A 57,535-nucleotide genomic window follows, 5' to 3' on the forward strand; every position below is an offset into this window, starting at 1 on the left:
GGTTTTGATGCTTCTAGCCGCGACAGCAGCTAGAAGCATCAAAACCCCACCCACAAGAGACGTTCCCGCGTCAGCGGGCTACAAGCAATACACATCGCATACTTCCCCCGACCTACAGTTCCTGCTCCAAGCTCAACAGATTTTGCGTACGAATCAACGGAACGGGACATCAAAACTCCGAACCCCCAGCTCTGCCCTACATCCTCGACGTAGCCAGCCGCGCGGCCAGCCCCAGGAAGACCACCCCCGCAAACCAGTTCAGCGCACGCTGCGCGCGTGCCGAGCGCAGCAGCAGGGCGCCGAACATGGCCGAGCAGTAGGCGATGACGGAAAAGACCAGCAGGGTGGCGATGATGAAGACCACGCCGAGCACCATGATCTGCAGCGCGATATGGCCACGGTCCGGCGCGACGAACTGCGGCAGGAACGCGAGGAAAAAGATCACCACCTTGGGGTTGGTCAGGTTCATCACCACGCCCCGCCGGTACATATGCCCCACGCCAGCCTGGTCGCCGTTGCCCTGGCTCATCGCGCCCACCGGGGCGCGGAACGCCTGCCAGGCAAGATAGGCCAGGTATAGCGCGCCGGCGATCTTGAGCACCATGAATGCGAGCTTGGACGCGGCGAACAGCGCGGCCAGGCCAAACGCGACCGCAGCCGTATGCACCAGTAGCCCGGTGCACAGGCCAAGCACCACGACCATGCCCGCGCGGGGCCCCCGCATGGCGGATTGCAGCAGCACGAATACATTGTCCGGGCCCGGCGTCAGTCCAAGCACCACGGCGATGCCGAAGAATGGCAATAGTGTCTCGAGCGGGGGCATGCGCTTTACTCCTTTGCGGCCGCGGATATCGCGTTGTCGGGTTAGGCCCGATATCGGGCAAGATCGTGCAAAAGGCATGGCCGTAGCATCCGGCGCGCCATCCGAATATTGCCAGCCAGGCAGCGTTTTGTGCCAGCTAGACGCTTTGGCTGGCTCCGGCTGGGTCTGGCTGGCTCCGGCTGGCCCAGTCAAGGGTGCCAGGTCGCCGGACTGCCCGAGGCTGCCTCCGGCGCCGGCCGATGGCGTCCCGCAGGCTTGCTTGCTGGCGGACAACCCGGCAATGGAACTGGTGGTGCCGAAGCTGCTGACACCGTCGCTGCTCGCCGTCTGGCCCCGGCAATGCAAAAAGCCCGTGCGGCGTGAACCGTACGGGCTTTTCAGAATCTGGTTGCGGGGGCAGGACTTGAACCTGCGACCTTCGGGTTATGAGCCCGACGAGCTGCCAACTGCTCCACCCCGCGGGCCGAAATATACGCGGGTTGGCGCGTCATGGATAGTCCTGATTGGGATTATTTCCAGAAATGGTCTCGGCGCATTGCCAGAATCAATGCAGTTGCTGCAAGAATGAGCGCGGCATTCGCGCTTTTTCGGGCATCCGCCCGGTGGCCGATCGCGTCGTCAAGCCACGTATTCGCCGCACGCGCGGTATCAACGGACACGATTGCCCGTGAGATCGGCGGTGCACATGCACCAAATCCTGGCGCCGGCCTGGCAGCAACCACCTCCGCTTTTACCCTCCGGCGGCATCCTTCGGCGCCGGAGCCAGGCGGAACTGCGCGGACAAGTCGGCCTCGGCGCCAAGCTGGGCGTCGGTCTGCACGACGCCTTTTGCGGCGAGTTTCGTGAGTGTCCGCGCTGCCTGGATCGGGCTGACGCCCGTGGCCTTTGCGACCTGATATGCATCCATCGGGGTGCCCGTCTTTTGCAGGGCGTCGATTACTGCCTGGCGAGTGTCGTGATTGTTGTTCATTTCCGGGCGTAGGTTGAGTCTGCTCAGACTAGACGAGGTGGACCGCCGGCGCAACCCCGCATTCTTGCTGATTCCCCCGCCCGAAAAGGTTGCGCGACGGGCTTCGCACGTCAAAATAGAGGGTCTGATCGCACGCATCGCAAGAATCGCAAGAACAATGAAGCACACTCTACTGCTCATCGACGGCCTGAACATCCTGCGCCGGGTCTACGAAGCCAACCCGGCTGAGGACATTCCGGCCAAGGTCGAGGGCGCCGTGCTTTCGGCGCTGGCCTCGTTCCGCCGGGCCTTGACCGAATGCAAGCCGACACACGCGCTGGCGGCATTCGACACCGGCGGCAAGACCTGGCGCCACGCGCTGTATCCCCAGTACCGCCAGCACCGCAAGCCCATGGACCCGGAGCTGGCGGAGGTCCTGCCGGACTTCCGGCTGACGCTGACGGAAGTGCTCGGGCTGCAGACAGCCATGATCGACGGCTACGAGGCCGACGACATCATCGCCACGGCCTTTTATCGCTGGACCGCGAGCAAGGAGGGGCAGGTGATCCCGGTGAGCACGGACAAGGACGTGCTGCAGCTGATTGCCGACGGCGCCATTGTGCGCAACCACTTTGCCACCGCGAAGAACGGGGAGCCGTCCTGGTTCGATGAACGCTACGTCATGGATAAGTTCGGCGTGGGCAGTCACCAGCTGGCCGACTATCTCGCGCTGCTGGGGGATAGCACGGACGATATCCCCGGTGTCGAGAAGGTCGGGGCCAAGACCGCGGCCAAGCTCTTGCAGCGCTACGGCGACCTGGAGGGCGTGCTTGCCAACGCCGCCGAGGAGAAAGGCGTGGTCGGCAAGAACCTGGCGGAACAGGCGCATCTGGCCCGGCTCTCCCGCCAGTTGCTCTCGCTGAAGACCGATGCCCAGCTTGGCCTGACGTGGAACATGCTGCGGGTGGGCGAATCGGCTGAGTAGCGGCTGAGTAGCGGCACCTGGCGTTCCTGGTGGTGGCCATGGTCGGTGCCTTTTCTCATCGACCAGGCCAATGCGATCGTGATCAAGGCGTACCTGCCGCTGCATCCGGCATTTTAGGTTTTAGCCGCCATGACGCTGGCGTGACCCGGCTTGCGGTCGAACAGCAGCAGCTTCAGCGCCATGCACAGCGTTGTCAAAACGGCGAACAGCCAGCCGCTCCACAACGCGCCCGTCATGCCCGCTGCGGTGATGCACCAGCCGCCCACCGCCGAGCCGGATACCACGCCCAGGTTGGCGGCCGAGATATAGAGGCTGGTCGCGAACTCCGGGGCTTCCGGCGCGGCGGATGCCAGCCACATCTGGCTGACGATCAGGCCGCTGGTATGCGCGGCGCCCCACAGCAGGCAGACCGCGATCATCGGGACAAACGAGGCATTGCCGCAGGCGTAGAGCACAAGGTAGGCACCACCCAGCACCGCCGGGTGCAGCAGCGCGGTTCGCGCCAGGCTCTTGCCCAGCAACCGGCCGGCGATCAGATTGCCCGCCACGCCGCCGATACCGAACACCACCAGCAGCGCGCTGATGGCCTCGCCGCCCATGCCGGCCTCGCTCGCGAGGTACTCGGCCGCATAGCTGTAGACCGAGAACATCGTCGCGAATACGAACACGGTTGCGAACAGGTTGAGCCACAGCGCCGGCTTGCGCAGGATGGCCGAGGGCCGGCTGGCCGATGCGGCCTGCGCGGGTGCGGGCCGCTGCGCCGCATCCGGCAGCATGGCCAGCAGGCCGATTCCCGCCGCCGCGTTGACGGCGGCGCAGAACAGGAAGGAGGCTTCATAGGAAAAGCGCGCCGCGATCCACGCGGTGATTGGCACGCCCAGCACCAGGCCCATGCTGGTGCCCACGAAGGCCATCGCCGTGGCATGCGTGGCTCGCTCCTTCGGGTACAGCGACACGGCCGCCGCGAACGCCAGCGAGAAGAACACCGGATGCAGCAGCGCGGGGACGATGCGCAGCGCCATCAGCCCGGCAAAGTTCGGCGCCCACGCCGACAGCACGCTGCACACGGCGAACACGAACAGCGAGCCCGCCAGCACCCTGCGCCGGGCATAGCGCGACAGCCACAGCACCATGAACGGCCCGCACATGGCCACCACCAGCGCGAACAGGCCGACCAGCCAGCCTGCCCGGGCGACCGTGACGCCGTAGCGCGCGACGATAGCGGGCAGGATGCCGACCACGCCGAACTCGATGGTGTAAAGGCCAAACAGGCCGAGCGCGATAAAGAACAGGGAGCGGCCGGCATCGATGGCCTTCATGGGTGCCACATCGCTCATCGCGCCACCGCCTCTTGCCCATAGACGGCGTCGCGCAGGTCCGTCACGAAGCGGCCGGACATGCCTTCATACAGGGTGTTGGTGAACGCGGCCACGCTCAGGCCCCGGGCGCGGTCGACGAACCAAGAGTGCCCGTAAGCGCCGCCCCAGCGCCAGGTGCCGGCCGACTCCGGCGAGCCGGCCGCAGCCGGATTGTGCAGCACCGAGAAGCCCAGGCCGAAGCCGGTGCCCGGCGCATCCGGCGGACCCCATGCGCCGGTCTGGTTGCGGCCCATTTCATCGACCCAGGCCGCGGGCATCAATGGCTCGCCGCCCTGGCGCAGGGTCTCCAGCAAGCGAAGGAAATCGCTGGCGCTGCCAACCATGCCGGCGCCGCCGGAGGGGAAGGCACTGGTGTCCAATGCGCGCGCCGGCGCGTAGTGGATGCCGGCCGTGCCGTCGACGACGGGGACCACATCGTGCGCGCGCATGCGGCGCGGCACTGGCGTGTCGTTGACGTAGGCGGTGGCTAGCCGCTCGGCATCGGCCGCGGCAAAGCCGGTGTCGCCCATGCCCAGCGGACCCGTGACCAGCGCGTGCACCGCGTCGGCCAGCGGCGCGTCGCAAACGCGTTCGATCACGGCGCCAAGCACGTCCGTGGCCAGCGAATAGCCCCAGGCGGTGCCCGGCTTATAGAGCAAGGGCACGCTGGCGATGCGGCGCAGGTTCTCCGCAAGCGTGATGCCCGGCTGGTCCATGCCGTCCGACACGCCAGCGCGGGCATAGGGCCCGTGCTCGTCGGCTTCGAAGAAGCGGTAGCCCAGCCCGGCGGTATGGGTCATCAGCTGCCGCACGGTGAGGATGGCGGGGCTGCTGTCGGCCAGCCGCGGCGTGAAATCCGGCAGCCAGCGCGTCACGGCCTCGTCGAGCCCCAGGCGGCCCTGCGCCACCAGCACCATCGCTGCGCTCGACACGATGGGCTTGGATACCGACGCCAGGCGGAACAGCGTATCGGTGCGCATGGGCCGGCCGGCCTCACGGTCGGCCAGGCCCGCGGCGCGGCGGTGGATGACTTCGCCGTGGCGGGCAACCAGCACGACGGCGCCGACCAGGCGGTGGGCGGCAAGGGCTTGTTCAATCGCCGCGTCAACGCGGGCGGACAGGGGGGACAGGGGTGACAACATGCGTGTTTTCCTTCGTCGCAAGACAGGGATGGGATCAAGCAAACGATAAGAAACATTTGACTCGGGAAAAAGTAGGCTAGAGTTCCTGGTTATCCGGACATAATTATCCGTAATCGAGGATCGAGGCGCTTGGCATGAGGGGAAAGCCGATGGACAGCCTGAGTGGCTTTACGGTGTTTGTGCAGGTCGCCGAGACCCGCAGCTTCGTGGCCGCCGGCCGCCTGATGGGCGTGTCGGCGTCGGCCGTGGGCAAGAGCGTCGCAAGGCTGGAAGAAAAGCTCGGCGCGCGGCTGTTTCACCGCAGCACGCGCAGCATCACCCTGACGGCGGAAGGCGCGCAGTTCCTGGAGCGCAGCCGCCGCATCCTGGCCGAGATCGAGGCGGCGGAGCAGGAGCTGTCGCGCGCAGCGCAAGCGCCGCGCGGGCGCTTGCGCGTCAGCCTGCCGCTGGTGAGTTCGCTGGTCCTGCCGGTGCTGGGCGACTTCATGCGGCAGTACCCGGAAATCGAGCTGGACCTGGATTTCACCGACCGCATGGTGGACGTGATCGAAGAGGGTTTCGATGCCGTGGTGCGCACCGGCGAGCCAAGCGACTCCCGGCTATCGGCGCGGCGTCTCGGCGCGTTCCGGATCTTGCTGGTGGCGTCGCCAGCGTATCTCGCGCAGCGCGGGGAGCCCCGGCAGCCCGCGGACCTGGCCGGGCATGCCTGCCTGCAATACCGCTTCCCGAACAGCGGCAAGCTGGAAGCCTGGCCGTTGCGCCGCGCAGCCGTCGATCCGGAGTTGAACCTGCCTACCTCGATGATCTGCAACAACATCGAGACCCGCGTGAGCTTTGCGTTGCAGGGCCTCGGCATCGCCTGCCTGCCGGACTTTGCCATCCGCGAGGCGCTGGCCGACGGCCGGTTGCGCACCGTGCTGGACGACTACGTGGACCGTAGCGGCACCTTCCGCGTGCTGTGGCCTGCCAGCCGGCACCCGTCGCCCAAATTGCGCGTGTTCATCGACTTCCTGGGCGAGCGGGTGTTTCCGGGCGGCGCGGATCATGCCGTTTGAGCATCTCCGGATCGGCGCCGGATCGGCGCCAGTAAGCGCTCAGGCGGCTGCCTGCCGCGCGTGCCGCAGCAACGAGTGGATCAACGGCGTGCGGGGAGACGAGCGTTGCCACAAGATGCCGAACCGGCGCGGCTCGGTCGCTTCGGGCAGCGTCAGCTTGGCGATGCGCAGGCCTGCCGTCAGCGGCGACGCTATGTCGGGCACCAGAGACACCCCCAGCCCCCGGTCGACCATCATGGCGATCGCCACCAGCGAGCTGAGCTCGAACCGCTCGTGCGCGGCGATGCCGGCCTGCCGCAGGTACCGGTCGGCCTGCTTGCCGCCGCCCACGCTGCGGTCGTAGCGGATCAGCGGCTCGGTGCGCAGCAGTTCGTGCGGATCGCGCCGGGCCAGCCGGGCGGGCGCCAGTACAACCAGGGGTTCCTCACGCAGCAGTTCCCACACGATGGTCTTGGGCAGCGCGAAGGGCGGGTGCAGGCAGACGGCCGCATCCAGCTCTGCGTTTTTCACGGCGTCATACAGCGCCGCCGATTTGTCCGACTGGATAAACACGGAGACACCCGGATGCTCCGCGGCGAACCCGGCTAGCGTTTCCGGCAGCAGGCTGTGCAACGCAGTGTTGATCGTGCCCAGGCGCAGTTCGCGCGGTGCTTCCACCTCATTCACCCAATCCCGCAATTGGCTGAAGTCCCGCAGCAAGGTGCGCGCGCGTTCGGCGAGCCGTGCGCCCGACTCGGTCGGCGCCACGGTGCGGCCGGCACGGCCCAGCAGGGCAGTGCCCAGCTCCCGCTCCAGGACGTGGATCTGCTGCGCGATGGCGGCGGGCGTCACGTTGAGCCGCCGGGCGGCTTGCGCGAGGGAGCCGGTATCCACGACGACCAGGAACGCGTTGAGGTAGGCTGTCTCCATACATTTTCTATCGATTAAAGAAAGAGATACATAGTTTATCTTTGTTATGGCGTGACACACACTGGCGCACTCCAAAGCCATCGGTTCACGTTGCCATGAGAAGCAAACTGTTCGTCCCCGGCTCCCGCCCGGAATTGTTCGACAAGGCCTTGGCCAGCGCCGCGGACGGGCTCTCGTTCGACCTCGAGGACGCGGTGGCGCAGGAGCGCAAGCCGCAAGCGCGCGAGGCACTGCGCGAGCTGCTGCGCTCGGGCCAGGCCCGCGCCAGCGGCAAGACCCTGATCGTCCGGGTCAACGCGATGGACACCCCTCACTTTGCGGCCGACGTGGCCGCAGTGGTGCAGCCCGGCCTGGACCTGATCAACCTGCCCAAGCCCGAGAGCGCCGACGACGTGCGCCGCGCTGCCGCCGCCATCGAGCAGGCGGAACGGGTCAACGGGTTTGCGCTTGGCGTGGACAGCCCGGTCCGCCTGCTGCTCAATATTGAAACGCCCAAGGCGCTGCGCCTGGCCGGCGAACTGGCCGCGGCCCACCCGCGCGTGGCTGGCTTGCAGCTTGGCCTGGGCGACCTGTTCGAGCCGCTGGGCATCGCCCGGCGCGAAAGCGCGGCGATCCAGCAGGCCATGTACGCGGTGCGCATGGCAGCCGGCGAGGCCGGCGTATTCGCCTACGACACGGTGTTTGCCAACATCAAGGATGAAGCCGGCTTCCGTGCCGAGGCCGAGCTGTCGCGCCGCATGGGCTTTCTTGGCAAGAGCTGCATTCATCCCAGCCAGGTCCCCCTGGCCAACCAGGCCTTCCGCCCGAGCGATGAGGAGATCGGGCATGCGGCGCGGGTACTGGAGGCCGCGCGCGATGCGATGGCCAGGGGCGTGGGCGCCTACGTGGTGGACGGAAAGATGATCGACCCGCCGTTCCTGAAGCGGGCGCAAGCCATCGTGGCTACCGCCAGGCGCCTTGGATTGCTGCCTGCCTGACTCCGCCGGGATCCGCTGCCGGGATCAGGCTGCATCGCATGGGGCAAACAAAAAAACAGAAGGAGACACTTTGACTACACCAACCGCAACCGCAACCGCAACCGCATCCGCATTCGTATCCATTTCCCGTAGCGTGGCCTTGGCCGCCACGGCCATTGCCAGCCTGGTATCCGGCGCGGCGTTCGCACAGGGCGGATATCCAAGCAAGCCCATCACCATCGTCGTGCCCTATCCGCCGGGCGGCTCCAACGACATCTTCGCTCGCATTGTCGCCAGGGAGATCGGCGAGGAGCTCAAGCAACCCGTGGTCATCGACAACCGGCCCGGCGCCAGCGGCAATACCGGCACGGGCATCGTGGCCAAGTCCGCCCCGGACGGGTACACGCTGGTCGCCGTGTCGTCCAGCATGACGACCAATGCCGCGGTGCAGGCCAAGCTGCCGTTCGATGCGGTCAAGAGCTTTGTGCCGGTGGCGATGTTTGCGCAAGGGCCGTTCATTGTCGCGGTCAACAATGCGTTTCCCGCCAGGACGCCGCAGGAACTGATCGCGGCGATCCGCGCCAAGCCGGGCAAGTACAACTACGCCTCAAGCGGGCCGGGCAGCGTCAACCAGTTTGGCACCGAGCTGCTCAAGGCCAGGGCCGGGAACCTGTTCATCACGCATATCCCGTATCGCGGCATGGGTCCCGCCGTGACCGACCTGATCGGCGACCAGACACAGCTGTTGATCTCCAGCGGCCCCTCGCTGCTGCCGATGGTGCGCGCCGGCAAGGTACGCGCCGTTGGCATCACCAGCCTCAAGCCGAGCCCGATCGCGCCGGATCTCACGCCCATGTCCAGCGCGGTGCCGGGCTATGAATTCGAACTCTGGTGGGGCCTGCTGGCGCCGGCCGGCACGCCGCCGGCGATCGTCAGCCAGCTCAACGCCGCCGTCAACACCATCTTGTCCAAGCCCGAGATCAAAGCGGCCTTCCTGAAGGAGGGCGCCGAAGCCAGGCCCGTCACGCCGGCCCAGTTCGCCGCCATCATCGGGCAGGACGTGGAACGGTGGAAGACGCTCGCCAAGCGCCAGAACATCGTCGTGGACTGATGCTCGCCCGCCTTGCCTCTACTGCCTCTATTTCCTGTTTCCGGAGATTTCCATGCGTCCCCCCTTTGATGACCGCGCCGCGCCACTGAGCGAGCGCACCGGCAAGCCGGGCCCGCTGTCCGGCCTGCGCGTGCTGGACCTGAGCGCCTACATAGCTGGCCCCTATGGTTGCTCGCTGCTGGCCGACCAGGGTGCCGAGGTCATCAAGATCGAGCCGCCCGCCGGCGACAACCTGCGCAAGTACCCTTCCTCGCTGGAGGCCGAGAGCCGCGCCTTCCTGGGCGTGAACCGCAGCAAGCTGGGCGTGGTGCTGGACCTCAAGCAAGCCGACGACCTGCAGCGGCTGATGGCGCTGGTGCGCACCGCCGACGTGCTGGTGCACAACTTCCGGCCCACCGTGCCGCCCAGGCTGGGCATCGCTTACGAACAGCTCAAGCTGGTCAACCCGCGCCTGATCTATTGCGCCGTGACCGGTTATGGGGAAGATGGCCCGCTCAAGGACAAGGCCGGCTACGACCAGGTCTTGCAGACCATGACCGGCATGTGCACGCTGCAGGGCAAGCAGGGCGGCGCGCCAGAGATTCTCTATGGCTCGGTCGTCGACTACTACGGCTCGGCGCTGGTCGCCGGCGGCGTCGCGTCCGCACTCTACGAGCGCGAGAAAAGCGGCGAAGGCCAGTATGTCGGCATCTCACTCTTGCGCGCGGCGCTGACCATGCAATCGGCCCGCATGGTCTGGGCGGACAACGAACCCAGGGAGGTTGGCCGCGACATGCGCTCCGGCGGCATCACCGGCATCCATCCGACCAAGGAAGGCTATCTCTACATCTCCGCGAACACGCCGCATTTCTGGGCGGCGCTTTGCGAGAAAACCGGCCTGGCTGAACTCACCACCGAGCGTTATGACAGCGTGCGCAAGCGCGCGCAGCATCAGGATGAGATCGTCCCCATGCTGCACCGCGCGCTGGCAGCCCGCACCGCGCTGGAATGGGAGGCGCACTTCGGCGAAGCGGTGCCCTGCGCTGCCGCGCGCTCCGTGGAAGATATGTTCGACTTCCCGCAGGTGCAGGCGGAAGGCATGGTGACCACGTTCGAGCATCCCACCGTGGGCCGGTATCGCGGCTTTACCCGTGCCATCAAGTTCGGGCGCACGCCCGGGCCCGAGCCGTTCGCGGCGCCGGTGCTGGATCAGCATGGGCAGAGGGTGAAGGCGGAGGCGGACAGGTTGGTGAGCGAGGAGATGTAGCCGATCTCGCCGGGCTTCGATTCATCGACAAGCCCGTGGCAAATGGTCGCTGCATGGATGGCGCGACCACGCAATGCGCCCAATGCGTCGCATTGCCGCATTCCTTTGATGTCAGGCCGCTGGGTAGACTTTCGCGCCTCTAGCGCCACTCGCACGAGTGGCGCTCCGAGCCGACAACTCTCCGGACTCAGCGCGCCTCCATTCATGCTCCCCACCTCGCTTCGACATCATTGCTTTGCACTCGCCGCCGCAACCGCCGGCTTTCCCGCCTACGCTGAGGACGCACTTCGCGAAGCGCCCGACCTTGCCCCGGTCACTGTCTCCGCCGCGCCGGATTCCGCGTTGCGCGGGCGGGCATCCACGGGCTCCAATCTCGGACTGACGCCCATGCAGACCCCGGCCAGCGTCGACGTCATCCGGCGCGAGCAATTGGAAGAACGCGGCGACGCATCGCTCGTGGATGCCATCACCCGCGCGCCCGGGCTGTCCGGCCTCGGCCACCCCGGCAACGGCGGCGCCGCATTGTCGGCGCGCGGCTTCACGGGCTCGACCTCGGTGATGCAGCTCTATGACGGGATTCGCCAGTATGGCGGCATCGGCATCACGTTCCCCTTCGATACCTGGTCCGTCGAGCGCATCGAGGTGCTGCGCGGCCCGGCTTCGGTGATCTACGGAGAGGGCGCCATCGGCGGCGTGGTCAACGTGGTGCCGAAGAAGCCAGCGCGTGGCCCGGTCGAGAGTGAAATCCAGGCCGCGCTGGGCACGGAGAATACACAGCGGCTGGCGTTCGGCAGCGGCGGCGCCATCAACGACAAGCTCGCCTACCGGCTCGATGTGAGCGGCAACCGGTCCGACGGATCCGTCGATCTCGGCGACTCCCGGAACCTGTCGCTGTCCGGTGCCATCCAGTGGGACGCCACGCCGGACCTGAGCCTGAAGCTCAGCTATGCCAAAGGCTGGCAGGAGCCGCAGCGCTACTTCGGCGTGCCGCTGGTCAACGGGCAGCAGGACGCGGCGCTGCGGAGCAAGAACTACAACGTGGGCGACAGCCTGCTCAAGTTCGATGACCAATGGACGGAGCTCGCCGCGCAGTGGACACCGAATGCCGATGCCACGGTGCGCTCGCGCTTTTACTACATCGACAGCAAGCGGCACTGGCGCAATGCCGAGTACTACAACTACGTGCCGGCCACGGGGCTGGTCAGCCGTTCGTCCTATACGGAGATCCTGCACGACCAGTGGCAGGTCGGCAATACTACCGATGCCACGTTCCGGCACCATCTTTTTGGCATGAAGAACAGCGTGTCGGTGGGTTTCGACGTCAACCGGGCGTCGTTCACGCATACCAATAATTCGCCGTACTCAGGCACATCGGCGGTGGATCCCTATGTGTTCGATCGCGGTACGTTCATCAACGTGACGGGCACCACGCCGCGCTATCGCAACGAGGCGACGCAATACGCGCTGTTTGCCGAGGATCGCCTTGAGGTGACGCCGCGCTGGTCCGTGCTGGGCGGGTTGCGCTATGACCGCGCCGACCTGTCGCGCCGTGACCTGGTGGCCGGGCAGGCGGCCTTCGACAGGACGTTTTCCAATGTTGGCTGGCGTGCTGGCACCGTATACAACCTGACGCCGGATCTCGCCGTGTACGCGCAGTACGCGGAAGCGGCCGATCCGGTCAGCGCCTTGCTGATGCTGACGCCGGCCAACAGCAACTTTGACGTCTCCACCGGTCGCCAGGTTGAAGTCGGCGTCAAGCAGTGCTTCTGGCAGGGCAAGGGCGAGCTGACGCTGGCCGCCTATCGGATCGTCAAGAAGAACCTGGTCACGCGTGACGTTGCCAATCCTTCGGCCAGCGTGCAGGTGGGCCAGCAGTCGTCGAAGGGGCTGGAAGCCACCTTCGGGCTGGCGTTTCTCTCCGGCTGGCGCGTGGATGCCAATGCCGCTTTGCTGCAGGCGCGCTATGACGATTTCACGGAGTCCGTGGGGGGCGCAGCGGTCTCCCGTAGTGGCAATGTGCCCACGGACGTGCCCGAGCGGCTGGCCAACGTTTGGGTGACGTGGCGCTTCCACCCGGCATGGACCGCCGGCGCAGGCCTGCGCTATGTGGGCCGGCGCTTCGCCGACCGCGCCAACACGCTCGAGATGCCGGCCTATACGACCACCGACCTGTCGCTCCAATGGCGCGCGCGCCGGGACACGACGCTGGCGCTGCGCGGGTTCAATGTCTTCGACAAGCGCTACGTCACCACCGCCTACTACAACGCCACGCAATGGTTGCAAGGATCTGGCCGGCGGGTCGAACTGAGCGTCAACTACCGCTTCTGAGCGGACTGGCAGCGTCTGGCGCAGCCCGCCGCACGGCGGCCGGCCGTGCGAACCAGCGATCCAGCAGCCAGACCATCGCCAGCGTGGCGCCCATCATCGGGAACACCGCGCCCAGCAGACCCAGGCCAATCACCCACGCCCGCATGGGCGGGAGCGTGCGCGGGAACGACGGCGCGGCCAGGGCGCGCGCGGGCCGGCGCTTTAGCCACATCACGAGGCCCGTCACGGCGAGCAGCATCAGGCCCAGCGAGATCACCATGCACGCAATCTGGTTGGCCAATCCGAAGTAGCGGCCCATGTGCAGGGACGTGCCGTAGGAGATGGCCTGCGCCACCGCGCCGTAATCGCCGTAGCGAATGTCCTTGAGCACCTTGCCGGTGTACTGGTCGATATGCAGCGTGCGTTCCACCTTGGGATCCGCGGGGAAATAGGAGGCGGTGAACACACCGGTGGCTGACTTCGGCAGCACGAGCTGGTAGCCGCTCGACACACCGTTCTCGGCCACGATCGCCACGGCGCGGTCCAGGCTGATCGTGGCAGCGCCCACTGCCGGCGACGTGCCGGACGGAACCTTGGCCATGCCGACCGCCCAGGGGACTGCAGCGAGGGGAAGTGCATCCATGCTGGCCGCGCCCGGTGTCGACCGGACCCCCGCGTCGCCCCATGCGCCGGCCGGATTGCCCAGCCGCGCTGCGGTCGCGATCGCCTTGAATTGCTTGCCCCACGATGCGGTCCAGGGTAAGCCGGACAACACGAACGCCACGGCGCCGATGGCCATCCAGGCGCCGAAGACCAGGTGGACTTCCTTCCACCAGCCGCGCCCGCCGGCGGCCTTGCCCATCACGAAGGCCTTGCCGCCCTTGTCGCGCAGCCGCGGCCACCACATCGCGACGCCCGTGGCAATCATCACCAGCGACCAGCATGCCGCCAGCTCCATCAGCAACTCCCCGGTCTTGCCCAGCAGCAGCGCGCGATGCAGCATGCGCACCTGCTTCATCAGCCGGTCCTCCACGCTCAGGCTGCCGAGAAAATTGCCGGTGTACGGGTCCAGGTACAGGCTTTCGCTCTTGCCCGACGACAGCCGAAAGACAAACTCGGCGCTGGCGCGCGGGGACGAATCGACGGTGTACGTCGTCGCCACGGCGCCTTCTGGCGCCTGGGCCCATGCCCGGTCCAGCAAGGACTGGGCGGCAAGCTTCACGCCCACGGGCTCCACGCGCAGCAACTGCGGATAGAGCAGCGATTCGATCTGCGGCTGGAAGCAGTAGAGCGTGCCGGTGATCGCCAGGACGACCAGGAAGGGCGCGACGAAGAGCCCGGCGTAGAAGTGCCACCGCCAGAGCATGCGATAAGACGCCGCTGCTGCCGGCGAGGTCTGTGTGGCTTGCGCGGGCATGGGCGGCCGTTCGAGAAGCTGGGACATGGCGGGATCTGTCAAAGGGTGTATTTCAGGCTCAGGTAGAACGTGCGCTGCGGGAAGGGGTGGAACAGGAAGTATTTGTGATTGTTCAGGTTGTCCACGCCCAGTGCACCGCTCCAATGCTTGTCTAGCTGGTAGTGCACGCGCGCATCCATCACGAAGAAGCTCTCGAAGCCCTGGTAGGTCGCGGGGTTGATGTCGGTGTTGTCGACCGTCGCGTACACGCGGCTGCTATAGCGCGCGGCCAGCGTGTAAGCCCATTTGTTGTCAGGCCGATAGGTTGCCGCTACCGTGCCGCGCCATGTGGGCACGTAGGGCACGCGCTTGCCGACCGCCGTCGCGCCAGGGGTGGTCGGCACGTAGCTGTCATCCGAGAGAATCCGGGAGTTGACATAGGTGACGTTGCCCGAGAGCGTCAGGCCGTTGATCAGCACGTGGTCTTGCTGGCCGGCCAGCTCGAGCCCCAGTTGCCGTGTCTTGCCCACGTTCTGCGTAAAGGAGACGGGCGTGGCGAACCCGGCAATTGTCGAGGTCTGGGAGATCAGCGCGTTCTTGACGTACTCGCTGAAGGCGGAAACACGCAGCTTGCCCTCGCTGGTGTGGCGCTCGATGGCAAGTTCGCCAGACAGGACGCGCTCCGGTTGCAGGAACGGATTGGCCTGGGTGAACGTCGTCCCGGTCTGCACGCTCTGGTAGAGCTCGCCGACCGTCGGGAAGCGAAGCGCCTTGCCGAACGAGCCGGTCACCGACCACAGCTGGCTGGCCTCCCATGTCAGCGACGCCTTGGGGGAGAAGCCGGATTTGTCGAGGCTGGGCTGCTGGATCGGCACCCCCACGCCGTTGCTGCCAATGGCGTAGTTGAACCCGTCATAGGCGCGCCACATCTCATAGCGGCCGCCCAGCGTTGCCTGCAGGCTTGGTGTCATGCGCCAAACGTCCTGCAGCCAGAGCGCGCCGGTCTGCGTCTTGCCCTGCGAGGTGCTGAACAGGGCGCCATTGCCACCGGAGACCCAGTTGGTGGTGCTGTAGGTCGGGCTGCTCAGCTTGAACTGGTCGTAGTGGGCGCCGAAGCTGACGATGTTCGCGCCGGCGATGCCCTGCGGCCGCCAGATGCCCTTGACGTCGAAGGTGGACCAGCCGGAGCCGCTCATGTCGGTGGTCCGGCCCGGCCCACCCGTCAGCGCCGCCGGGTAGAGCCCGGTGGACAAGCGGCTCGAATCCTGCAGATAGTAGAAATTACTGACTATGGCCTCCCAGTCGAACAGCCCTTGCGTCCGGGTCCCGACCTTGAGGCTCTGCATCAGGTGTTCCTGATCGACGTTGTTGCTGGAAAACTGGCCCGCGATGGTGCTGGCGCTGTACGCGAATCCACCGATATTGACGTTGCCGGCTGACGCGCCGTAGAAGGGCGACCCGGATGTCGTGCTCAGGTAGGTTTGCGCGCTCGCTTTCGAACTGTTCTGCCAATAGCCCAGCGTGTAGACCGCGCTCAACGTTGGCGTGAAATCGTAGCCCAGCTTGACGGTGGCGTTGTCCTGCAGCGTATGGATGAAATTGCCAGCGCCAATTACCTGGATGGCGCCGCCGGTCCGGTTGCGGTCGGCGTACGCGCCGGTGATGACCGGCAGGGCGGCACCGGCGGCGGCCGTCGACTGGCCGACCGTGGCGAAGCTAAGCGGCTGGCTGAAGCTGTTGAGGTGGTTCGCGCTGAACCACCACGAGAACTTTCCGGTGCGGTCGCCCAGCGTGGCGCTGACCTGCTGCGCCGGCTCGTTCTGGTCGGTGCCGTACTTGCTGAACTGCTGGATGGCGCCCGTGACTTCCAGGCTGCCCTCGAACGTCTTCGGCATCCGCGTGGTGATCTCGGTCACGGCACCGTAGGAGTTGCCCGGATACGCGGCTGCGAACGGGCCGTACATGACGTCGACCCGGTCGATCGATTGCGGCGTCACCATAAACCACTGCGGGGAGCCGTTGCCGTTGTTGTTGTTGATCAGGGTCGACAGCAAGACCCCGTCGGCATAGATCAGGCTGCGCGCGCTGGCGTTGATGCCGGTGGTGCGGGTCGCCATCGGGGACTGGGTGTCGCCGATAAAGCGCTTGCGCACCAGCACGTCGGGCAGGTATTTCAGGGCATCTTCCGCGCCCATCACGTTGATGGCCTGCGCGGCTTGCTCGCCGGTGATGCTCGCGGTGGTCTGCGGCAACTGGTTCTTCTCGGCAAACGAGCGAGTCTCGGTCACCTGGACCGCCGGCAGGCTCTGTTCGTCGGCGGCCTCGGCCAGCGTGCCGATGGTGCCAAGGATGACTAGGGGCAGCAGCGTGCGCATGATTGGGTCTACCTCAAATCGTTGTCCGGCGCCCGTGCGCAGGTGCGCGCGGACGCCACGATCACGCCAAAGGGCGTGCGTTGCTTACAGACTGGATTGAGGCAGGGCCGGAGGGTCCCTGGGGCGTCCTGAAGGAAAAGCCCCGAGTGGCGTGAAGCGGGTGACCAGCACGTGCGACGTGGCGACCACCAGCAGCGGGATCGCCGACAGCGCCGCAGGCGCTAGGGTAGGCAGCGGCACATGGTCCGCCAGCAGATCGCAATAGCCGCAGGCGTTCAGCGAGCTGCCCGGCATGTCATGCGGCGCATCGCCCGGGTGGGCGGCCGAGCAGATGACGGCTTCGGGATCGCTGGCCTGGCCCGCGGCCACAAACTGGCTGACTGCCGGCGCAAGCACGATGAGCCACATGGCGATCAAGCCAAGCCTTGCGGTCAAGCGGATGCGGCGGATAAGCGTCATTGTTAGTTGCGAGCGGGCGCGGCGCAGTCTACCCCAGCCAAGGCGAGGTGCGATCAGGCAGGCTGCGCGTCATTTTGACACAGGCGCAACCGAGAAATGCGCGGCGGGCACGGGAGATTGGCGCGATTCCCCTCAGAAGTGGCGCGATTGTGGTGCGATAACCGAAGCCGCGCCACTGTGGGTATCCGCGCCATTCCGACGCTCAACAGCAAAGAGGTTGTGTTAGTGCGCCTGATACGGCATTTCTACTGTGAGCTCGCGTAGCAGATATGCGGCTTCCAAACAGCAGGTCCTGGCGCTCACGGAGTCAGGCACATCCGCGCAAACTCTCTGCAATCGTCGTTCGCGGCGGGATGTCGCAGCACCGCGTCAAGCGCATCCAGGAAGGCCGCAACGGTTGGGCCGCCTTGCTCCTCTCGCTCAGCTTCGTCCATGCGCATCATGCGGTCCAGGAGCGCTACCACTTGCGTGCTCGGCTGCCGCTTTAATGACGCCAGCAACTGCGCCGCATAGGCGCCGACGGGCTGGCGCTCAATCAGCGACCCGAAGGGGCCAGGACCACCATAATCCAGCTCGGGATACTTTTCGATCAGGGCCAATATGCGCGCCAGGACATCTTGATAGTCTTGGCTTTCTAGCGCATCCAGGTGTTCGTAGATGCGATCGATCACAATCCATTTGTCACCCTGTGCGCGGGCCTCTGCGGCCGCCTTGTCGAGGTTGGAAAAAATTGAATCGGAATCTGGATTCATCGTCACGCTCCGGAGTAATAGGTAAATAGGTAAGAAGTCGGAAAGCCGGTCAGAAAAGCCGATTTGAGTGAGGCCTGAGCGCTACCGCCCACGGCGGCAATCCGTCGATCGGGTTGACGGGTTGACGGGCGATGCGACCCAGCATGTGGCGTGGTGGCACGCGACGGAAGCTGCACTTTACCCGTGACCTGTGTGGCTTGTCTGCAAAAAGTGGCGCTTTCTTGATGGTTCTCGGCGGGGGCAACCAGTGGCTAGCGCACTGACCGCGCGGCCAGTCCCGTGCGCTGCGCGACCGCTGACAGGCGCCGGTCGCGCAGCGCCCCCAGCACCAGATGATGCGAATTGACGTGCATCACGGCTTGCGGTCAGGCCTGTATCCGCTGTGAGGTGGCCGCAGTCACCTGCGCCCAAGCCAGGCCTGGACTTCAGCCTGGGCCGTGCATGACAACACTCAAGCGAGCAGCTGCCCCCCTTAGATGGACAGCCTCTCTTCTACCGCAGCGCTACAGCCTCGAAGCTCGCCACCACGGCATTGCCGGTGCCGAGCAGGTCGAGCTGGCGGCCCGCAATGCGGTAGCGCCGTACCGTTTCCAGAGCGTGCAGGAACTGCGTTTCCTGGGCCATGCCCTGCGCGCAGGCCATCATGGTGCCCGCCAGGCCTTTGAAGTGAAGCTGGTCGCCATCGGCTTCATAGCCGCCCATCAGGCTGTTACAGCCGCCATTGCCAGACAGCCGCGTGTCGTTCGTGGCGAGGATCAGGTGCGGTTCGCGCTGGTGCTCCGCCACGCTGACCGGCGCATCGCCCAGCCGCGTGAGCTTCCAGTAGGTCCCCCGCAACGGGCTGTCAGGCACCTGGGCCGTTGGTTTTCCCGATGGCTTCCCCTCGCCCCTGGAAGCCGATACTAGCTGCAACTGGAGCGGCGCGTTGTTGCCGCCCAGTGCCGGGACATGCGTGTCGGTGGTGAACAGCAAGCGGCCATGCTGCCGGATCACCGCCCGCACGGCGTAGCGATGGCCAGGCTCGATCGCCTGGTCCTGGTAGGCAACCCCGAAATGGAAGGGCGGCTGGCCCGCCGGATCCAGCGTGGACCGGCCGATAACCAGGGCTGGCGCGCCGGCGCGCGACACATCTTGCAGCGTGACTTCGAACACGGCATCGGGAGGCAGCGCGATACGCTCACGATAAGTCGCCGCGCCCGTCACGATACCGGCCAGCGCAGGTAACGCCAGGGTGGCAGCGAATGCGGCAAGGGTTTGGCGTACGGGGTGCTTCCACATGGTCTTGTCTGTTCTCAGGTTCATTGGGTGGAATCGTGAAGCGTTCATGCCATCACGATCAGGTAGTTTGCCAGGTTGGGAAACAACGGCTGACTATATGCCAAGCCGCTCTTTGAGTGCATCGGTAGTCAGCGCTCCCGAAAACGTCAACATCTCGCCCCCAGGGCCCTGATATACGGCAAACGGCACGCTGTCCAGATTCAAACGTAGAAAGTACTCGGTGTTGGCCTTGACCTGGCTCACGGCATTTTCCGGAGTCTGTGCGGCGGAGACCTCAAGCCCACCCTTGCGCGCATCGAGCAAGGCTTCATGATTGTCCATTTCCCTGACGGCGTTCTGGCTACCGAGCAGGTAGGCGCTCTGCAGCGCGGATTTTTCCGGGGTCAGCAGTCCGACCGGGATCCAGATGAAATGCGCGGACGACAGCAGTGGCTTCGCTGCCTTCCAGAGCTCACCGCAATGGGGGCACTGCGGATCAAAGAAGATATAGATCTTCCTGGCGCTGAGCACATTGCCGGCATTGAAACCGTGCGTGTTGCTTGCCACGGACTCGATCGACAGCGTGACAGCCGGCTGCTGGGCAACGCTGGACGGCGCGGGATTCGCGTCGACTTTGGCTTTCTCTCCGCAACCATGAATCTGGACGATGAGCGCTGCGCAGATCGGCAGCAGTAGTGTTCTTTTCATATGGAGATCGTTTCAAAGAAAATTCAGCGGGAAAGCCGTCAGCCAATAGCACCAAGCGCAATGAGCTTCGAGATCGTATTGAAATTACGCGTCGTCGCGGCCACCTTGAGCTTTCTCTCGATGAAATTGTTGTTGGCCTTCAGGTCACTGTATTTCGTGGCGCACAACACATACGCCATGTCGCCGACCACTTGTACCTGGTCTGGCGCATGTCCAAGCGCATGGAACGCTTCGAGCAACGCATCTTCAGGCCCGGCTGACAGCAGCGTGAAATAGAGCTTGGCGGGATCGGCGCCCTTGAACGGGTTGTTCTCCATCGCTTTGTTGAAGTACGGCGCCGACCTTGCCAGGACCTTGATATCGCCACCAAACCGTTCCTTGATGACATCGTGAACCAGGTCCTCGATGGCGGACTGGCTCAGGTTCGTGGAAGCAATGACGTTGCCACTCTGGATGTAGGTTCTCACGTTGCCGAGCCCCGCTTCTTCCAGCGCAGCGCGCAGCGGTGCCATGAGCACCTTGTTCTTTCCCGTCGGCGTTACACCGCGCAACAGAATGATCTTGTCTTCATGGTTCGACGCCATCGTGAATGTCTCGGCTGCTAAACGGCAAGTATAGACTGCGTCGCTTCTATGTAGGAGCCGACCATAGTGGCCCGGCTGACTGAGCTCTATCACATCGAGGCCCGCGTCAAGGGCTGGGGCGTACGTTCCTGGCCGTCTGCAACGCGTCACGCTGGCGTGGTCCGTTCAACGTCTGCGCCACGGCCAGGAGCCCGGCTTCCAGTTGCCGGATTGTGGCAGGCGCCGCCATGGCGATTCTTATCGTACGGCTTGCCGACACATCAGGCGCGGCAAAGGCGGCCAGGGGGGTGATTGTCACGCCTTGCCGTGCCAACGCGACGACGAGGTCATCGGGTCTCCAGTGTTTCGGCAGGTCGAGCAAAAGATGAAAGCTGGTGTGGTGCGCCTTGATGGGCCACGCCCCGAGGATGCGCCGCGCGAGGTCTTGCCGCAAGCGCGCCTCGTCGCGCTTCGCCACGATCCAGTGCGCCAGCGTGCCATCCCGCATCCATGCGGTGGCCAGTGAGGCCGTCATGGCGCTTGCGGACCACAACGTGGCGCGAAGTCCCTCATGGAGCCGTTCCCTGAGCCGTTCGGGTGCGACAATATAGCCCACTCGCAAGCCTGGGGCCGCGCTCTTCGACAGGCTGTGAATTTCGATTACGCAATCTGGCGCCAGGCTGCGCAGCGTTGGCGGAGGCGAAGCCTCGAGAAAGCCGTACACGCTGTCATCGACCAGTAGCAAGTCGTGGCGACGCGCGACCTCGATCAAGGCGAGCCTGCGCTCGAGCGGCATCACGCTCCCGGTGGGATTGTGAACCGTGGGCATCGTGTAGACGATGCGTACCCGGCCTGCATGCTTGCGGCAAACCGCATCGAGGGACTCCGGCACGATGCCGTCGTCGTCGATTGGTACGCCGACCAAGGGGATGCCCAACAGTTTTGCCGCGCTCTTGAAACCGGGGTAGGTCAGGGATTCCACGGCAACCAGATCACGCCGCGTGACAAGGCTTGCGAGAATGACACTCAGGGCGTGCTGGCTGCCGCCACAGACCATGATGCCCGCGGCATCGATTGGCGCGCTGGCGGTGGAGAACCACTTTGCCGCCATCTCCCTGTCTTCGCGACGCCCCGGATGCGGGTGATAGTCCAGCAGGGTCGACAGGTCCCCCTTGTCGGAGAGATGGCGAAGCGCATGACGCAACTGTGCGGCCTGCTCAGGCAGGACCGGATAGTTGAATGCCAGGTCGATCAGGCCGGGCTCGCGTTCGCTGATTTGAGAGAACTCGGCAGCGGCCTGTGTCTCTTGTGCGCGGACAAAGGTACCCCGCCCAACTTCGCCAATCGCCAGTCCGCGGTCAATGAGTTCCCGATAAACGCGGGCGGCAGTCGCGGCGGCGATGCCATGCTCATCCGCGTAATCGCGATGCGCCATCAACCGGCTGCCCGCTTCGAGCGTGCCGTCCTGTATCAGCGACGCAAGTCTTTCAACGTGTTCCAGGTATCGCGCAGGGGCAGCCATCGTTTCTTGGATTGATATTAGTGCAATGAAATTATTGCACTAATATCCCCGAGGGCCAATACTAAGCTCCCTCGATCCCTTGCCCACGAATCCATGCTTGATCCCCTGGTCCGTTCCACTGCGAAGGCGGGCCCATGGCCCGTCCGGGTGGTGGCCCTGACGCTGTTCCTGATTACCGGTGCGGTGAATCTGCAGGCGCCGCTTTACACGACTTACGCACGGGCAAGCCAGATGGGCGCGGGGGCGCAGACGCTTGCCTTCGCTTGTTACGTGGCCGGATTGGTGCCCACGCTGGTTTTCCTTGGCGGGCTATCGGATCGCGTAGGGCGAAAATTGCCTTTGATCGGCGCGCTGCTGCTGACATCCGCAGCAACCGCGTTGCCGATGATGTGGCCCCGGCTGGAGGCGCTAGCAGCGGCACGCGGATTGTGCGGCATCGCGACCGGGCTGATGGCCGGAAGCGGCACGCAGTTCCTTGTCGAACTGATCGGGCCTCGGCCAGCGGCGGCTGCGCGGGCCGCGCGCATCGTTGCGGCGGCCACCTCGCTGGGCTTCGGCTGCGGCGCGCTGGCGACCGGCCTCTGTCTCTTGGCGGTGCCGTCTCAACAGACCCCCGCGACCTACGGTGCTTACATATTTTGCGCCGCTTGCGGGGTGGTTTTGCTCGCCATGATCCGGGAGCCATCGTTCCCGCGGTCGTCGGCGTGGCTTCGCATGCCCGTTTTTCCCAGGCAGACGCTCATCTATAGCATTGCGATCCTCATTGCCTGGTCGGCCGTCGGGATGGTGATCGCTCTGGTCCCGGTGGCGCTCGCCGCGCATGGGCACGATGCGTGGACGGGGTTCTCCACGTTCTTCGTGATTTCAACCGGACTCGTTGTCCAGCCTGTGGCGCGCAAGCTATCGCCTCCGCGGTCGTTGCGCCTGGGCATGCTGCTCGTACCCTGCGGCTTCACCGTATTGATCGTGGGCGTCGTCTTCTCGTCGTTGCCGTTGCTGCTGTCAGGCGCGATGCTCGCGAGCGCGGCTTGCTACGGCTTTACCTATCTCGCAGGCCTCGCCGCGAATTCAACCTGTTCAACCGACGCCAACCGGGCTCGGGCAACGTCCGGCTATTTCCTCTTCGCGTATTTCGGATTCAGCGTGCCGGTCATCGCGAGCGGTGCGCTGGCGGATCGGGTCGGTGTGCATTCGGCGCTCTGGATCTTCGACGGCGCAATCATTGCGGCGACCGTTTTGCTCGCGCTGTCCATGGCGCTGCGATCGTCTATCAGGAGATATCGGACGATTTAGTCCGGTTTCCCAACGACAGCCTGTAATTCGGAATTACCTGCGCATGGTGAGAAACCAATAACCACCGGCTTCCGTTTTTTTCAAAGGCAGGAACCGGCGGATTATCAGTGAGAATGTTCCGCATTGATAGGCCGCCGGAGCCCGCTTTCCGTCAGTCCAGCCTTGGCAGCATCTTGGCGGGATTGAGCAGGTTCTTCGGATCCAGTGCCCGCTTGACCTGCCACATCAGTTCCAGCTCCACGGGTGATTTGTAGCGCTTCAGGTCGTCGCGCTTGGCCACGCCAATACCATGCTCGGCGGAGATCGAGCCGTTCTCCGCGTGGGCCAGGGTGTCCACCGCCTCGGAGATCGGTGCGTACCACTGGCCGAGGAAGTCCGCGGCGCTGCGGTCCTTGGGGCGCAGCGGGTTGAAGTGCACGTTGCCGTCGCCCATATGGCCGTAGATCACCATGCGCGCGGCGGGCTCCAGTGCCAGCACCTTGGCCGAGGCGTCGCCGATAAACGCGGCGATGCGCGACAACGGCACCGACACGTCGCACTTGATGCTGCCGCCGGTACGGGTCTGCGCGTCCGAGATTTCCTCGCGGATGCGCCAGAAGCGCTGGGCGTCGGCCAGGCTGGCGGCCACCGCGGCGTCCAGCACCAGTTCTTGCGCCAGCCCGGCTTCGAGGATTTCCATCAGCGTGGCATTGAGGCTTTCGTCGCTGCCGCCGGAGGTCAGCTCGATCAGCACCATCCAGTCGTGCCGCGCGGGCAGCGGCGAAGCCACGTCGCCCAGGTATTCGAGCACCAGCTCCAGCGCGGGCGCCGAGATCAGTTCGAACGCGGTGACGGCCTGGCCGCCATGCTGCTTGGCCACGCCGAGCAGGCGCACGGCGGCTTCGGGGCTTTGCACGGCCACGAAGGCCACGGCATTGGCGCGCGGCTGCGGCATCAGCTTGAGCACGGCCGCCGTGATGATGCCGAGCGTGCCTTCCGAGCCGACGAAGAGTTGCTTGAGGTCGTAGCCGGTGTTGTCCTTGCGCAGGCCGCGCAGCGACGAGTAGATGCGGCCATCGGGCAGCACGGCCTCGATGCCCAGCACCAGGTCGCGCATATTGCCGTAGCGCAGCACGGCGGTGCCGCCTGCGTTGGTGGCCAGGTTGCCGCCAATCTGGCAGGAGCCTTCCGAGCCGATGCGCAGCGGGAACAGGCGCTGCTCCTGCTCGGCTGCGGTGCGGGCCGCGTTGAGCGTGACGCCGGCCTGCACCGTCATGGTGTCGTTGATGGTGTCCACGGCCAGCACGCGGTTCATGCGGCCCAGGCTGAGCAGCACCGCGGTGCCGCTGTCGTCGGGCACCGCGCCGCCCATCAGCGAGGTATTACCGCCTTGCGGCACCACCGGCACATCGTGCGCGTGGCACCAGGCCATGACCTGGCTGACCTGTTCGGTGGTGGATGGCATGACCACCACCTGGGCTTTGCCGCGATAGATGCGGCGGTAATCCGTGACGTAGGACTCGGTGTCGGCGTCGCCGCTCAGGCAGGCGCCGGCGCCGACGATGGCTTGCATCGCGGCCAGGGTGGCGCTGGTGGCGCTGGTGTCAGGGGCGGTGTGGGAATCAGTCGGCATGTTGGCGTGCTTTGTCGTGTTCTGTCGTGTTCTGTGATTGCGGTGGCGGGCATCAGTATGCGGCAGATGGCCCTGCCGCGGGCGCGGCGCCGGTGCCGATGAAGTCCGCGGCCAGCCGGCGTGCCGCGCCGGCATAGAGCAGCACATCCACGCCTGTCGCCACGAAGGTGCAGCCCAGATCCAGGTAGCGGCGCGCCAGCTTGGGGTCGGAGCTCAGCGTGCCCGCGGCCTTGCCGCTGGCGGCGATGGTGCGCATGGCGCCTTCGATGGCGGCCTGCACCTCGGGGTGGCCCGGGTTGCCGCGATGGCCCATGGAGGCGGCCAGGTCGGCGGGGCCGATAAAGACGCCGTCGACGCCGTCGACAGCGCAGATGGCTTCCAGGTTCGCCAGGGCCTTGACGGTTTCGGCCTGCACCAGCAGGCAGATCTCATCGTCGGCCACATCCAGGTAATCGGCGCGTGCGCTCCATTGCGAGGCACGGCCCACGGCGCTGCCCACACCGCGGATGCCCTGCGGCGGGTAGCGGGTGGCGCATACCAGCGCGGCGGCTTGCTCGGCGGTATCCACCATCGGCACCAGCAGGTTCTTCGCGCCGATATCCAGCAACTGCTTGATCAGCGGGACTTCGCCGGCCACGCAGCGCACCACCGGTTGCGAGCGGTGCGGGGCGATCGCCTGCAGCGCATTTAGCGTACCGCGCAGGTCGTTGGGCGCGTGCTCGCCGTCGATCAGCAGCCAGTCGAAGCCGGCCGTGGCCGAGACTTCGGCGAGATAAGGCGATGCCATCGAGAGCCACAGGCCGATCTGGGGCCGGCTGGCCGCCAGCGCGGCCTTGAATGCGTTTTGTGCGGGCATGGTGTTCCGAAGAATGTCGTGGGCGTGGATGGGATGCCGCCGGGTCTTAGCCGAGCAGGCCCTGGCAAATATATTTGGTGTGCATGTAGTCGTCCAGCCCGTGGCGCGAGCCCTCGCGCCCGTAGCCGGATTCCTTGACGCCGCCGAAGGGCGCGGCCTCCGAGGCGATGGCCCCTTCATTGACGCCGACAATGCCCGTTTCCAGCGCCTGCGCCACGCGCCAGATGCGGCGCACGTCATTGGAGTAAAAGTAGGCGGCCAGGCCGAAGGGCGTGTCGTTGGCGTCGCGGATCACTTCGGCTTCATCGGTGAAGCGGAACACGGCGGCTACCGGGCCAAACGTTTCTTCGCACGACAGCGCCATTTGCGGCGTGGCGTTGGTGAGCACGGTGGGCGCGTAGTAGTGCGGGCCGTCTGCCAGGCGCACGCGTTCGCCGCCGGTCATCACCACGGCGCCCTTGGCGACGGCATCTTCGACATGGCGGGCGATCTTTTCCACGGCGCGCGCGTTGATCATGGGGCCGATCTGTGACGCGTCCTCGGTGGCAGGCCCGACCTGCAGCGCGGCCACCCGCAGCGACAGGCGCGCGACGAAATGGTCGTGCACGCCAGCCTGTACATAGACGCGGTTCGGGCAGACGCAGGTCTGGCCCCCGTTGCGGAACTTGGAGGCCATCAGGCCATCGACGGCGGCATCGACGTCCGCGTCGTCGAACACGATGAACGGCGCATTGCCACCGAGCTCCAGCGACAGCTTCTTGAGCGTGCCGGCGGATTCGCGGGCCAGGTGCTTGCCCACCGGCGTGGAGCCGGTGAAGGTGATCTTGCGCACGCGGCTGTCGGCCAGCCAGGCATCGACCACGGCGGGGGTATTGGCGCGCGAGGCGGTGACGATGTTGAGCACACCGGCGGGCAGGCCGGCTTGCTGCGCCAGGTAGACCAGCGCCAGCGCGGTCAGCGGCGTGTCTTCCGCGGGCTTGGCTACCACGGTGCAGCCGGCGGCCAGCGCGGGCGCGATCTTGCGGGCGATCATGGCGAGCGGGAAGTTCCACGGCGTGATGGCGGCTACCACGCCAACCGGTTCCTTGAGCACCAGCATCTTGCGGCCGGGGACGGACTCGGCGACGATCTCGCCGCTGATGCGGGTGGCTTCCTCGGCGAACCACTCTACGTAGGAGGCGCCGTACAGCACTTCGCCGCGGGCCTCCTTGATGGGCTTGCCCTGTTCGGCGGAGATGATCTGGGCCAGGTCTTCCTGGTGTTCGAGGATCAGGGCGTGCCAGCGCTTGATGATCTGCGCGCGGTCGCGGGCGGTGCGGCGGCTCCAGGTTGGGAAAGCTGCGGCTGCGGCATCGGTTGCCTGGATGGCATCCTGGGCGTCGCTGTCGGGCACGCAGGCGAAGACGGTGTTGGTGGCAGGGTTGGTGACATCCAGGCGGTGGCCGGTGTGGGCGGCTGACCACGCTTGGCCGATTAGGTTGCCGGTGCGGAGCAGGGCTGGGTGGGTTAGGGGGAGTGGGGTGGATGGCATGGTTTTTGGGATATGGGGGGTTGACTGCAACTGCAACTGCTTGAATTCAATGACAACTGCAACTGCAGTTTCACCACCCCTGCGGGGCGGCGACCTACTTTCTTGTCTTGCCAAGAAAGTAGGCAAAGAAGGCGCGCCGGATGGGGCGACACCCCCTCGGGCTTCGACGAAAAGAGCGGCCGGGACCCAAACTCGCATCGCCTTAGGGCGATACTCAGACATGGGTCCCTCGTTTCCGCTCTTTTCGCCGAATCCCGAGGCGCCCCATACGGCCTTGGCACACCTTGACGGCTCGCTTCGCATCGCGCGTGGGTGTTTCCCGCCCATTCGGGCGGGAAACACGGCTACACCAGTTGGTTGATCTTGCCGCTGGTTTGCTCCCCTCTCCCGCCTGCGGGAGGGGCGGGGGAGAGGGCGGGTGATCGCAATTTCGCAATGGTTCCAGGCTGCGAGGCTTTCTACTTTCTAACTGACAATCCCCAAGTGCCAAGGCACAAACTCGTTGTCCCCCAGCCCGAGCGCCTCGCTCTTGGTTGGCTGTCCCGAGGCCGCTTCCAGGATGTGCTCAAAAATCCGCTGGCCCATCTCGTCCACGGTCAATTCGCCGTCCAGCACCAGCCCGCAGTTGATGTCCATATCGCCTTCGAGCCGCGTGTACATCGGCGTATTGCTCGCTAGCTTGATGGTCGGCGCTGGCTTGGAGCCGAACATCGATCCGCGCCCGGTGGTGAAGCAGATCAGGTTGGCGCCGCTGGCGATCTGGCCGGTGGCGGCGACGGGGTCGTAGCCGGGGGAGTCCATGAAGACGAAGCCGGCTTGCTCGATGGGCTCGGCGTATTCATAGACGGCCTGCAGCGGCGTGGTGCCGCCTTTCATGGCGGAGCCGAGTGATTTTTCGAAGATGTTGGCGAGGCCGCCTTGCTGGTTGCCGTGGCCGACCACGCCGTTGAACTGGGCGTTCTGGCCGGCGGTGTAGCGCTCCCACCAGGCCAGGCGGTCCAGTAGTTTCTGGCCGACTTCCGGCGTGACGGCGCGGCGCGTGAGCATGTATTCCACGCCGTGGATCTCGGGGGTTTCCGACAGGATGGCGGTGCCGCCGTGGCGCACCAGGATGTCCATGGCCGCGCCGAGCGCCGGGTTGGCGCTGATGCCGGAGAAGCCGTCGGAGCCACCGCATTCCAGGCCGATCTTCAGGTGGCTGGCGGGCACGGGCTGGCGCGTGGCGGTATTGGCGCCGGGCAGCATCGCCTCGATGGCGCGGATGCCGGCCTGGATGGTGGCCGCCGTGCCGCCGCTGTCCTGCATGACCATGGTGCGCACGTGGCTGCCGGGCACCAGGCCTTGCGACTCCATCAGGCCCGCTACCTGGTTGCGCTCGCAGCCCAGGCCCACGATCAGCACACCGGCCAGGTTGGGGTGGCGTGCATAGCCCGCCAGCGTGCGCCGCAGCACGTCGAAGTGCTCGCTGGGCGAGGACATGCCGCAGCCGCTGCTTTGCGCGAAGGCGGCCACGCCGTCCACATTGGGAAAGGCCGCCATGCGCTCGGGCGTGAAGTGGTCAGCGATATGCCGGATCACCGTGGCCGAGCAGTTCACCGACGACAAGATGCCGATGAAGTTGCGCGTGCCAACCCGGCCGTCGGGCCGCACGAACCCCATGAAGGTGGCGCGCTCGGCCTCGGGCACATAGTCCACCGGCCGCACGTCCTGGCAGAAACCCGGGTCGCGATAGAAATCCACCAGCGCCAGGTTGTGCGAATGCACATGATCACCGGCCTCGATGTCGCGCTCGGCCACGCCGATCACGGTGTCGAACTTGCGGATCTGGGTGCCCTTGGCAATGGCGCAGGCGGCAATCTTGTGCCCCGCAGGCACCTGGGCGCGCACGCGCAGCCCCAGTTCAGGCAGGCTCTGGCCAAGGCTCAGGGCGTCCCGGGCGATCAGGACGTTGTCGTTCGCATGCAGGCGGATGAGGGCGGCGGAGTTCACGTTGGGTCAGCCTTGTTGCAGCAGTTCTTTGAGCTTGAGGCGCTGGATCAGGTGGGTTTCCTGGTCGTACACCGTGCTGATGTAGCGCTTGTATTCCGGGCCGTCCAGGTACATCACCGGCGCATCGATGCGGGCCGCGACCTGCTGGAATTCCTTGCTGGCCACCGCCTGGCGGAAGGCGTCGCGCAGTTTCTTTTCCACCGCCGGGTCCAGTCCGATGGGCGCGCCGATGCCGTTGGGCGCTTCCACCACCACGTTGTAGCCCAGTTCCTTGAGCGTCGGCGTGTCCTTGAAGCGCGGCGTGCGCTGGTCGCCCCAGGTGGCCAGCAGGCGCAGCTTGCCGGCTTCCACGTGGGGCGCCCAGGAGCTGGAATCGGCCAGCAGGTCCACTTGCCCGGCGAGCACGTCCTGCAAGGCCTGCGCGCCGCCCTTGTAGGCGATGGCATTGAAGCGCACACCGGCGGCCTGCGCGAATTCCTCCATGCCCACGTGGGTGGCGCCGCCGATGCCGGCATGCGCATAGGTGAGCTTGCCCGGATGCGCCTTGGCCTCGGCCACGACGTCCTTGAGCGACTTGAAGCGCGAGTTCGCCGGCACCGCGATGCCGAAGGTCTGGCCGGAGGTGCGCGCCAGGTAGGTCAGCTCGCTGCGCGGGTCCAACTGCAGCATGCCAAGCTGCGAGAAGCGCGTCACCGAGATCGGCACCTGGCCGATGGTGTAGCCGTCCGGCTTGGCGCGGGCCAGTGCCTTGGTGCCGATCATGCCCGATGCGCCGGCGCGGTTTTCCACCACGATGGATTGCTTGAGTACGCCGGACGCCACCTGGCACAGCGCGCGCATGGACTGGTCGGCGGTGCCGCCAACGGGCCACGGGCAGATGAAGGTGATGGGCCGGTCCGGATAGTCGGCGGCACGTGCGAGGCCCGGCAGCAACAGGCCGGCACTGCCAGCCGTCGCAGCCGTGGCGGCAGCGGCGCCGCTGATGAGCAGGCGGCGTCGCCCGTGGTTGATGCCGTGGGATGCGGTCATGTGTCGTCCTCGCAGGGTGTCGTTATTGGAGTCATGGGCTGGTGGCAATGTCCACCGGTCAGGCCGGATTGTGGCAAAGCCATTCATAACAATCCAATCAATCATCGGAATGGCTTCATAACCTTAAAGTTAAGTAGAATCGCGCCATGCCCCAGATCGACCGCGCCCTGCGCTCCAATATCAAGCTACGCCACCTGCAGCTGGTGGTGGCGCTGGAGGAGTTTCGCCATCTCGGCCACACCGCCGAGTTCCTCTCCGTCAGCCAGCCAGCCGTCTCCAAGATGCTCACCGAGGTGGAGAAGACGCTGGGCCTGACGCTCTTCACGCGCTCCACGCGCGGCACCGAGCCTACGCCGGCCGGCGCGTCGCTGGTGCGTTTTGCCCGCTCGGTGCTGGCGCAATACGAGCGCACGCGCGACGAGATCGCCGCGGAAGCCAGCGGCGCCGCCGGGCGCACCCGGGTGGGATCGATGGGCGCGGCCCTGCCGGTGCTGCTGGCGCAAGCCATAGGCCTGCTCAAGCAGCGCTCGGCGCAGGCCACCGTGCTGGTGGAGGAGGGCGACCTGCCCCACCTGCTGCCCAAGCTGCGCATCAGCGAACTGGACCTGATCGTGGGGCGGCTGGAGCCTGGCTACGCCGCCCCGGACCTCATCACCGAGCCGCTCTATAACGAGCCGATGGTGGCGGTGGTGCGCAGCGGCCACGCGCTGGCAAGCAAGCGTGCACCGGGCTGGGCGGACCTGGCCGGCATGCCTTGCGTGGTGCCGCCGCCATGGGCCTCGCTACGGGTCAAGATCGAGCAGGAGTTCTATCGCTTTGGGTTGCAGCCACCAACCGACCTGATCGAGTCGTCGTCCTACCTTGGCATCACCACCTTCGTCTCCCAGCTAGATGCCGTGGGCTTCCTGGCCAGGTCGGTGGGGCAGCAGTTCGAGCGGGAAGGCCGCTTCCATATCCTGCCCATGGACATAGCGCTGGAGCTGCCGCCAGTGGGCGTGATCACGCTGCGCGAGGGGCGGCCCACGCCCAGCAGCATCCAACTGGTCGAATGCCTGCGGGCAGCGGCCGGGCAATTGGCCGCGCCGCCGGCCGGTGCGAAGAGGCCGGCGCGCGCGCCGCGGCGCACGAAATAGCCAGCCTGCCGCGATCAGCGCGGCCTGGCCAGCAGGTACTTCGCCAGCGCGTGAAACGCCGGGATAAACCAAGCGCTAGCGGAGCCGGCTCACGACGCACCACATTGCGGCTCGGTCGTTCCCACAGGCACTGTTTAGGTCCACGCAAGCCGCCCCATGGTGCGGCTTGCGCGGGTGCCCTGCATGCGTATTCGGCCCGCGAAGGCGCCCTGGTGACCAATCTCCCTGATATGTAAGAGGAATACATTTGAATACATTTTCCTTCTTACATGGCATGTCTCCTGCTTTGTTGGTCTGCAACGCCCTCATGTATACAACCCGGGATACAAGCGATGACCAGCAAGACGCCTCTGCGCCGATCCGCCGCCAGGCTTGGCAGTTGCCGAACGCTGCCTGACTGGCAACAGCTCTACAAGACGCGAGGCGCCTCGCCCGCGGACGCGCTGGCGCCGTTCCTGGACCTGGACGCAGCGGACCCGGCCTGGATCGCGCGGCTGGATGCGGCGCGGCTGCAGTCCCAGCTAGCTGCGCTGACCGCGCGCGTTGAAGAAGCGGGCGGCCAGCTCGATGCGTTTCCCCTCTACGGCGTGCCGTTCGTGGTGAAAGACAACATCGACGTGGCAGGGTGGCCCACCACGGCGGCGTGTCCTGCGTTTGCGTATGTGGCCGAGCGCGATGCCGGCGCGGTGGCGCGGCTGCGCGCGGCCGGGGCCATTGTGGTGGCCAAGGCTAACCTGGATCAGTTCGCCACGGGCCTCGTGGGCGTGCGTTCGCCTTACGGCGCGGTGCCCAACACCTTCGATGCGGCATATGTCAGCGGTGGCTCCAGTTCGGGCTCGGCGTCTTCGGTGGCGCGCGGCTGGGTGCCGTTCTCACTCGGGACCGATACGGCGGGCTCGGGGCGCATTCCCGCGGCATTCAACAATATCGTGGGCCTCAAGCCGACCCGGGGCTGGCTCTCCAGCGCCGGCGTGGTGCCGGCCTGCCGCACGCTGGACTGCGTCTGCGTGTTTGCGCTGACGGTCGACGATGCCGCGCTGGTGGCGGAGATCGCCGGCGGCTTCGACCACGACGATCCTTACTCGCGCACCTATCCGCAGAGCGCGCCTGCCGCGCTGGCGCCATCGCCCGTGCTGGGCATTCCCGATGCGCCGGCATTCTTTGGCGATACGCAGGCGCAGGCCAGTTTCGAGCAAGCGCTGACGGACTTGCAGGCCATGGGCGCCAAGCTGGTGCCGATTGATTTTTCGCCATTCGCCGAGTTGGCCGCACTGCTCTACCAGGGGCCATGGGTGGCCGAACGCTTCCTGGCGGTGAGCCAGCTTCACGCCAGCCAGCCGGAAGCCATCGATCCGGTCGTTCGCGTGATCGTGGAGGAAGCGGGCCGCTATAGCGCGATGGACGCGTTCAGCGCCGAGTACCGGCGCGCGGCGCTGACCCGCGCTATCCACCTGGCGCTGGCAACGGTCGATGCGCTGGTGGTGCCGAGCGCGCCGTCGATCTATACGCTGGCCGCGGTGCAGGACGATCCGATCCGCCTGAACGCGCGGCTTGGCACCTATACCAACTTCGCCAACCTGGCTGACCTGTCGGCGCTGGCGCTGCCGGCCGGTGCGCGCGAGGACGGCCTGCCTGCTGGCATCACGCTGATTGCCCCGGCCTGGGCAGACCGCGCGTTGGCCCGCTTTGGCCGGCAGTGGCAGGCGGCGCAAGCGTTGCCGCTGGGCGCCACCGGGCGGGCTTGTCCCGTTGGTGCGCAGCGCGCGACGCCGGTCACGCCGGGATCGGTGCGGCTGGCCGTGGTCGGCGCCCACCTTAGCGGCATGCCGCTTAACCATCAACTGCTCACGCGCCACGCGGCCTTTGTGGAGGCTTGCAACACGGCGCCGTGCTACCGGCTTTATGCGCTGGCGGACACGATCCCGCCCAAGCCCGGGCTGGTGCATATCGGCACAGGGCAGGGCGCGCCGATCGAAGTCGAGCTCTGGGATGTGCCACTGGCCAGCTTTGGCGCCTTCGTCGCGGAGATTCCCGCGCCCCTTGGCATCGGCAAGCTGCTGCTGGAAGACGGCCGGCAAGTTACCGGGTTCATCTGCGAACCCCGAGGCCTGGAAGGCGCCAGCGATATCACGGCATTTGGCGGCTGGCGCGCCTATCTCGCCAGCGCGGACGCCAACGCAACCTGACCCGGGAGCGCCGATGTTCCACACCGTACTGATCGCCAATCGTGGCGAGATCGCCGTGCGGGCCATTCGCACCCTGCGTGCGCTAGGTATCAAGAGCGTGGCCGTGTATTCGGATGCCGATCGCAATGCCGCGCATGCCCGGCTGGCCGATGTGGCCGTGCCGCTGGGTGGCGAGCGTGCGGCGGATAGCTACCTGGTGGCCGAGCGCGTGCTGCAAGCCGCGTTGGATACCGGCGCCCAAGCCGTTTTCCCCGGCTACGGCTTTCTGTCGGAGAGCGCGGCGTTTGCCGAGGCCTGCGAGGCGGCGGGCCTGGTGTTCATTGGCCCGACGCCGCACCAGCTCCGCGAGTTCGGGCTCAAGCACCGGGCGCGCGAGCTGGCCGCCGAAGCGGGGATACCGATGACGCCCGGCACCGGCCTGCTCTCCAGCGTGGAGCAAGCCCTGCGGGAGGCCGCGCGCATCGGCTATCCCGTCATGCTCAAGAGCACGGCCGGCGGGGGCGGTATCGGCCTGTCGCGCTGCGCTGATGACGCCGAGCTGAGCGCGGCCTTTGACAGCGTGCAGCGGCTGGGCGAGCAATTCTTCAAGGATGGCGGCGTCTTTATCGAGCGCTGCCTGGACCGCGCGCGGCATATCGAGGTGCAGATCTTTGGAGATGGCGCGGGCCGCGTGGTGGCGCTGGGCGAGCGGGATTGCTCCACGCAGCGCCGCAACCAGAAGGTGGTGGAGGAAACCCCGGCACCGCACCTGAGCGAGACCACACGCCACGCGCTGCATCGGGCCGCGATCCAGCTGGGCGAATCGGTGCGCTACCGCTCTGCCGGCACGGTGGAGTTCATCTACGACGTGGAGCGGGAGGATTTCTACTTCCTGGAGGTCAATACCCGGCTGCAGGTGGAGCATCCCGTGACCGAGCTGGTGACCGGGCTGGACCTGGTCGCGTGCATGCTGAAGGTGGCCGCGGGCGATGCGCTGGACTGGGATGCCATCTCCCGCCCGCCGCAGGGTGCGGCCATGGAGGTGCGGCTCTATGCGGAGGATCCGCTCAAGCAGTTCCAGCCCTCGCCGGGCACGTTGACCGAGGTGGCCTTTCCGGACGGCGTGCGCGTCGACGGCTGGGTCGAGACCGGCACGGAGGTGTCTGCCTTTTACGATCCGCTGCTGGCCAAGCTGATTGTCCACGGCCCCACCCGCGCTGCCGCGCGCGCAAGGCTCGCGGCAGCGCTGGCCGCCACGCGCCTGTGCGGCATCGCCACCAACCTGGACTACCTGCGCCAGATCGTCGACTCGCCCGAGTTCACCACGGGCCGCGCCTTCACGCGCATGCTCGACCGCTTTCCCTACGCGCCGGCAGTCATCGAGGTGCTGGAGCCAGGCACCTACACCAGCATCCAGGACGTGCCGGGCCGCACGGGCTACTGGCATATCGGCGTGCCGCCGTCCGGCCCGATGGACGACTACGCCTTCCGGCTGGCCAACCGCATCGTTGGCAATCATCCGGGCGCGGCCGGGCTGGAATGCACGCTGGTGGGGCCACGCCTACGTTTCCATGGCGCGGCCGTGGTGGCGCTGGCCGGCGCGCCTTGCACGGCAACACTCGACGGGATGAACGTCCCGTTCTGGGCGCCAATCAGCGTAGCCCCTGGGCAGGTCCTGGCGCTCGGCAAGGCCACGCAAGGCTGCCGCACCTACCTTGCCGTGCGCAATGGTTTCGATGTGCCGCGCTATCTGGGCAGCCGGTCCACCTTCGCGCTCGGGCAGTTCGGCGGGCATGCCGGCCGCACGCTGCGGTTGGGCGACATGCTCCCGCTTGGCCAGCCACATCTGGCTGCCAGCGGCATCGAGGCCCCGGTGACAGCGCCGCAGGCCGCACCCGCGGCACTGGTGCCGGCCTACGGCCAGCATTGGGAGATCGCGGTCCTGCATGGCCCGCATGGCGCTCCCGACTTCTTTACGCCGGCATCGATGGAGACTTTTTTCGCCACGGACTGGGAGGTGCACTACAACTCCAACCGCCTTGGCGTGCGCCTGCTCGGGCCCCGGCCCGAATGGGCGCGGCGCGACGGTGGCGAGGCGGGACTGCACCCATCCAACGTGCACGACTGCGAATACGCAATCGGCGCCATCAACTTCACCGGCGACTTCCCGGTGATCCTCACCAATGATGGCCCGAGCCTCGGCGGCTTTGTGTGTCCCGTCACGGTCGCCCAGGCCGAGCTGTGGAAGGTTGGCCAGGTCAAGCCAGGCGACCGGATCCGCTTCCGGCCGATCAGCTTCGATGCCGCGCGTGCCTTGCAGGCGGCGCAGGATCGGGACATTGCCGGGCTGCGGCAAATAACGCGTGCGCCGCCGCTGCCGGCGCCAGCGTGTTCCACCGCCATCCTTGCCGGGCGCGCGGCCAGCGGGCATCACCCGGCCATCGCCTACCGCCAGGCGGGCGATGGCTACTTGCTGCTGGAGTACGGCGAGAACGTGCTCGACATCGGCCTGCGGCTGCGGGTGTACCTCATGATGGAGGCGCTCAAGGCGCAGCCGATAGACGGCGTGCTGGAGCTATCGCCCGGCGTGCGCTCGCTGCAGGTGCGCTACGACGGCCAGCGCATCCATCAGGCGGCGTTGATCGAGGCGCTGCTCGCCATCGAGGCCGGCTTGCCGGACGTGGCCATGCTGAAGATCCCCACGCGCGTGGTGCACCTGCCGATGGCCTTCGAGGATGGCGCGACGCTGGATGCCGTGCAGCGCTACCGCGAGACGGTCTGCGCCGACGCGCCATGGCTGCCGAACAATGTCGACTTCATCCAGCGCATCAACGGCCTGGCGCATCGCGACGAGGTGCGGGACATTGCGTTCGCGGCGCGCTATCTGGTGCTGGGGCTGGGCGACGTCTACCTTGGCGCGCCTTGCGCTGTGCCGCTTGATCCGCGCCACCGGCTGCTCACCTCCAAGTACAGCCCCGCACGCACCTTCACCGCGGAAGGCACGGTCGGCATCGGCGGGGTCTATATGTGCATCTATGGCACGGACTCCCCGGGCGGTTATCAGCTGATCGGGCGCACACTGCCGATCTGGAACAAGTTCCTCAAGAACCCGGTGTTCGCGCCCGGCGCGCCGTGGCTGCTGCGCTTCTTTGACCAGGTGCAGTTCTACCCCGTGTCGGAGGCGGAGCTGGACCGGTTGCGGGAGGATTTTCGCGAAGGACGCGCCACGGTGCGCATCGAGCACGATGTCTTCGACTTTGCCGCGTACCGCCAGTCGCTCGTGGACAGCGCGCACAGCATTGCTGCCTTCCAGGCGCGGCAGCAGGCGGCCTTCAGCGCGGAGGTGGCGCACTGGAAAGCCCATGAGGCCAACGCCGCGCCCATCGAAGTGCCGGCCGCCTTGCGCCATGACGAGCACGACGGCCATGCCGTGATGGCGGAGATGAGCGGCAGCGTGTGGAAGGTGCTGGTGCAGCCCGGCGAGCAGGTGCGGGCCGGGCAGCCGCTGCTGGTGGTCGAGGCCATGAAGATGGAGCTGACCGTGCTGGCCCCGGTGGCGGGCACGCTGCTGGCCATGCGCTGCCGCGCGGGCTCGGCGATCAAGGTGGGCGACCGCCTGGCGTCGATCGCCTGACAAGCGTGGAGCGTGCCTCAGCGCGGCTTGATGAACTTCAGCGTCATGCGGTCCGATTCGCCGATGGCCATGAAGCTCGCACGGTCGCGCTCGCCGCCGCGTAACGTCGGCGGCAACGACCACACGCCATCGGGATGGTCGTGGGTGTCGCGGGGGTTGGCATTGATCTCGCTGCGCCCGGCAAGCGCAAAGCCGGCCGCGCGGGCGTGGTCGATGACGTAGTCTTCGGTGACGTAGCCGGTGGCGATCATCTGCTCCAGCGAGGTGCCGGGCGTGGCCCGGTGCTCCTCCACGCCTAGCACGCCGCCGGGTTTGAGCACGGCGTAGAAGGCGCGCAGGCTGTCGTCCAGGTGGCCGTCCTTGATCCAGTTGTGGATGTTGCGAAAGGTCAGCACCAGGTCGGCGCCGCCCGGCGGGGCGATATCGGTAAAGGCGCGCACCGGCAGCGTGCCGACCGTGACCTTGCCGTAGTTGCCCGGATCCTGCGCCAGTTTCTTCTCGAAGTTCGCCCTTGAACGCTTGCCTTGCTCGCTGGCATCCGCGGCGCTCGCATCGTAGTGCGCGGCGTATAGCTTGCCATGGTCGCGCAGCACCGGCGCCAGGATCTCCGTGTACCAGCCGCCGCCCGGCGCAATCTCGATCACTGCCTGGTCCGGCTGCAAGCCGAAGAACCGTAGCGTTTGCAGCGGATGGCGGTACACGTCGCGGGCCTTGTTGGCGGCACTGCGCTGCGGACCGGCGATGGCGGCGGCGAGGGCATCGTCTCCTGCGGCCGGCGCGGCGCCGGCCGCGCCGGCCAACATGCCGGCGCCGGCCAGCAGCAGGGCGTGCCGCACGAAACGGCGCCGGGCAGGGGAGGGAGTCATGGCATTCCTTGCTGAAGGTGAGTGGTGAACGGTGAACGGTGCGCGGTGAACTGTGGTTATCCATAGCCGCCCCTGAATCTGGACGCAGCCAGGCAGGTTTGTCAAGCAGGCTCATGCCTTTCCCGCGTTGGCCGGCGGCGCCCTCAAGGAAGCGTCTTAGGAAATGCGTTTTTATTCGTTCTCAATCCAGCAGCGTCATTTCATAGTTGAGCCGTGATGGCTATAGGCGGTTGCCGTCAACGACAAAGCGTGCATCGGGCAGGCCCGGCTTAGCCCGCACGCGGACAACATGCTGCAAGGAGAGCGTTTCATGACAGTCGCATTGGAAGACAAGATCAAGCATCCCGTGCTGGAAGCCGCGCGCGGCGTGGCACGTTCCTCCGGCCTGCCCTATGCCGGCCGCGTGACGCCGCAGCAGGCCTGGGCGCTGTTCAGCGCCGGCGATGCGGTGCTGGTCGATGTACGCACGGCGGAAGAGCGCAAGTTCGTCGGCTATGTGCCCGATACCCTGCACGTGCCCTGGGCCACCGGCACCAGCCTGACCCGCAACCCGCGCTTTGCGCGCGAGCTGGAAGCCAAGACCGGCAGGCACGCCGTGGTGCTGCTGCTGTGCCGCAGCGGCAACCGCTCCGCGCTGGCTGCCGAAGCCGCCACCAAGGCGGGGATCGCGCATGTGTTCAACGTGCTCGAAGGCTTCGAAGGCGAGATCGACGAGCGGCAACGGCGCGGCAAGAGCGGCGGCTGGCGCTTTCACGATCTGCCGTGGATCCAGGACTGAGCCGCGGCTGGCGCAAGCAATCAATCGATAGAGATCCACAAGCATGGCGATCAACTAGCCGCGCGAACCATCGCGCGGACAACGCAGAACGGGGAGTACCACAGTGGCTGACTTCGAGATCGGCGAGATCGTGCTCGCCCTGCAGCAGGTGCGCCAGCAATGGAGAGAAGGCCAGCAACGCTTGCTGGAGCCGGGCGGGCGCGACCTGCCTTCGCGCGATGCGCTGGCGCAGGTGGTCGCCACCCTCAAGGGGGTGCTGTTTCCCATGCGGCTGGGGCCGCCCGATTTGCGCCAGGAAAGCGAGAACCTCTATATCGCGCATTCATTGGACGCGGCGCTGCACGGGCTGCTGGCCCAGGCAAGGCTGGAGTTCCACTACGCCGCACGCCATGCCGAACGCGATGAAGCCGCGCTGAGGACGCGCGCGCTGACGGCCGTGCGCGAGTTCGCCGCCGAGTTGCCGCGCATCCGCGGCCTGCTCGACAGCGACGTGCTCGCCGCCTTCCATGGCGACCCCGCGGCCGGCAGCGTGGATGAAGTCCTGCTCTGCTATCCCGGCATCCTGGCGATGATCCATCACCGCATCGCCCACGCGCTCTATGGCCTCGGGCTGCCGCTGCTGGCGCGCATCGTGGCGGAGCTGGCGCATGCGGAGACTGGCATCGACATCCATCCCGGCGCGCAGATCGGCGGCGGCTTCTTTATCGATCACGGCACGGGCGTGGTAATTGGCGAGACCACCATCATCGGCGAGCGCGTGCGGCTGTACCAGGCGGTGACGCTCGGCGCCAAGCGCTTTCCGCGCGACGCCACGGGCAAGCTGGAGAAGGGCCTGCTGCGGCACCCCATCGTCGAGGACGATGTGGTGATCTACGCCGGCGCCACCATCCTTGGCCGCGTCACGCTGGGCCGCGGCGCGGTGATCGGCGGCAATGTGTGGGTCACGCAGGATGTTGCCGCCGGCGCCCATGTGACGCAGGCCGTATCGCGCAACGAGACCGCCAGGGTGCCGGGCGCAGGCGAGCTGGCGCGCGTGATCGAGGCGAGCTTGCCATGACGGACCTGGTGCGGACTTTGGGCGCCACCGTGCGCCAGTTGCGCGAGGCGCATGCGTGGTCGCAGGAAGAGCTTGCCGAGCACGCGGGCATGAATCGCTCGTATATCGGCGAGATCGAGCGCGGCAGCGCGATTGCCTCGATCGTCACGGTGGAAAAGCTGGCCGTGGCGCTGGGCGTGCCGATCTCGTGGCTGCTCGGATCGGGCGCCGCACACGTCTCGCTGCGTGATGCGCAGGTGGTAGGCACGCGGTCTTAGCCACCGCCGCGGATCGCCACGAACCACGCGCAGATCCACGCGCAAATCCATGCGCATTGCCGTCTATAGCATGTTGAACGGGCCGGGCCGTCTCCCGATAATCGCTGCGGTAATAACGATTCTTGTTTTTCTCATATAGCCATCAGCCATCAGCTCACAGCTAAACGGAGTAGCACATGTCGGTAAACGGGAGCGGCCAGACGGCGCTCGGCGATAACGCAGCACGGCAACTAGCCAATGCCACCAAGACCATCCCCCAGCTCGCGACCATCACGCCGCGCTGGCTGACGCATTTCCTGCAGTGGGTGCCGGTGGAAGCCGGTATTTACCGCCTCAACAAGGTGCAGGACCCCGAGTCCGTCAAGGTTGCTTGCACCCAGCGCGACGACGAAGGCAAGCTGCCGCGCACCTTTGTCAACTACGAAGAGCAGCCGCGCGAGTATTTCCTGAACGCGGTCAGCACGGTGCTGGACGTGCATACCCGCGTCTCGGACCTCTACAGCAGCCCGCACGACCAGATCAAGGAACAGCTGCGTCTCACCATCGAGACCATCAAGGAGCACCAGGAAGGCGAACTGATCAACAACCCGGACTACGGCCTGCTGGCCAACGTGGCCGAAGATCAGCGCGTATTTCCGCTGACCGGCGCGCCCACGCCGGACGACATGGACGAGTTGCTGAGCAAGGTGTGGAAGGAGCCCGCGTTCTTCCTGACCCACCCGCTGGCGATCGCCGCTTTTGGCCGCGAATGCACGCGCCGTGGCGTGCCGCCGCCGACCGTCAGCCTGTTCGGCTCGCAGTTCATCACCTGGCGCGGCATTCCGTTGATCCCGTCGGACAAGGTGCCGGTGGCTGATGGCAAGAGCAAGATCCTGCTGCTGCGCGTGGGCGACAAGCGCCAGGGCGTGGTCGGCCTGTTCCAGCCGGGCGTGGCGGGCGAGCAGGGCCCGGGCCTGTCGGTGCGCTTCATGGGCATCAACGACCAGGCTATCGCTTCGTACCTGATCTCGCTGTACTGCTCGCTGGCCGTGCACGCGCCGGATGCGCTGGCGGTTCTCGATGACGTGGAGATCGGCAAGTACCATGACTATCCTGACACCTACAAGTAATCCGGTGAATCCGCCGAATCCGCCGGCCGGCCCGTCGGCCGCGCTGCCGGGCGCGCCTTCGGTGCCGCCCGGCCTGCCGGATCCGGCGGTGCTGGCGCGCCTGGCGGGGGCGTTTTTCTCGGCCCTGCCGGGGACATCGCCGGCTGCCGCGCAGTCGCTGCCCGTGGTAAACAACCCGGCGCCGCCTGGCTCGCCCGTGGCGGGTCCTGGCGGCACGGGCACCGGCGTGCCGGGTGCGGCGATCCCGCAGGGCCACGTGCCCGGCGCCAACCTGCTGCCCGCCGCGCCGACCCATGTGCTCTCGCTGGCTAATCGCGCGCCGGCCTTGCGGCCGGCCTCGGTGGCGCAGAATGGCCTGCCCGACACGGTCGCCACGGTGGCGCCCGCGGTGGAAAGCCGCTTCGGCGGCCAGGCGCTGGGCGTGCCGCATGCGGCGGCGCCATCGCCGCAGTCCTCGGCCGCGCCTGCCTACTACTTCCTGGAGGGCGCGGGCCGCGACCTGCATGGCGGCGCGTCGAGCCTGCGCGAGATCGCCGCGTTCGGCGATCCGCTCTCGCTGCATCTGCCGCAGCAAGGGGCGGGCGCTTACGGCTATGGGCGCGAGCAAGAGCGGACGCTGCCGTGGGCATCGTCTTCGGCGCGCGTGCCGTTCGACGTCAACGCGATTCGCCGCGATTTCCCGATCCTGCAGGAGCGCGTCAACGGCCGCCAGCTGGTGTGGTTCGACAACGCCGCCACCACGCACAAGCCGCAGTCGGTGATCGACCGCATCTCGTACTTCTACGCGCACGAGAACTCCAACATCCACCGCGCCGCCCATGCACTGGCAGGGCGCGCCACGGATGCCTACGAGGCCGGGCGCAGCAAGGTGCAGCGTTTTATCGGCGCATCCTCGCCCGACGAGATCATCTTCGTGCGCGGCACCACCGAGGCCATCAACCTGATCGCCAAGACCTGGGGCGTGCAGAACGTGGGCGAGGGCGACGAGATCATCGTCTCGCACCTGGAGCATCACGCCAATATCGTGCCGTGGCAGCAGCTCGCCGCGCAGACCGGGGCCAGGCTGCGGGTGATTCCGGTGGACGATTCCGGGCAGGTGCTGCTGGATGAGTACCGCCGGCTGCTCAACGACCGCACCAGGATCGTGTCCGTGACGCAGGTCTCGAATGCGCTGGGCACCGTGGTGCCGGTCAAGGAGATCGTCGACCTGGCTCACCGTGCCGGCGCCCGCGCGCTGGTCGACGGCGCGCAGTCGGTCTCGCACATGCGGGTGGACGTGCAGGCCATCGATGCGGATTTTTTCGTGTTCTCGGGCCACAAGGTGTTCGGGCCCACCGGCATCGGCGTGGTCTACGGCAAGCGCGAGCTGCTGGAGGCCATGCCGCCCTGGCAAGGCGGCGGCAACATGATTGCCGACGTGACCTTCGAGCGCACCGTGTTCCAGCCGCCGCCCAACCGCTTCGAGGCGGGCACCGGCAACATCGCCGATGCGGTGGGGCTGGGCGCCGCGCTGGACTACGTGGAGCGGGTAGGCATCGAGAACATCGCCCGCTACGAGCACGACCTGCTGGAGTACGCCACCCACCTGCTGCAGCCCATCCCGGGCGTGCGGCTGGTAGGCACGGCGCGCGACAAGGCCAGCGTGCTGTCCTTCGTGCTCAAGGGCTATGAGACCGAGGAAGTGGGCCGCGCGCTCAACGAGGAAGGCATCGCCGTGCGCTCCGGGCATCACTGCGCCCAGCCCATCCTGCGCCGCTTTGGCGTGGAGGCCACGGTGCGGCCGTCGCTGGCCTTCTACAACACCACGGACGAGGTGGACCGGCTGATCTCGGTGGTCAGGCGGCTTTCGGGGCGCCGTTGAGCCTGAAAACGCAGGGCGTGGGGCTTATAACCCCCCTGAAACTGCATGAATCGGGACGCGCCCTGCGTTTTCTTCTAAAATCCGCTATCTTCTCACCTTGATCGGCGCGCCTTCCAGCCTTCGGACCGGAGCCCGCCTTGTTGAACGCAACCGGCAAGCTACCGCCAAGCCTTTGGTATCAGGCCACAACAGGCCATCGACGCCGGCGCCATCCAGCGCATATAGCGCCTTATTCATGAGCAATCTCAACCAGCAAGCCATCCTCTCCGTCCACCACTGGACCGACACGCTCTTCAGCTTCACCTGCACCCGCGACCCCGGTTTCCGCTTCGAAAACGGCCAGTTCGCCATGGTCGGTCTGGAAGTGAACGGTCGTCCGCTTCTGCGTGCCTACAGCATCGCCAGTGCCAACTACGAGGAAACGCTGGAGTTCTTCAGCATCAAGGTGCCGGACGGCCCCCTGACGTCGCGCCTGCAGCACCTGAAGGAAGGCGACCAGATCTTCGTCGGCAAGAAGCCCACCGGCACGCTGCTGGTCGACAACCTGCTGCCCGGCAAGACCCTGTGGCTGCTGGCCACCGGCACCGGCCTGGCCCCGTTCCTGTCGATCATCCGCGATCCGGAAGTGTACGAGCGCTATGACAAGGTCGTGCTGACCCACACCTGCCGCTTCGTCGAGGAACTGGCCTACCGCGAGCTGATCCAGGAACACCTGCCGCAGCACGAACACCTGGGCGAGCTGATCCGCGAAAAGCTGGTCTATTTCCCCACCGTGACCCGCGAAGAGTTCGACAACCAGGGCCGCATCACCGACCTGATCGCCAACGGCGAGCTGTTCGAGCGCCTGGGCGTGGAGCCGTTCTCGCTGGAGAACGACCGCATCATGCTGTGCGGCAGCCCGGACATGCTCAAGGACATCCGCGCGATGCTGACCGAGCAGCACTTCACGGAAGGTAACATGAGCGAGCCTGGCCATTTTGTGCTTGAAAAGGCATTTGTTGGCTAAGCGTACCGGCCACTGAAGGCCATTGCGTCATGACGATCGCCGGGGTTCCCCGGTGATCGCTCAATCCCGCTGGCGGGACATCATTGCTGGCGGGACATCACCCAGAAGTGAATCCCCAGGGTGGTCAGGAAGACACCCCCCAGCTGTATCCACGCCAGTTCCGTCCCCAGCGACAGATAGAGCCCGGCAGCGCCGGCGGCCGTGCCCGCACGCCCGTGCCATTTGCGCGTACTGCCATGGTTCTCTTGCGTCATGCTTGCGTTCCTTCGCTGACGAGTGCCACTCACCAAGTGCGCCTCCACTAAGCCTCCACTAAGCCACCGCCACCACCGGCAACCCCCGTACCCGCCCCACATCCGGCACCGCAGCCATCAGCGTGCGCGTATAGCCATGCCGGGGTGCGGCAAAGACCGCATCCGCTGGCCCGACTTCGACCAATTGCCCGCGCTGCATCACGCCCACCTGGTCGCATAGCTGGCGGATCACCGCCAGGTTGTGGCTGATCAGCAGGTAGGTCAGGCCGAATTCGTCCTGCAGGTCGCGCATCAGGTTGAGTACCTGGGCTTGCACCGAGACGTCCAGCGATGACGTGGGCTCGTCGCAGATCAGGAAGTCGGGGTGGCTGACCAGGGCGCGGGCGATGGCGATGCGCTGGCGCTGGCCGCCGGAGAACTGGTGCGGATAGCGCCGGCCGGCGTCCGGCGACATGCGCACGCGGCGCAGTGCCTGCGCCACGCGTTCCGCGGTGTCTTCCGGGCTCTTGCTGAGTCCCAGCGCTTGCAGCGGCTCGGCAATGAGGCGGTCGATGCGCCAGCGCGGGTTGAGGCTGGCGTACGGGTCCTGGAAGATCATCTGGAAACGCCCGGGCAGGGTGGCCGCGGCTTGGCGGTCCGCCCAGCGGTCCACGCCGTCGATCACGATGCGTCCGGCGCCGGGCCGGGTCAGGCCGGCAATCATGCGCGCCACGGTGGACTTGCCCGAGCCGGATTCGCCCACCAGCCCGAAGGTGGTGCCGCGCGGGATAGCGAAGCTGACGTCGCGCACCGCGTGCAGCACCTTGCGCGGCTGGCGCGCGAGGGTGCGCAGCAGCCAGCCGGCGGAGAGATCGAAGTCGCGCGACAGGCCGTGCACCTGCACCAGTGGCGCGGTGTCTTGCCTGGCCTCGGGGCGGGATGCCTGCGCTGGCAGCGGCGCCACGGCGCCTTCGTCCGGCACCGGCAGGCGGTGCAGCCGCTGGTGCACGGAGGGAATGGCGGCCATCAGCGTGCGCGTGTAAGCCGCGCGGGGGTGGTCGAGGATGTCGCGTACCGCCCCGGTTTCCAGCGCGCGGCCTTGGTACATCACCAGGACGCGGTCGGCGGCCCCGGCGATCACGCCCATGTCGTGGGTGATCAGCATGGCGGCGGTGCCGCGCTCGCGGCAGACGCGGCGCAGCACCTGGATCACCTGCGCCTGCACGACCACATCGAGCGCGGTGGTCGGCTCGTCGGCAATCAGCAGTTCGGGCTCGCCGCACAGCGCCAGCGCAATGGCCACGCGCTGGCGCATGCCGCCGGAGAACTGGTGCGGGTACTGGTTGAAGCGCGTGGCGGGGTCGGGGATTTCCACGTCCGCGAGCCATGCCAGCGCGCGCTGGCGTGCCTGCGCGGGCGATAGCGGCAGGTGGGTGCGGATGGTCTCGGTGAGATGGTGGCCGATGGTGCAGACCGGGTTGAGGCTGGTCAGCGGGTCCTGGAACACCATGCCGATGTGCTTGCCCCGAACGCGGCGCATGTCTTCGCCGCGCAAGGTGTCGATGCGTTCCCCGCGCAACGTCACGCTGCCGGCACTGATGCGCCCGGGCGGCTCGATCAGGCCGGTGACGGCATTGCCGGTCATCGATTTGCCCGCGCCGGATTCGCCCACCACACCCAGGATCTCGCCGGGTGCGATCTCGAAGGACACGTCGTCGAGCACGTTCACCGTGCCACGATAGGTGTCGAACGCCACGGACAGGCCGCGCACGCTCAGGACGGGCTGGTTCACAGGCATCTTGGTCATTGGAGCTTGGGGTTGAGTGCGTCGCGTAGCCAGTCGCCCGCGAGGTTGACCGAGAGCGCCAGCGCCAGCAGCACCAGCGCGGGCAATAGCAGGATCCACCACTCGCCGGAGAACAGGAAACCCTGGCCAACGCGGATCAGCGTGCCCAGCGAGGGCTGGGTGGGCGGCAGGCCCACGCCCAGATAGGACAGCGTGGACTCTGCCACCACCGCCAGCGCAAAGCTGATGGTGCCGATCACCAGCACCGGCGCCAGCAGGTTGGGCAGGATATGGCGCAGCAGGATCGCCGTGCGCGAGCGCCCGATGATGCGGGCCGCCAGCACGTAATCCTTGTGCTTTTCCACCATCACCGCGCCGCGCACGGTACGCGCGTATTGCACCCATTCCGACAGGCCGATGGCAGTCACGATCACGTAGAGCGCCATCTCGTCGCGGTAGCCAGCGGGCAGGATGCCGCGTGCGATGCCAAAGATCAGCAGCGCCACCAGCAGCACGGGAAAGGTGAGCTGGACATCGGCCAGGCGCATCACCACGGTATCGAACCAGCCGCCGGCATAGCCGGCCACCAGGCCAAGCGTGACGCCGATGGCCAGCGACAGCGCGACCGCCGCCGCGCCCACCAGCAGGGACATGCGCAAGCCGTAGAGGATGGCGGAGAAAATGTCGCGCCCCTGGTCGTCGCTGCCGAGTGGATAGAAGGTGCCGGACGCGCCATGCTGCCAAGGTGGCGTGAAGGCATCGAGCAACTCCAGCCCGGCGGGATCGAAGGGGTTCTGCCGCGCCAGCCAGGGCGCGAACAGGGCGGCGAGCACCAGCAGCGCCAGCAGCAGCACGGTAAATTGCGTGGTACGCGAGCGCGCCAGCGCCCGCACCACGGGCGACTCGGCATTGCGCCAGCGGGCTTGCGCCGGGGCGGCAGGAGCGGGGGCGTTTTGCATTGAGGTCATGGAGAGATCAGGCACGGCGCAGGCGCGGATCCACCAGCAGGTAGACCAGGTCCACCGCCAGGTTGATGCACACGTACAGCACCGCGATCATCAGCAGGTAGGCGGCGATCACCGGCACGTCCACCGCCTGGATCGACGAGATGAACAGCAGCCCAACGCCGGGCCACTGGAACACCGTCTCGGTGACGATGGCAAAGGCGATCAGCGAGCCGATCTGCAGCCCGGTGATGGTGACCACCGGGATCAGCGTATTGCGCAGCGCGTGGCCGTAGTGGATGCGCCGCTCGGGCAGGCCGCGCGCGCGGGCAAAGCGCACGTAGTCGGTGCGCAGCGCCTCCATCATTTCCGCGCGCACCAGGCGCATGATGAGTGTCAGCTTGAACAGGCCTAGCGTGGCCACCGGCAGCACCAGCGAGGCCCAGCCGGAGCGCGTGAGCAGGCCCGTGTTCCACCCGCCCACGGCTATGGTGTCGCCGCGCCCGAACGAGGGCAGCCAGCGCAGCTCCACGGCAAACAGGTAGATCAGCAGGATGCCGATCAGGAAGGTCGGCAGCGAGACACCGACCAGCGACACCGTCATCAGCACGCGGCTGGCCCAGCCGTCGCGCTGTATCGCCGTGTAGACGCCCAGCGCCACGCCGCCCAGCACGGCGACCACCGCCGCCACCAGCGCCAGCTCCAGCGTGGCAGACGCGCGCTCCAGGATGACTTGCGTCACCGGCCGCTTGACCCGGTACGAGATGCCGAACTGGCCATGCAGCACGTTGCCGAGATAGCGCGCGTACTGCACCGGCACGGGCCGGTCGAAGCCCAGTTCGGCCACCAGCGCCTGGCGGTCTTCGATCGAGGCATCCTCGCCCAGCAGGCTGACCGTGGGATCGCCGATATGGCGAAACACCAGGAAGGCGATAAAGGACACGGCCAGCAGCACCAGCAGCGACTGGCCGAGGCGGCGGAGAAGGTGGACCAGCATCAGCGCGCGCCCATTGTCACGACTTCGCCAGCTTGAACAGCTTGAAGTAGGGCGTGTTCGACGGGTTCACCGGGATGTCGAACTTGCGCACCATGGCATAGGTCTGGATCTGGTCATGCAGCGGCAGGTAGACCAGTTCGTTCTGCACCGTGGTCCAGATGCTCTTGATGGTGGCGTCGCGCTGCTTCTGGTCGCCCTCGCTTGAGAGCGAAACGATCTTCGCATCCAGCTCCGGGTTGCTGTAGCGCGTGGCATTGGTGGCGCCGCGTGCATTCTTGCCGCGCGTGTGGACCAGGTAGTCGAAGATGTAGGCGGAGTCGTAGGTCGGCACGCCCCAGCCGTACAGGTAGAAGTCCGTATCCAGGTTGTTGATGGCGGCGGTCTGGATCGCCAGCGGGCGCGAGACCACCGTGGTCTTTACGCCGATGCGGCCCAGGAAGCCGGCAGCCGCCTGGCAGATCGCTTCGTCGTTGAGGTAGCGGTCGTTGGTGCAATGCAGGGTGATGCCGAAGCCGTTGGGATAGCCTGCTTGCGCCAGCAGCGCCTTGGCGCGCGCCACGTCGGGCTTGCCGACCACGTCGAAGGCCTTGTCATAGCCATGCACGAACGGCGGCGCGATGATATTGGTCGGCACCGACAGGCCGCGCATCACGGCCGTCTTGATGGCATTGCGGTCGATGGCGAGCTGGAACGCCTCGCGTACGCGGCGGTCGGCCAGTGGGTTGCGGTCCTTCACGTCCGAGTACTTCAAGGGCGCGTTGCCCACGTTCAGGCCGAAGAAGATCACACGGTTTTCCGCCGCCTGGTTCACGCGCAGCCTGGGGTCGGCGCGCAGCCGCGCCGTGTCCTGGATCGGCAGGTCCTGCACGAAGTCCACCTCGCCGGAGAGCAGCGCGGCCACGCGGGTGGCGGGCGACTTGATCGGCAGGTAGACCAGCTCGTCGATCTCCAGCGGGAACTGGCCACGGCCCCAGTACTGCGGGAAGAGCTTAAGCACCGTGCGCACGTCCTGCTCGCGCGACACCAGCGTGTACGGGCCGGTGCCGTTCACATTGCGCGTGGCGTAGGTCTCTTCCTTGGCCGAGGCGTTCTGCTGTTGCTCCACGTTGTGCGACTTGGACCATGCCGCGCTCAGGATCTGGATATTGGTCAGGTTGTCGGGCAGCAGCGGGTTGGGGCCGGCGGTCTTGATGCGGATGACGAAGGGAGAAACCTTGATCACCTCGGTGATCGAGACTAGCAGCGATTTCATGTCCGAGGTGGGCGACTTGGCGCGCAACAGAGAGAACACCGCATCGTCGGCGGTAAATACGCTGCCATCGTGGAACTTCACGCCCTTGCGTAGCTGGAACTCCCATACCGTGGGGTCGTCCGTGCGCCGCCACGAGGTGGCCAGCGTGGGCAGCAGCTTGCCATCGGCGGTGCGGATGATCAGTGGCTCGTAGACCTGGTGCAGCAGGTTGTGGTTGGGCCCGTTGTTGACGGCATGCGGGTCCAGCGTGGAGGCGTCGGCCGAGCGCGCCCAGCGCAGGGTTTCGGCATGCAGCGCGGGAGCGGCCAGCAATGCGGCGGCCAGGGTGGCGGCCAGCGCCAGTCGTTGGATCATGTCGGTTGTTCTCACTTACGGTAGTTGTCTTGTCATCAGGAATGCGTGGGCTCGCCGGCAACCGCGGGAAAGCGCTGCGCCAGCAAGCCAAAGAGCGCGCGCAGTCCCTGCGCCTCGCCGCCGCGCGGGCGGCCCGGGCGGTCTTCCTGGTTCCAGGCGAACAGGTCCAGGTGCAGCCAGGGCGTGCCGTCCGGGATAAAGCGCTGCAGGAACAGGGCAGCGGTAATGGCGCCGGCCAGCGGCGCGGCGGCGGCATTCTGCGTATCCGCGAACGACGACTTCAGCATGGCGTGATAGGGCTGCCACAGCGGCATGCGCCACAGCGGATCGGCCAGCCGCCGGGCCTGCGCGAGCAGGTCGGCGGCAAGGGCGTCGTCATTGCTGAACAGCGCGGGCAGCTCCGGCCCAAGCGCGACGCGGGCCGCGCCGGTCAGCGTGGCCAGGTCGATGGCGATGGCGGCGCTCTCCTGGCGCTCACCCAGCGCGTGATGCAGGGCATCGGCCAGCACCAGCCGGCCCTCCGCATCGGTGTTTTCGATTTCCACCGACGTGCCATTGGCAGCGCGGATCACATCGCCTGGGCGCAGCGCGCCGGCGCCGACGGCGTTTTCCACGGCCGGCACCACCAGGGTCAGCCGCACGGGCAGGCGCGCCTGCATCACCAGTTGCGCCAGCGCAATGGCGTGGGCCGCGCCGCCCATGTCTTTCTTCATCCAGCGCATGCCCTGCGCCGGCTTGATATCCAGCCCGCCTGAATCGAAGCACACGCCCTTGCCGACCAGCACCACGCGCGGCGCAGCCGGGTCGCCCCAATGCAGCGTGGCCACGCGCGGCGCTTCGGCAGCCGCGCGGCCGATGGCGTGGACCAGCGGGAAGCCCGCATCCGGCAGGGCGTCGCCGATCCATTCGCGGAACTCGGCGCCATGCGCCCGCGCCAGTGCGCGGACTGCTTCCGACAAGCGTGCGGGGCCGAGGACGTTGGCCGGTGTATTGACCAGCCGGCGTACAAGGCCGATGGCTGTGGCCAGCGGCTGGAGGGCTTGCTGCGTGGCCTGTGGCACGACCAGTTGCGCGAGGTCTTCGGCGCCATTCGCCGCGTCGTCCACTGTGTCGTCCACCGTGTCGTCCTCGGTGTCGTCCCAGCTCGCGGGCAAGGCACCGATGGCCCAGCCGAGCGCGGCCAGCGGCGGTTCATCCTGCGCGGCGGTGATGGCATAGCGCCCCGGTGGCAACTGCTTCGGCAGGCCCGCCAGTTGCCACAACGGCTGGGCCGGATCGGCGCCGACGATCACGCCCGCCAGTGCGCCATCGGCATCTGGCAGCAGCAAGGTCTTGCCAGGCAACGGGACGAAGCCGGTTGCGCGTGCCCACTGTGCTTGCTCCGGCGGCAGTTGTTCCAGCAAGGCCGCAAGCGTTTGCGGTGCCGCCACGTGGAGCGGGATGGCGCCATCGGGCAGCGTGGAGAAGCTTTGAGGCATGGAGCAGGTAGCGGCGGGCTTGCCATGAACAAGGACTTGCTAGACTACCGGCCGGTGCGCATCGGCACAAAGAAGCATATTGCGCTTCCATATGCGCTTGTTGAGGGGGCAGTGCCTGCTTGCCTTCCCAGGCTGGAACCACTCAGAAGAGAACGCGCGTTGTGAATGTGAAAATCAGGAATTACTCGTCGCTGATCGCCTTGTTGGCGCTGTATGTCCCTGCCGCACAGGCGGCGCAGGCCGGCATGCAATGCGAGCGCGCGGCGAGCAGCACGGAGATCGCGATCTGCGCCAATGAGGATCTGCGCAAGCTCGATGGCAAGCTCTCGGCCGTGTATGGCAAGCTCGCCAGCGCCCAGGCCCAGCAGCGCGCCGCGCTACGGCAAGCCCAGCTTGCGTGGCTGAAGACCCGGGATCAGTGTGGTGCGGACAAGAGTTGCATCAACGCACGATATGACGAGCGGCTTGCGGCATTGCAGGCGCAACTGCGCGAAGCCGCCGCCTACAAGCCGGACAGCGTGGACCGGCAGGCGCTGGAGGACCTGCGCCAGGCGGTGGAAGCCATGCGCAAGACCGAGCCGGCGTTCCCGCTTGAGAAGGCCCTCGATGCGATCCGCATCAAGACGGGCATGACAACGTTCGCCAACGGGAAAGAAGACAAGCAGACGGGCGACGACGCGCATTTCCCGACGACGCGTCCCCCGGGCGTCACCAGCGACGAATGGCGCGCCTTGCTGGCCTCCGGTATCGACGGCGGCGGGGAGAACGGCAACGCTTCCTACACGCTGATGGATATCGACGGCGACGGCCAGCGCGATCTCATCATCGACACCTATTCCGGCGGGACCGGGCTGTTTTCCTACGTGAGCGCGCTGCGGCGCGAGGGCGGAAAATTCGCAGGCGTCGATGGCTCGACGGGCCGGGCCGACGCGTTGGAGCAAGGAGGCTACCTTTACTCGGTCAACGGACGCGGCGCCAACCAGGCGGCGGACTGGGTCCGCCTGCGCGGACGCGTATATGTAGCGTACCGGAGCAGTTACTACGGGGTGGACAACGTTCACCTGCTGAGGCCGCTGACGGTGGTTGGCGAGGTGCCAAGGCTTGCTGTGCAATACCGCTACCAGCTCTCCATCCCCAGGATCCAGAAGGACGAAGAGAAGGGCGCGGTGACCACGCTGGACAGCACCCTGCATGCCGCCCTGACGCGCGCGCTTGCGCAGGCAAGCAGCGAGGTGGCACGCGATGTCGGCACCATGGACAAGCCCCTTTGCCCGGTTCCGGACACGGTCAAGGGCGATGACCGTGGTGTCTACTACAGCTACGGCCCGGGCCACTACACCTTTGAAATCGTGGCAGACATGCCCGTCTGGGTAGGGCGCCAGTGCTACATCGGGCAACTGGTCGACTGGTTTGGCGGCTATTCACCCAAGGACGGGCTGTTCGCGCAACTGTGGATGCGCAAGCCGGAGGACCAAGAGCAGGCGCAAGCGCGGACGTATTCCGTCAAGGGCTTGCGCACCGCTGTCGGGATCAAGGCGTCGATCGGCAAGGTGGAGGGCGACAACGGCATGTAATCTACCGCTTGCCGCGCCGCTCGTCGCCCGGCAGCCGGATCATTCGCTGATCTCGACCTCCATGTTGGTGATGGTCGGGAAGTGCTTGTCCTCCTTCAGGTTGACGGTAAACGCCACCCCCTTGCGCTTGCCCGCCATGAAGCCGGTGTTGCGATCCAGGTCGGACACAGCATCCTGCAGCGGCGGCGTCAGTTGCTTGTAGAAGGCCAGCACCTGCTCGATGCTGTCGGTGGTCTGCAGCCGGAGCACACGCTTGGCCTTGGCGTTGCTCAGCGCATCCTGCGCGGTGCGGTGAACGATGGCCCGCGGGTATAGCGGCACTTGCGACGAAAATCCCTTGGGGAGCTTGACCGGCTTGGCCGCGGTGTTGGCGGCATCCAGCGTGACGGTCTCCACCTTGGCGATCTTCTCGCCGGAGTCGGTCTGCAGGTCTTCGGGCACGTCCTGGCTCCACGCAACCAGCGGTTGCGCCTTGGCGCGATCGAAGCCGGGCCGCAGGAAGACGGACAGCCGGCCGTGCTGGTCGTCCTGGCAGCCATCCTTGCCGCATTCGCGGTGCACCAGCGCAGCGGCCAGCACGTCACCGCGCTCGTCTACCAGCACGGCCGCGCGCTCGGCGCCATGCGATAGCTGGCGGCGCGACGACAGCACGCGCTGGCCATCGGGCAGTTCCTGCTGGGCCCGGTTGGCGCGCGACTGCAGCCCCGACAGGATCTGCTCGGCCAGCAGGCCGTCCTCCCAATAGTAAGTACCGGACGCATTGCCGGCAAACCGGGTGATGGCGAGATCCAGCGCGGGGGCTTCCCGGGTTTCCTGCTGGTGGCTGGTGTCCAGGACCAGGACGGCATCCGCGGCCAGGGCAAGGGGCGCGGCGCCGAGCGTGGAAAGCAGCAATGCCAGCGCTGCGCAGGAGGCGGGACGAAATCGAAGAGCCATACGGAAAGGAAAAAGGAGAGGAAAAATGGTGGGGATTGTCAGTCCGCTCAACAAGAAAACGGGCCCCGGAGGGTCCGTTTTGACGGGAGGCTGCGAAGCCTGATGTGATCGTAAGTATACTTGGTAATGCCGGGGCGATCGATGCGGGGCCGACAGCGACGGCGGCGACCGGCTTGACATGGCTCCCACATCGTCCTCGCCGCGCTCAGTCGGCGATCTCCACCTCCACGTTGGTGAGGCTTGGGAAGTGCTCATTGCGCTGCGCCTCGACAGAAAACGCCACGCCCTTGCGCTTGCCGCTCACGTAGCCGCTGTTGTCATTCTTGCCGGTCTCCAGTTGCCCCATCGGCGGCGACAACCGTTTGTAGAAGGCCAGCACCTGTTCGATGCTATCGGTGGTCTGCAGCCGCACCACGCGCCTGGCCCTGGCGTCGCTCAATGCATTCTGCCCGGTGCGATAGAGGATGGCCCTCGGGTACAGCGGCACCTGCGCCGGGAATCCCGTGGGGCGCTGGACCGGGCTGGCGCCTGTGCGGCTGGCATCCAGCGTGATGGTCTCCACCGTGGCGATCGTCTCGCCCCTGCCAAGCTTCAGGTCCTTGGGCACATCCTGGCCCCACGCGACCAGCGGCTGGGCCTGGGCGCGGTCGAAGCCGGGCCGCAGGAAAACCGACAGCACGGCGTGCTGGCTGTCCTGGCAGACGGATTCCTTGCCGCACTGCCGGTGCACCAGCGCCGCGGCCAGCACGGCGCCGCGCGCGTCGACCAGCACGGCCGCGCGCTCGGCGCCGTCGGAAAACTCCCGGCGCGACGCCACCAGGCGCAGGCCACCAGGCAGCGCCTGCTCGAGCCTGTGCGGGCGCGATGCCAGGCCGGTCAGCAGTTGCTCGGCCAGCAGCCCGTCCTCCCAGTAATAGGAGCCGGAAGCCAGGCCGGCAAATCGGGCCACGGCCGGTTCCAGCACGGAAACCTCCCTGGTCTCCGGCTCGCTGCCGGTGATCGGGACCAGGACGTAATCGTTGGCCAGGGCATGGGGCGAGGCGGCGACGGCGAAAAGAAGCAAGGCCGATAGAGCGCAGGGGATGGGACGAAATCGAAGAGCCATGCAGAGAGGAGGAAAAGGTAGGAGGGTGTCAGTCCGATCAACGAGAAAGCGGGCCCTGAAGGGTCCGCTTTGACGGCAGGCCACGAAGCCCGATGTGACTGCCAGTATACTTGGCAAATCCGGCTAATTGAAGCCGGGCACCAATGATGGGAAACACAGAGAACCATGAACAAGAAGATGCCAGCAATCCTGATGGCCGCGAGCACGATCGTGCTTGCCGCTCCGGTGCATGCGCAAGCAGACCCGGCTGTGCTCAAGGGCATGTATGACATGTCCCGCAACGTCGCTGGCCTCACCAGCTACTGTGTCGGAAAGGGCTTCCTGAAAGCCGACAGTGTCAAGAACGCCAGGAAGATGGTCGGTCTGATCGCGGGGATCCCGGGGGTAGATACAAGTGGTGGCGAGGCCAGCGAGGCCGCGGGGCTGCGCGGTAACGTGCTGATGCCGGACGGCAAGGAAGAAGGGATTGAAAGCAGCCCGCTCGGCGCCAAGCAGTGGTGCCAAGACTCGGCACAAGGCGTGTCGGACGGTTTGAAGAGCGCGGCCGCCGGCTAATCACGCGGCGCCGAAAAAAATCGCATTCGGCTGCCCGAACCAGCGCTATCGGACGATGGCGCCGGTTCGGCGCCAGCCAGGCAACGGCCGCCCCACAGCGTGCAAAACCGCATATCTTCCCTCGTTCTTATTCCTTAAGGATCGCCTATTCACGGCGTATGTTCATGCTTTGGCGATACGGCGCGCAACTCCCGCGCAGCCGCTTCAAATCATCGCAAACCAGGAACAGGAGCCTACGATGAGCGTGGAAATCATTGGCATGATCCAGAGCCAGAAGCAGTCGGAGATCCATCCGGCCAGCGGACCGGTCGTGGATCGCGACTATGTGCGGGCATTTGCGCAAGCGCATGAGAACGCCGGCTTCGACCGCGTGCTGGTGCCGCATCACTCCACCGGCCCGTCCGCCACGCTAACCATTGCCTACGCGGCTGCCGTGACCGAGCGCGTGCATTTCATGCTCGCGCACCGGCCGGGCTTTACCGCGCCCACGCTGGCGGCCCGGCAGATCGCCTCGCTTGACCAGTTCAGCGGTGGCCGGCTTGGCGTGCACTTCATCTCCGGCGGCTCCGATTCCGAGCAGCAGCGCGACGGCGATTTCCTCAGCCACGACGAGCGCTATGCGCGCACCGACGAGTACCTCGGCATCCTGCGCCGTATCTGGACGCAGGACAAGCCGTTCGACCACGAAGGCAAGTATTACCGCTTCACCCAGGGCTTCTCCGAAGTGAAGCCGGCGCAGAAGCCACACGTGCCGATCTTCTTCGGTGGGGCTTCGGACGCGGCGATTGAAGTCGCCGGACGTCACGCCGATGTCTACGCACTGTGGGGCGAATCGCTCGAGCAGGTCCGCGACATCACCACGCGGGTGCGCGCCGAGGCGGCCACGCATGGGCGGCAGGTGCGCTTCTCGGTCTCGTTCCGGCCGATCCTGGCGCAAACCGAGGCGGCGGCATGGGCACGCGCCAATGCCATCCTCGAAGAAACGCGCCGCCTGCGCGAAGCGGCTGGCCTGGGGCAGGGCGGCCCGCAGCAAAGCGAAGGCGCGCGCCGCCTGCTGGCCGCCGCCGACAAGGGCCCGCGTGTGGACAAGCGCCTGTGGACGGAGATCGCCAAGCTCACCGGCGCGCGCTCCAACTCCACCGCGCTGGTTGGCGCGCCGGAGCAAGTCGCCGACGCGCTGCTGGACTACTACGACCTTGGCGTGACCACGTTCCTGATCCGCGGCTTCGATCCGCTCGAGGATGCCGTGGACTACGGCCGCGAGCTGATTCCCCGCGTGCGCGCGCTGGTGGCGCAGCGCGATGCCGCGGCCGGCGCTGGTGCCGGTGCTGGCCGCAAGGCAGCCTGAAGGGGATGGCGAGCGGCAACATGACGGCGTCCCGAAGACAATTCCTGCGCTACGCCGCATTGGCGGCGGCCAGCGGCGCCTTGCCGTTTACCGTGTCGGCCCAGGGCCGGCCCGTGCTCAAGGCCGGCGACCAGAAGGGTGGCCTGCGTGCCCTGCTGGAGAGCGCCGGCGAGCTCAAGGGCCTGGCCTACGACATCCAGTGGACGGAGTTTCCCGCCGCCGCGCCGCTGGCCGAGGCGCTGAACGCCGGCGCGGTGGATTCCGGCCCGATCGGCGATGCGCCCGCCATCTTCGCGCTGGCCGCTGGCACGCCGATCAAGATCATCGGCGCCAACCGCTCGGACCCGTTCGGCACCGCCGTGCTGGTACGCGCCAATTCGCCCTTGAAGACGGCGGCGGACCTGCGCGGCAAGAATATCGGCACCAACCGTGGCTCCATTGGTCACTTCGTCGCCCTGAAGGCGCTCGAATCGGCCGGCTTGAAGCCCGAGGACGCCAGCCTGCGCTTCCTGCCGCCGGCGGACGCCAAGCTGGCGCTGGTCAACGGCTCGATCGATGCGTGGGCCACATGGGAGCCGTACACCGCGCTGGCCGAGACCAGCGGCCATGCACGCGTGCTGGTGAGCGGGCGCGGGCTGTGGTCCGGCCTGAGCTATCTGGCGGCGACGGACAGCGCGCTGGCCGCCAAGCGCGAGGTGCTGCGCGACTTTCTGCAGCGTGTGGTGCGCGCGCAGGTGTGGTCGTACCAGCATGTGGACGGCTTTTCCGCGGCGCTGGCACGCATCATTGGCATCCCGCCGGAAGCCGCGCGGCTGCAGTTCGAGCGGCGCCGTACGCAGTGGCGCAACATCGATGCAGCAGTGATTGGCGAGCAGCAGCGCACGGCGGATTTCTACCTGAAGGCAGGGCTGCTCAAGCAGCGGC

General features: G+C 66.6%; 47 protein-coding genes and 1 tRNA gene (1 of these 48 cut by a window edge). 20 read left to right on the top strand and 28 right to left on the bottom strand.

From position 1 onward, the window contains the following. Positions 1–196: 196 nt before the first annotated feature. The 3 genes from AC07XB_RS15025 to AC07XB_RS15035 all read right to left on the bottom strand — a co-directional run bounded on the left by AC07XB_RS15025 (position 197) and on the right by AC07XB_RS15035 (position 1,793). Complete coding sequence (locus AC07XB_RS15025) at positions 197–823, bottom strand: LysE family translocator (protein WP_492826909.1); 627 nt, start codon at positions 821–823, stop codon at positions 197–199. Between the two features lie 385 nt (positions 824–1,208). Next, positions 1,209–1,284, bottom strand: a tRNA-Met gene (locus tag AC07XB_RS15030). Positions 1,285–1,553: 269 nt separating this feature from the next. Further along, positions 1,554–1,793, bottom strand: coding sequence for a hypothetical protein (locus AC07XB_RS15035; RefSeq protein WP_150986120.1), 240 nt, complete (start codon positions 1,791–1,793; stop codon positions 1,554–1,556). A gap of 157 nt (positions 1,794–1,950) precedes the next feature. Between AC07XB_RS15035 and AC07XB_RS15040 the strand changes: the two genes are divergently transcribed. Beyond that, the gene (locus AC07XB_RS15040) at positions 1,951–2,757 is read left to right on the top strand and encodes a 5'-3' exonuclease (RefSeq protein WP_492372199.1); all 807 of its coding nucleotides are present in this window, start codon (positions 1,951–1,953) and stop codon (positions 2,755–2,757) included. Positions 2,758–2,870: 113 nt separating this feature from the next. Here AC07XB_RS15040 and AC07XB_RS15045 read toward each other — a convergent pair whose 3' ends face one another. Both AC07XB_RS15045 and AC07XB_RS15050 read right to left on the bottom strand, forming a co-directional pair. Then, positions 2,871–4,094 (bottom strand): MFS transporter, encoded by a 1,224-nt coding sequence (locus AC07XB_RS15045; RefSeq protein WP_492372198.1) that lies wholly within the window; start codon positions 4,092–4,094, stop codon positions 2,871–2,873. Continuing rightward, positions 4,091–5,257 (bottom strand): serine hydrolase domain-containing protein, encoded by a 1,167-nt coding sequence (locus AC07XB_RS15050; RefSeq protein WP_492372197.1) that lies wholly within the window; start codon positions 5,255–5,257, stop codon positions 4,091–4,093. The genes AC07XB_RS15045 and AC07XB_RS15050 overlap by 4 nt, the downstream gene beginning before the upstream one ends. A 149-nt stretch (positions 5,258–5,406) precedes the next feature. Here AC07XB_RS15050 and AC07XB_RS15055 point away from each other — a divergent pair, with 149 nt between their 5' ends. Continuing rightward, entirely contained in the window at positions 5,407–6,312 is a 906-nt protein-coding gene (locus AC07XB_RS15055) for a LysR family transcriptional regulator (protein WP_492372196.1), read from the top strand. 39 nt (positions 6,313–6,351) lie between these two features. Here the strand turns inward: AC07XB_RS15055 and AC07XB_RS15060 are convergent, their stop codons facing one another. Beyond that, the gene (locus tag AC07XB_RS15060; RefSeq protein ID WP_492372195.1) at positions 6,352–7,221 is read right to left on the bottom strand and encodes a LysR substrate-binding domain-containing protein; all 870 of its coding nucleotides are present in this window, start codon (positions 7,219–7,221) and stop codon (positions 6,352–6,354) included. Between the two features lie 95 nt (positions 7,222–7,316). On the opposite strand from AC07XB_RS15060, the gene AC07XB_RS15065 reads away from it, so the two are divergent. From AC07XB_RS15065 to AC07XB_RS15080, 4 genes are all read left to right on the top strand, one after another. Continuing rightward, positions 7,317–8,198, top strand: a complete 882-nt coding sequence (locus AC07XB_RS15065) for an HpcH/HpaI aldolase/citrate lyase family protein (protein ID WP_492811277.1) — start codon at positions 7,317–7,319, stop codon at positions 8,196–8,198. A 121-nt stretch (positions 8,199–8,319) separates the two neighbouring features. After that, the gene (locus tag AC07XB_RS15070) at positions 8,320–9,288 is read left to right on the top strand and encodes a tripartite tricarboxylate transporter substrate binding protein (RefSeq protein ID WP_492827031.1); all 969 of its coding nucleotides are present in this window, start codon (positions 8,320–8,322) and stop codon (positions 9,286–9,288) included. A 52-nt stretch (positions 9,289–9,340) separates the two neighbouring features. After that, positions 9,341–10,534 carry a CaiB/BaiF CoA transferase family protein gene (locus tag AC07XB_RS15075; protein WP_492811279.1) on the top strand — a complete coding sequence of 398 codons (1,194 nt, stop codon included), beginning with the start codon at positions 9,341–9,343 and terminating at the stop codon, positions 10,532–10,534. A 204-nt stretch (positions 10,535–10,738) separates the two neighbouring features. Further along, a complete protein-coding gene (locus AC07XB_RS15080; RefSeq protein ID WP_492826912.1) occupies positions 10,739–12,862 on the top strand; it encodes a TonB-dependent receptor in 2,124 nt (707 codons plus the stop codon). Here the strand turns inward: AC07XB_RS15080 and AC07XB_RS15085 are convergent. From AC07XB_RS15085 to AC07XB_RS15120, 8 genes are all read right to left on the bottom strand, one after another. After that, positions 12,846–14,285 (bottom strand): PepSY-associated TM helix domain-containing protein, encoded by a 1,440-nt coding sequence (locus AC07XB_RS15085; RefSeq protein WP_492826914.1) that lies wholly within the window; start codon positions 14,283–14,285, stop codon positions 12,846–12,848. The two genes, AC07XB_RS15080 and AC07XB_RS15085, sit on opposite strands and share 17 nt — an antisense overlap. 11 nt (positions 14,286–14,296) lie before the next feature. Beyond that, positions 14,297–16,612 carry a TonB-dependent receptor gene (locus AC07XB_RS15090; protein WP_492811285.1) on the bottom strand — a complete coding sequence of 772 codons (2,316 nt, stop codon included), beginning with the start codon at positions 16,610–16,612 and terminating at the stop codon, positions 14,297–14,299. Positions 16,613–16,696: 84 nt separating this feature from the next. Further along, on the bottom strand, positions 16,697–17,071 hold the full coding sequence (locus tag AC07XB_RS15095; protein ID WP_492826916.1) for a DUF2946 domain-containing protein: 375 nt from the start codon (positions 17,069–17,071) through the stop codon (positions 16,697–16,699). Positions 17,072–17,370: 299 nt separating this feature from the next. Then, positions 17,371–17,823 carry a hypothetical protein gene (locus AC07XB_RS15100; RefSeq protein ID WP_492811289.1) on the bottom strand — a complete coding sequence of 151 codons (453 nt, stop codon included), beginning with the start codon at positions 17,821–17,823 and terminating at the stop codon, positions 17,371–17,373. 492 nt (positions 17,824–18,315) lie between these two features. Continuing rightward, complete coding sequence (locus AC07XB_RS15105) at positions 18,316–19,125, bottom strand: YbaY family lipoprotein (protein ID WP_492826918.1); 810 nt, start codon at positions 19,123–19,125, stop codon at positions 18,316–18,318. A gap of 69 nt (positions 19,126–19,194) precedes the next feature. Continuing rightward, the gene (locus AC07XB_RS15110; RefSeq protein ID WP_492372186.1) at positions 19,195–19,788 is read right to left on the bottom strand and encodes a thioredoxin domain-containing protein; all 594 of its coding nucleotides are present in this window, start codon (positions 19,786–19,788) and stop codon (positions 19,195–19,197) included. A gap of 38 nt (positions 19,789–19,826) precedes the next feature. Beyond that, complete coding sequence (locus tag AC07XB_RS15115) at positions 19,827–20,372, bottom strand: DUF1697 domain-containing protein (protein WP_492372185.1); 546 nt, start codon at positions 20,370–20,372, stop codon at positions 19,827–19,829. A 106-nt stretch (positions 20,373–20,478) separates the two neighbouring features. Then, positions 20,479–21,873: an aminotransferase-like domain-containing protein gene (locus tag AC07XB_RS15120; RefSeq protein WP_492811294.1), complete on the bottom strand. Its 1,395-nt coding sequence runs from the start codon at positions 21,871–21,873 to the stop codon at positions 20,479–20,481. Between the two features lie 93 nt (positions 21,874–21,966). On the opposite strand from AC07XB_RS15120, the gene AC07XB_RS15125 reads away from it, so the two are divergent. Further along, positions 21,967–23,166, top strand: a complete 1,200-nt coding sequence (locus AC07XB_RS15125; protein WP_492811296.1) for an MFS transporter — start codon at positions 21,967–21,969, stop codon at positions 23,164–23,166. A gap of 151 nt (positions 23,167–23,317) precedes the next feature. Here AC07XB_RS15125 and AC07XB_RS15130 read toward each other — a convergent pair whose 3' ends face one another. From AC07XB_RS15130 to AC07XB_RS15150, 5 genes are all read right to left on the bottom strand, one after another. Beyond that, positions 23,318–24,718 (bottom strand): FAD-binding oxidoreductase, encoded by a 1,401-nt coding sequence (locus AC07XB_RS15130; RefSeq protein ID WP_492372278.1) that lies wholly within the window; start codon positions 24,716–24,718, stop codon positions 23,318–23,320. Between the two features lie 112 nt (positions 24,719–24,830). Continuing rightward, positions 24,831–25,634, bottom strand: a complete 804-nt coding sequence (gene hpaI / locus AC07XB_RS15135) for a 4-hydroxy-2-oxoheptanedioate aldolase (protein ID WP_492826920.1) — start codon at positions 25,632–25,634, stop codon at positions 24,831–24,833. 46 nt (positions 25,635–25,680) lie between these two features. Then, positions 25,681–27,165: an NAD-dependent succinate-semialdehyde dehydrogenase gene (locus AC07XB_RS15140; RefSeq protein ID WP_492387160.1), complete on the bottom strand. Its 1,485-nt coding sequence runs from the start codon at positions 27,163–27,165 to the stop codon at positions 25,681–25,683. 465 nt (positions 27,166–27,630) lie between these two features. After that, positions 27,631–29,154, bottom strand: a complete 1,524-nt coding sequence (locus tag AC07XB_RS15145; RefSeq protein ID WP_492826922.1) for a UxaA family hydrolase — start codon at positions 29,152–29,154, stop codon at positions 27,631–27,633. Positions 29,155–29,160: 6 nt separating this feature from the next. Next, positions 29,161–30,183 carry a tripartite tricarboxylate transporter substrate binding protein gene (locus tag AC07XB_RS15150; protein WP_253928127.1) on the bottom strand — a complete coding sequence of 341 codons (1,023 nt, stop codon included), beginning with the start codon at positions 30,181–30,183 and terminating at the stop codon, positions 29,161–29,163. Between the two features lie 146 nt (positions 30,184–30,329). Between AC07XB_RS15150 and AC07XB_RS15155 the strand changes: the two genes are divergently transcribed. From AC07XB_RS15155 to uca, 3 genes are all read left to right on the top strand, one after another. Further along, complete coding sequence (locus tag AC07XB_RS15155; RefSeq protein WP_492826924.1) at positions 30,330–31,316, top strand: LysR substrate-binding domain-containing protein; 987 nt, start codon at positions 30,330–30,332, stop codon at positions 31,314–31,316. A gap of 332 nt (positions 31,317–31,648) precedes the next feature. Further along, complete coding sequence (atzF, locus tag AC07XB_RS15160; protein ID WP_492826926.1) at positions 31,649–33,502, top strand: allophanate hydrolase; 1,854 nt, start codon at positions 31,649–31,651, stop codon at positions 33,500–33,502. Positions 33,503–33,515: 13 nt separating this feature from the next. Next, complete coding sequence (gene uca / locus AC07XB_RS15165) at positions 33,516–37,115, top strand: urea carboxylase (protein WP_492826928.1); 3,600 nt, start codon at positions 33,516–33,518, stop codon at positions 37,113–37,115. A gap of 17 nt (positions 37,116–37,132) precedes the next feature. On the opposite strand, the gene AC07XB_RS15170 is transcribed toward uca, so the two are convergent. Continuing rightward, positions 37,133–37,981, bottom strand: coding sequence for a class I SAM-dependent methyltransferase (locus AC07XB_RS15170; protein ID WP_492826930.1), 849 nt, complete (start codon positions 37,979–37,981; stop codon positions 37,133–37,135). 310 nt (positions 37,982–38,291) lie between these two features. On the opposite strand from AC07XB_RS15170, the gene AC07XB_RS15175 reads away from it, so the two are divergent. The 6 genes from AC07XB_RS15175 (at position 38,292) to AC07XB_RS15200 (ending at position 44,049) form a co-directional block, all read left to right on the top strand. Further along, positions 38,292–38,759: a rhodanese-like domain-containing protein gene (locus AC07XB_RS15175; protein WP_441639719.1), complete on the top strand. Its 468-nt coding sequence runs from the start codon at positions 38,292–38,294 to the stop codon at positions 38,757–38,759. Between the two features lie 103 nt (positions 38,760–38,862). Continuing rightward, positions 38,863–39,816 (top strand): serine O-acetyltransferase EpsC, encoded by a 954-nt coding sequence (epsC, locus tag AC07XB_RS15180; RefSeq protein WP_492372705.1) that lies wholly within the window; start codon positions 38,863–38,865, stop codon positions 39,814–39,816. Then, entirely contained in the window at positions 39,813–40,073 is a 261-nt protein-coding gene (locus AC07XB_RS15185) for a helix-turn-helix domain-containing protein (protein ID WP_150986150.1), read from the top strand. The genes epsC and AC07XB_RS15185 overlap by 4 nt, the downstream gene beginning before the upstream one ends. Before the next feature lie 176 nt (positions 40,074–40,249). Beyond that, positions 40,250–41,182 (top strand): family 2A encapsulin nanocompartment shell protein, encoded by a 933-nt coding sequence (locus AC07XB_RS15190; RefSeq protein ID WP_492372706.1) that lies wholly within the window; start codon positions 40,250–40,252, stop codon positions 41,180–41,182. Continuing rightward, positions 41,157–43,043, top strand: coding sequence for a family 2A encapsulin nanocompartment cargo protein cysteine desulfurase (locus AC07XB_RS15195; RefSeq protein WP_492372707.1), 1,887 nt, complete (start codon positions 41,157–41,159; stop codon positions 43,041–43,043). The genes AC07XB_RS15190 and AC07XB_RS15195 overlap by 26 nt, the downstream gene beginning before the upstream one ends. Before the next feature lie 235 nt (positions 43,044–43,278). Then, positions 43,279–44,049, top strand: a complete 771-nt coding sequence (locus tag AC07XB_RS15200) for a ferredoxin--NADP reductase (protein WP_174427668.1) — start codon at positions 43,279–43,281, stop codon at positions 44,047–44,049. 80 nt (positions 44,050–44,129) lie between these two features. Here the strand turns inward: AC07XB_RS15200 and AC07XB_RS15205 are convergent, their stop codons facing one another. From AC07XB_RS15205 to AC07XB_RS15230, 6 genes are read right to left on the bottom strand one after another with little or no spacing between them, the layout of a single operon-like run. After that, positions 44,130–44,303 carry a hypothetical protein gene (locus tag AC07XB_RS15205; protein WP_492826934.1) on the bottom strand — a complete coding sequence of 58 codons (174 nt, stop codon included), beginning with the start codon at positions 44,301–44,303 and terminating at the stop codon, positions 44,130–44,132. A gap of 58 nt (positions 44,304–44,361) precedes the next feature. Continuing rightward, entirely contained in the window at positions 44,362–46,089 is a 1,728-nt protein-coding gene (locus tag AC07XB_RS15210) for a dipeptide ABC transporter ATP-binding protein (protein ID WP_492826936.1), read from the bottom strand. Beyond that, complete coding sequence (locus tag AC07XB_RS15215; protein WP_492826938.1) at positions 46,086–47,036, bottom strand: ABC transporter permease; 951 nt, start codon at positions 47,034–47,036, stop codon at positions 46,086–46,088. Before AC07XB_RS15215 ends, AC07XB_RS15210 begins: the two co-directional genes overlap by 4 nt. Positions 47,037–47,043: 7 nt before the next feature. Then, positions 47,044–48,009: an ABC transporter permease gene (locus AC07XB_RS15220; RefSeq protein WP_492826940.1), complete on the bottom strand. Its 966-nt coding sequence runs from the start codon at positions 48,007–48,009 to the stop codon at positions 47,044–47,046. A 16-nt stretch (positions 48,010–48,025) separates the two neighbouring features. Continuing rightward, entirely contained in the window at positions 48,026–49,615 is a 1,590-nt protein-coding gene (locus AC07XB_RS15225) for an ABC transporter substrate-binding protein (protein ID WP_492826942.1), read from the bottom strand. Between the two features lie 35 nt (positions 49,616–49,650). Continuing rightward, a complete protein-coding gene (locus AC07XB_RS15230) occupies positions 49,651–51,093 on the bottom strand; it encodes a leucyl aminopeptidase family protein (protein ID WP_492826944.1) in 1,443 nt (480 codons plus the stop codon). Between the two features lie 161 nt (positions 51,094–51,254). Between AC07XB_RS15230 and AC07XB_RS15235 the strand changes: the two genes are divergently transcribed. Next, entirely contained in the window at positions 51,255–52,667 is a 1,413-nt protein-coding gene (locus tag AC07XB_RS15235) for a lysozyme inhibitor LprI family protein (protein ID WP_492826946.1), read from the top strand. A gap of 39 nt (positions 52,668–52,706) precedes the next feature. On the opposite strand, the gene AC07XB_RS15240 is transcribed toward AC07XB_RS15235, so the two are convergent. Next, the gene (locus tag AC07XB_RS15240) at positions 52,707–53,603 is read right to left on the bottom strand and encodes a hypothetical protein (RefSeq protein WP_492826948.1); all 897 of its coding nucleotides are present in this window, start codon (positions 53,601–53,603) and stop codon (positions 52,707–52,709) included. A 205-nt stretch (positions 53,604–53,808) separates the two neighbouring features. Beyond that, positions 53,809–54,666 (bottom strand): hypothetical protein, encoded by an 858-nt coding sequence (locus AC07XB_RS15245; protein WP_492826950.1) that lies wholly within the window; start codon positions 54,664–54,666, stop codon positions 53,809–53,811. Between the two features lie 207 nt (positions 54,667–54,873). On the opposite strand from AC07XB_RS15245, the gene AC07XB_RS15250 reads away from it, so the two are divergent. The 3 genes from AC07XB_RS15250 to AC07XB_RS15260 all read left to right on the top strand — a co-directional run. Next, a complete protein-coding gene (locus tag AC07XB_RS15250) occupies positions 54,874–55,263 on the top strand; it encodes a hypothetical protein (protein ID WP_492811334.1) in 390 nt (129 codons plus the stop codon). Between the two features lie 238 nt (positions 55,264–55,501). After that, on the top strand, positions 55,502–56,611 hold the full coding sequence (locus AC07XB_RS15255; RefSeq protein ID WP_492826952.1) for an LLM class flavin-dependent oxidoreductase: 1,110 nt from the start codon (positions 55,502–55,504) through the stop codon (positions 56,609–56,611). A 20-nt stretch (positions 56,612–56,631) separates the two neighbouring features. Beyond that, positions 56,632–57,535: the 5' portion of an ABC transporter substrate-binding protein gene (locus AC07XB_RS15260; RefSeq protein WP_492826954.1), read on the top strand. Its footprint extends 65 nt past the window's final position; 904 of the gene's 969 nt are visible here — the first part of the coding sequence; it begins with the start codon at positions 56,632–56,634; its stop codon lies off the right edge, out of view.

The organism is Cupriavidus sp. GW821-FHT02F09, assembly GCF_059421605.1.

Excerpts from the sequence above, each read along its gene's own strand:
- AC07XB_RS15240 (WP_492826948.1), bottom strand. The coding sequence starts at position 53,603 with ATGGCTCTTCGATTTCGTCCCGCCTCCTGCGCAGCGCTGGCATTGCTG.
- AC07XB_RS15230 (WP_492826944.1), bottom strand. The coding sequence starts at position 51,093 with ATGCCTCAAAGCTTCTCCACGCTGCCCGATGGCGCCATCCCGCTCCAC.
- AC07XB_RS15190 (WP_492372706.1), top strand. The coding sequence starts at position 40,250 with ATGTCGGTAAACGGGAGCGGCCAGACGGCGCTCGGCGATAACGCAGCA.
- AC07XB_RS15065 (WP_492811277.1), top strand. The coding sequence starts at position 7,317 with ATGAGAAGCAAACTGTTCGTCCCCGGCTCCCGCCCGGAATTGTTCGAC.
- AC07XB_RS15055 (WP_492372196.1), top strand. The coding sequence starts at position 5,407 with ATGGACAGCCTGAGTGGCTTTACGGTGTTTGTGCAGGTCGCCGAGACC.
- AC07XB_RS15215 (WP_492826938.1), bottom strand. The coding sequence starts at position 47,036 with ATGACCTCAATGCAAAACGCCCCCGCTCCTGCCGCCCCGGCGCAAGCC.
- AC07XB_RS15115 (WP_492372185.1), bottom strand. The coding sequence starts at position 20,372 with ATGGCGTCGAACCATGAAGACAAGATCATTCTGTTGCGCGGTGTAACG.
- AC07XB_RS15225 (WP_492826942.1), bottom strand. The coding sequence starts at position 49,615 with ATGATCCAACGACTGGCGCTGGCCGCCACCCTGGCCGCCGCATTGCTG.
- AC07XB_RS15045 (WP_492372198.1), bottom strand. The coding sequence starts at position 4,094 with ATGAGCGATGTGGCACCCATGAAGGCCATCGATGCCGGCCGCTCCCTG.
- AC07XB_RS15100 (WP_492811289.1), bottom strand. The coding sequence starts at position 17,823 with ATGAATCCAGATTCCGATTCAATTTTTTCCAACCTCGACAAGGCGGCC.
- AC07XB_RS15205 (WP_492826934.1), bottom strand. The coding sequence starts at position 44,303 with ATGACGCAAGAGAACCATGGCAGTACGCGCAAATGGCACGGGCGTGCG.
- AC07XB_RS15105 (WP_492826918.1), bottom strand. The coding sequence starts at position 19,125 with ATGAACCTGAGAACAGACAAGACCATGTGGAAGCACCCCGTACGCCAA.
- AC07XB_RS15195 (WP_492372707.1), top strand. The coding sequence starts at position 41,157 with ATGACTATCCTGACACCTACAAGTAATCCGGTGAATCCGCCGAATCCG.
- AC07XB_RS15185 (WP_150986150.1), top strand. The coding sequence starts at position 39,813 with ATGACGGACCTGGTGCGGACTTTGGGCGCCACCGTGCGCCAGTTGCGC.
- AC07XB_RS15080 (WP_492826912.1), top strand. The coding sequence starts at position 10,739 with ATGCTCCCCACCTCGCTTCGACATCATTGCTTTGCACTCGCCGCCGCA.
- uca (WP_492826928.1), top strand. The coding sequence starts at position 33,516 with ATGTTCCACACCGTACTGATCGCCAATCGTGGCGAGATCGCCGTGCGG.
- AC07XB_RS15170 (WP_492826930.1), bottom strand. The coding sequence starts at position 37,981 with ATGACTCCCTCCCCTGCCCGGCGCCGTTTCGTGCGGCACGCCCTGCTG.
- AC07XB_RS15090 (WP_492811285.1), bottom strand. The coding sequence starts at position 16,612 with ATGCGCACGCTGCTGCCCCTAGTCATCCTTGGCACCATCGGCACGCTG.
- AC07XB_RS15125 (WP_492811296.1), top strand. The coding sequence starts at position 21,967 with ATGCTTGATCCCCTGGTCCGTTCCACTGCGAAGGCGGGCCCATGGCCC.
- AC07XB_RS15060 (WP_492372195.1), bottom strand. The coding sequence starts at position 7,221 with ATGGAGACAGCCTACCTCAACGCGTTCCTGGTCGTCGTGGATACCGGC.
- AC07XB_RS15095 (WP_492826916.1), bottom strand. The coding sequence starts at position 17,071 with ATGACGCTTATCCGCCGCATCCGCTTGACCGCAAGGCTTGGCTTGATC.
- AC07XB_RS15175 (WP_441639719.1), top strand. The coding sequence starts at position 38,292 with ATGACAGTCGCATTGGAAGACAAGATCAAGCATCCCGTGCTGGAAGCC.
- AC07XB_RS15025 (WP_492826909.1), bottom strand. The coding sequence starts at position 823 with ATGCCCCCGCTCGAGACACTATTGCCATTCTTCGGCATCGCCGTGGTG.
- AC07XB_RS15110 (WP_492372186.1), bottom strand. The coding sequence starts at position 19,788 with ATGAAAAGAACACTACTGCTGCCGATCTGCGCAGCGCTCATCGTCCAG.
- AC07XB_RS15120 (WP_492811294.1), bottom strand. The coding sequence starts at position 21,873 with ATGGCTGCCCCTGCGCGATACCTGGAACACGTTGAAAGACTTGCGTCG.
- AC07XB_RS15210 (WP_492826936.1), bottom strand. The coding sequence starts at position 46,089 with ATGACCAAGATGCCTGTGAACCAGCCCGTCCTGAGCGTGCGCGGCCTG.
- AC07XB_RS15140 (WP_492387160.1), bottom strand. The coding sequence starts at position 27,165 with ATGCCATCCACCCCACTCCCCCTAACCCACCCAGCCCTGCTCCGCACC.
- AC07XB_RS15150 (WP_253928127.1), bottom strand. The coding sequence starts at position 30,183 with ATGACCGCATCCCACGGCATCAACCACGGGCGACGCCGCCTGCTCATC.
- AC07XB_RS15155 (WP_492826924.1), top strand. The coding sequence starts at position 30,330 with ATGCCCCAGATCGACCGCGCCCTGCGCTCCAATATCAAGCTACGCCAC.
- AC07XB_RS15130 (WP_492372278.1), bottom strand. The coding sequence starts at position 24,718 with ATGCAAGCCATCGTCGGCGCCGGCGCCTGCCTGAGCGGCGACGCCGAC.
- AC07XB_RS15220 (WP_492826940.1), bottom strand. The coding sequence starts at position 48,009 with ATGCTGGTCCACCTTCTCCGCCGCCTCGGCCAGTCGCTGCTGGTGCTG.
- AC07XB_RS15200 (WP_174427668.1), top strand. The coding sequence starts at position 43,279 with ATGAGCAATCTCAACCAGCAAGCCATCCTCTCCGTCCACCACTGGACC.
- AC07XB_RS15035 (WP_150986120.1), bottom strand. The coding sequence starts at position 1,793 with ATGAACAACAATCACGACACTCGCCAGGCAGTAATCGACGCCCTGCAA.
- hpaI (WP_492826920.1), bottom strand. The coding sequence starts at position 25,634 with ATGCCCGCACAAAACGCATTCAAGGCCGCGCTGGCGGCCAGCCGGCCC.
- atzF (WP_492826926.1), top strand. The coding sequence starts at position 31,649 with ATGACCAGCAAGACGCCTCTGCGCCGATCCGCCGCCAGGCTTGGCAGT.
- AC07XB_RS15040 (WP_492372199.1), top strand. The coding sequence starts at position 1,951 with ATGAAGCACACTCTACTGCTCATCGACGGCCTGAACATCCTGCGCCGG.
- AC07XB_RS15085 (WP_492826914.1), bottom strand. The coding sequence starts at position 14,285 with ATGTCCCAGCTTCTCGAACGGCCGCCCATGCCCGCGCAAGCCACACAG.
- AC07XB_RS15075 (WP_492811279.1), top strand. The coding sequence starts at position 9,341 with ATGCGTCCCCCCTTTGATGACCGCGCCGCGCCACTGAGCGAGCGCACC.
- AC07XB_RS15255 (WP_492826952.1), top strand. The coding sequence starts at position 55,502 with ATGAGCGTGGAAATCATTGGCATGATCCAGAGCCAGAAGCAGTCGGAG.
- AC07XB_RS15250 (WP_492811334.1), top strand. The coding sequence starts at position 54,874 with ATGAACAAGAAGATGCCAGCAATCCTGATGGCCGCGAGCACGATCGTG.
- AC07XB_RS15050 (WP_492372197.1), bottom strand. The coding sequence starts at position 5,257 with ATGTTGTCACCCCTGTCCCCCCTGTCCGCCCGCGTTGACGCGGCGATT.